The organism is Kribbella sp. NPDC048837 (assembly GCF_055586945.1).
Map to the genome: position 1 here is coordinate 505,357 of NZ_JBVJHF010000007.1, position 49,723 is coordinate 555,079.

The 49,723-nt window shown below is 69.5% G+C and carries 53 protein-coding genes (1 of these 53 cut by a window edge); 27 read left to right on the forward strand and 26 right to left on the reverse strand.

Annotation, left to right across the window (positions count from 1 at the left end):
• The 3 genes from ACZ6O0_RS32125 to ACZ6O0_RS32135 all read left to right on the forward strand — a co-directional run.
• Positions 1-1,027, forward strand: the 3' portion of a protein-coding gene (locus tag ACZ6O0_RS32125; RefSeq protein WP_465768757.1) for an ATP-dependent Clp protease ATP-binding subunit. Its footprint begins 1,511 nt before the window's first position; 1,027 of the gene's 2,538 nt are visible here — the last part of the coding sequence; its start codon lies beyond the left edge, outside the window; it ends in the stop codon at positions 1,025-1,027.
• A 405-nt stretch (positions 1,028-1,432) separates the two neighbouring features.
• On the forward strand, positions 1,433-3,415 hold the full coding sequence (locus ACZ6O0_RS32130) for a kinetoplast-associated-like protein (RefSeq protein ID WP_465768758.1): 1,983 nt from the start codon (positions 1,433-1,435) through the stop codon (positions 3,413-3,415).
• Positions 3,416-3,487: 72 nt separating this feature from the next.
• The gene (locus ACZ6O0_RS32135; protein WP_465768759.1) at positions 3,488-4,438 is read left to right on the forward strand and encodes a DivIVA domain-containing protein; all 951 of its coding nucleotides are present in this window, start codon (positions 3,488-3,490) and stop codon (positions 4,436-4,438) included.
• Between the two features lie 43 nt (positions 4,439-4,481).
• On the opposite strand, the gene ACZ6O0_RS32140 is transcribed toward ACZ6O0_RS32135, so the two are convergent.
• Positions 4,482-5,363 (reverse strand): HhH-GPD family protein, encoded by an 882-nt coding sequence (locus tag ACZ6O0_RS32140; RefSeq protein WP_465768760.1) that lies wholly within the window; start codon positions 5,361-5,363, stop codon positions 4,482-4,484.
• 169 nt (positions 5,364-5,532) lie between these two features.
• On the opposite strand from ACZ6O0_RS32140, the gene ACZ6O0_RS32145 reads away from it, so the two are divergent.
• The gene (locus ACZ6O0_RS32145) at positions 5,533-6,174 is read left to right on the forward strand and encodes a hypothetical protein (protein ID WP_465768761.1); all 642 of its coding nucleotides are present in this window, start codon (positions 5,533-5,535) and stop codon (positions 6,172-6,174) included.
• Here the strand turns inward: ACZ6O0_RS32145 and ACZ6O0_RS32150 are convergent.
• From ACZ6O0_RS32150 to ACZ6O0_RS32200, 11 genes are all read right to left on the reverse strand, one after another.
• The gene (locus ACZ6O0_RS32150; protein ID WP_465768762.1) at positions 6,145-7,659 is read right to left on the reverse strand and encodes a DHA2 family efflux MFS transporter permease subunit; all 1,515 of its coding nucleotides are present in this window, start codon (positions 7,657-7,659) and stop codon (positions 6,145-6,147) included. The genes ACZ6O0_RS32145 and ACZ6O0_RS32150 overlap by 30 nt on opposite strands.
• Positions 7,635-8,210, reverse strand: coding sequence for a PadR family transcriptional regulator (locus ACZ6O0_RS32155; RefSeq protein ID WP_465768763.1), 576 nt, complete (start codon positions 8,208-8,210; stop codon positions 7,635-7,637). Before ACZ6O0_RS32155 ends, ACZ6O0_RS32150 begins: the two co-directional genes overlap by 25 nt.
• A 124-nt stretch (positions 8,211-8,334) precedes the next feature.
• Positions 8,335-9,390, reverse strand: a complete 1,056-nt coding sequence (gene disA, locus ACZ6O0_RS32160) for a DNA integrity scanning diadenylate cyclase DisA (RefSeq protein ID WP_465768816.1) — start codon at positions 9,388-9,390, stop codon at positions 8,335-8,337.
• A gap of 219 nt (positions 9,391-9,609) precedes the next feature.
• Positions 9,610-10,548, reverse strand: a complete 939-nt coding sequence (locus ACZ6O0_RS32165) for a beta-ketoacyl-ACP synthase III (protein WP_465768764.1) — start codon at positions 10,546-10,548, stop codon at positions 9,610-9,612.
• Positions 10,549-10,741: 193 nt separating this feature from the next.
• On the reverse strand, positions 10,742-12,145 hold the full coding sequence (gene radA, locus ACZ6O0_RS32170) for a DNA repair protein RadA (protein ID WP_465768765.1): 1,404 nt from the start codon (positions 12,143-12,145) through the stop codon (positions 10,742-10,744).
• A 52-nt stretch (positions 12,146-12,197) separates the two neighbouring features.
• On the reverse strand, positions 12,198-13,502 hold the full coding sequence (locus ACZ6O0_RS32175; RefSeq protein WP_465768766.1) for a hypothetical protein: 1,305 nt from the start codon (positions 13,500-13,502) through the stop codon (positions 12,198-12,200).
• On the reverse strand, positions 13,499-15,235 hold the full coding sequence (locus ACZ6O0_RS32180; RefSeq protein WP_465768767.1) for an ABC transporter permease subunit: 1,737 nt from the start codon (positions 15,233-15,235) through the stop codon (positions 13,499-13,501). Before ACZ6O0_RS32180 ends, ACZ6O0_RS32175 begins: the two co-directional genes overlap by 4 nt.
• On the reverse strand, positions 15,235-16,482 hold the full coding sequence (locus ACZ6O0_RS32185; protein ID WP_465768768.1) for an ABC transporter substrate-binding protein: 1,248 nt from the start codon (positions 16,480-16,482) through the stop codon (positions 15,235-15,237). Before ACZ6O0_RS32185 ends, ACZ6O0_RS32180 begins: the two co-directional genes overlap by 1 nt.
• Complete coding sequence (locus ACZ6O0_RS32190) at positions 16,472-17,023, reverse strand: P-loop NTPase family protein (protein ID WP_465768769.1); 552 nt, start codon at positions 17,021-17,023, stop codon at positions 16,472-16,474. Before ACZ6O0_RS32190 ends, ACZ6O0_RS32185 begins: the two co-directional genes overlap by 11 nt.
• A 94-nt stretch (positions 17,024-17,117) precedes the next feature.
• Complete coding sequence (locus tag ACZ6O0_RS32195) at positions 17,118-17,813, reverse strand: class I SAM-dependent methyltransferase (RefSeq protein WP_465768770.1); 696 nt, start codon at positions 17,811-17,813, stop codon at positions 17,118-17,120.
• Between the two features lie 4 nt (positions 17,814-17,817).
• Positions 17,818-19,050, reverse strand: a complete 1,233-nt coding sequence (locus tag ACZ6O0_RS32200; protein WP_465768771.1) for an MFS transporter — start codon at positions 19,048-19,050, stop codon at positions 17,818-17,820.
• A gap of 160 nt (positions 19,051-19,210) precedes the next feature.
• Between ACZ6O0_RS32200 and ACZ6O0_RS32205 the strand changes: the two genes are divergently transcribed.
• Together ACZ6O0_RS32205 and ACZ6O0_RS32210 are read left to right on the forward strand one after the other, a co-directional pair.
• Positions 19,211-20,635, forward strand: coding sequence for a beta-N-acetylhexosaminidase (locus ACZ6O0_RS32205; RefSeq protein ID WP_465768772.1), 1,425 nt, complete (start codon positions 19,211-19,213; stop codon positions 20,633-20,635).
• Positions 20,636-20,768: 133 nt separating this feature from the next.
• On the forward strand, positions 20,769-22,172 hold the full coding sequence (locus ACZ6O0_RS32210; RefSeq protein ID WP_465768773.1) for a WS/DGAT/MGAT family O-acyltransferase: 1,404 nt from the start codon (positions 20,769-20,771) through the stop codon (positions 22,170-22,172).
• On the opposite strand, the gene ACZ6O0_RS32215 is transcribed toward ACZ6O0_RS32210, so the two are convergent.
• The 3 genes from ACZ6O0_RS32215 to ACZ6O0_RS32225 all read right to left on the reverse strand — a co-directional run bounded on the left by ACZ6O0_RS32215 (position 22,169) and on the right by ACZ6O0_RS32225 (position 24,082).
• Complete coding sequence (locus ACZ6O0_RS32215) at positions 22,169-22,657, reverse strand: SRPBCC family protein (protein ID WP_465768774.1); 489 nt, start codon at positions 22,655-22,657, stop codon at positions 22,169-22,171. The two genes, ACZ6O0_RS32210 and ACZ6O0_RS32215, sit on opposite strands and share 4 nt — an antisense overlap.
• 43 nt (positions 22,658-22,700) lie before the next feature.
• Positions 22,701-22,922: a hypothetical protein gene (locus ACZ6O0_RS32220; RefSeq protein ID WP_465768775.1), complete on the reverse strand. Its 222-nt coding sequence runs from the start codon at positions 22,920-22,922 to the stop codon at positions 22,701-22,703.
• A 527-nt stretch (positions 22,923-23,449) separates the two neighbouring features.
• The gene (locus ACZ6O0_RS32225) at positions 23,450-24,082 is read right to left on the reverse strand and encodes a VOC family protein (RefSeq protein WP_465768776.1); all 633 of its coding nucleotides are present in this window, start codon (positions 24,080-24,082) and stop codon (positions 23,450-23,452) included.
• 65 nt (positions 24,083-24,147) lie between these two features.
• Here ACZ6O0_RS32225 and ACZ6O0_RS32230 point away from each other — a divergent pair, with 65 nt between their 5' ends.
• Positions 24,148-25,101: an NAD-dependent epimerase/dehydratase family protein gene (locus tag ACZ6O0_RS32230; protein ID WP_465768777.1), complete on the forward strand. Its 954-nt coding sequence runs from the start codon at positions 24,148-24,150 to the stop codon at positions 25,099-25,101.
• On the opposite strand, the gene ACZ6O0_RS32235 is transcribed toward ACZ6O0_RS32230, so the two are convergent.
• The gene (locus ACZ6O0_RS32235; RefSeq protein WP_465768778.1) at positions 25,094-25,834 is read right to left on the reverse strand and encodes a DUF3109 family protein; all 741 of its coding nucleotides are present in this window, start codon (positions 25,832-25,834) and stop codon (positions 25,094-25,096) included. The two genes, ACZ6O0_RS32230 and ACZ6O0_RS32235, sit on opposite strands and share 8 nt — an antisense overlap.
• Before the next feature lie 87 nt (positions 25,835-25,921).
• Here ACZ6O0_RS32235 and ACZ6O0_RS32240 point away from each other — a divergent pair, with 87 nt between their 5' ends.
• The 6 genes from ACZ6O0_RS32240 (at position 25,922) to ACZ6O0_RS32265 (ending at position 30,450) form a co-directional block, all read left to right on the forward strand.
• Positions 25,922-26,854 (forward strand): Ppx/GppA family phosphatase, encoded by a 933-nt coding sequence (locus ACZ6O0_RS32240; RefSeq protein ID WP_465768779.1) that lies wholly within the window; start codon positions 25,922-25,924, stop codon positions 26,852-26,854.
• 7 nt (positions 26,855-26,861) lie between these two features.
• Positions 26,862-27,713 (forward strand): sugar phosphate isomerase/epimerase family protein, encoded by an 852-nt coding sequence (locus ACZ6O0_RS32245; protein WP_465768780.1) that lies wholly within the window; start codon positions 26,862-26,864, stop codon positions 27,711-27,713.
• On the forward strand, positions 27,710-28,339 hold the full coding sequence (locus ACZ6O0_RS32250; protein WP_465768781.1) for a TetR/AcrR family transcriptional regulator: 630 nt from the start codon (positions 27,710-27,712) through the stop codon (positions 28,337-28,339). Before ACZ6O0_RS32245 ends, ACZ6O0_RS32250 begins: the two co-directional genes overlap by 4 nt.
• Positions 28,339-28,929 (forward strand): HDIG domain-containing metalloprotein, encoded by a 591-nt coding sequence (locus ACZ6O0_RS32255; RefSeq protein WP_465768782.1) that lies wholly within the window; start codon positions 28,339-28,341, stop codon positions 28,927-28,929. The genes ACZ6O0_RS32250 and ACZ6O0_RS32255 overlap by 1 nt, the downstream gene beginning before the upstream one ends.
• 64 nt (positions 28,930-28,993) lie before the next feature.
• Complete coding sequence (locus ACZ6O0_RS32260) at positions 28,994-29,716, forward strand: ABC transporter ATP-binding protein (protein WP_465768783.1); 723 nt, start codon at positions 28,994-28,996, stop codon at positions 29,714-29,716.
• Positions 29,713-30,450, forward strand: coding sequence for an ABC transporter permease (locus tag ACZ6O0_RS32265; RefSeq protein ID WP_465768784.1), 738 nt, complete (start codon positions 29,713-29,715; stop codon positions 30,448-30,450). The genes ACZ6O0_RS32260 and ACZ6O0_RS32265 overlap by 4 nt, the downstream gene beginning before the upstream one ends.
• Before the next feature lie 32 nt (positions 30,451-30,482).
• Here ACZ6O0_RS32265 and ACZ6O0_RS32270 read toward each other — a convergent pair whose 3' ends face one another.
• The gene (locus ACZ6O0_RS32270; RefSeq protein ID WP_465768785.1) at positions 30,483-31,517 is read right to left on the reverse strand and encodes a DUF695 domain-containing protein; all 1,035 of its coding nucleotides are present in this window, start codon (positions 31,515-31,517) and stop codon (positions 30,483-30,485) included.
• Between the two features lie 143 nt (positions 31,518-31,660).
• On the opposite strand from ACZ6O0_RS32270, the gene ACZ6O0_RS32275 reads away from it, so the two are divergent.
• The 3 genes from ACZ6O0_RS32275 (at position 31,661) to ACZ6O0_RS32285 (ending at position 34,107) form a co-directional block, all read left to right on the forward strand.
• Positions 31,661-32,590, forward strand: coding sequence for a proline dehydrogenase family protein (locus ACZ6O0_RS32275; RefSeq protein WP_465768786.1), 930 nt, complete (start codon positions 31,661-31,663; stop codon positions 32,588-32,590).
• Positions 32,591-32,652: 62 nt separating this feature from the next.
• The gene (gene proC, locus ACZ6O0_RS32280) at positions 32,653-33,456 is read left to right on the forward strand and encodes a pyrroline-5-carboxylate reductase (protein WP_465768787.1); all 804 of its coding nucleotides are present in this window, start codon (positions 32,653-32,655) and stop codon (positions 33,454-33,456) included.
• A gap of 81 nt (positions 33,457-33,537) precedes the next feature.
• Positions 33,538-34,107 (forward strand): hypothetical protein, encoded by a 570-nt coding sequence (locus ACZ6O0_RS32285; RefSeq protein ID WP_465768788.1) that lies wholly within the window; start codon positions 33,538-33,540, stop codon positions 34,105-34,107.
• On the opposite strand, the gene ACZ6O0_RS32290 is transcribed toward ACZ6O0_RS32285, so the two are convergent.
• A complete protein-coding gene (locus ACZ6O0_RS32290) occupies positions 34,104-34,535 on the reverse strand; it encodes a TIGR03618 family F420-dependent PPOX class oxidoreductase (protein ID WP_465768789.1) in 432 nt (143 codons plus the stop codon). The two genes, ACZ6O0_RS32285 and ACZ6O0_RS32290, sit on opposite strands and share 4 nt — an antisense overlap.
• A gap of 51 nt (positions 34,536-34,586) precedes the next feature.
• Between ACZ6O0_RS32290 and ACZ6O0_RS32295 the strand changes: the two genes are divergently transcribed.
• Entirely contained in the window at positions 34,587-34,943 is a 357-nt protein-coding gene (locus ACZ6O0_RS32295; RefSeq protein WP_465768790.1) for a winged helix-turn-helix transcriptional regulator, read from the forward strand.
• A 4-nt stretch (positions 34,944-34,947) separates the two neighbouring features.
• Entirely contained in the window at positions 34,948-35,850 is a 903-nt protein-coding gene (locus ACZ6O0_RS32300) for a TIGR03560 family F420-dependent LLM class oxidoreductase (protein ID WP_465768791.1), read from the forward strand.
• On the opposite strand, the gene ACZ6O0_RS32305 is transcribed toward ACZ6O0_RS32300, so the two are convergent.
• The 4 genes from ACZ6O0_RS32305 to ACZ6O0_RS32320 form a co-directional block, all read right to left on the reverse strand.
• Positions 35,847-36,590, reverse strand: a complete 744-nt coding sequence (locus ACZ6O0_RS32305) for an endonuclease/exonuclease/phosphatase family protein (protein ID WP_465768792.1) — start codon at positions 36,588-36,590, stop codon at positions 35,847-35,849. The genes ACZ6O0_RS32300 and ACZ6O0_RS32305 overlap by 4 nt on opposite strands.
• Positions 36,587-37,555 carry a tryptophan--tRNA ligase gene (gene trpS / locus ACZ6O0_RS32310; RefSeq protein ID WP_465768793.1) on the reverse strand — a complete coding sequence of 323 codons (969 nt, stop codon included), beginning with the start codon at positions 37,553-37,555 and terminating at the stop codon, positions 36,587-36,589. Before trpS ends, ACZ6O0_RS32305 begins: the two co-directional genes overlap by 4 nt.
• A 158-nt stretch (positions 37,556-37,713) precedes the next feature.
• Positions 37,714-38,418 carry an SGNH/GDSL hydrolase family protein gene (locus ACZ6O0_RS32315; protein ID WP_465768794.1) on the reverse strand — a complete coding sequence of 235 codons (705 nt, stop codon included), beginning with the start codon at positions 38,416-38,418 and terminating at the stop codon, positions 37,714-37,716.
• 388 nt (positions 38,419-38,806) lie between these two features.
• Complete coding sequence (locus ACZ6O0_RS32320; protein WP_465768795.1) at positions 38,807-39,349, reverse strand: TetR/AcrR family transcriptional regulator; 543 nt, start codon at positions 39,347-39,349, stop codon at positions 38,807-38,809.
• 82 nt (positions 39,350-39,431) lie between these two features.
• Between ACZ6O0_RS32320 and ACZ6O0_RS32325 the strand changes: the two genes are divergently transcribed.
• The 3 genes from ACZ6O0_RS32325 to ACZ6O0_RS32335 all read left to right on the forward strand — a co-directional run bounded on the left by ACZ6O0_RS32325 (position 39,432) and on the right by ACZ6O0_RS32335 (position 41,345).
• The gene (locus tag ACZ6O0_RS32325; protein ID WP_465768796.1) at positions 39,432-39,743 is read left to right on the forward strand and encodes a hypothetical protein; all 312 of its coding nucleotides are present in this window, start codon (positions 39,432-39,434) and stop codon (positions 39,741-39,743) included.
• 92 nt (positions 39,744-39,835) lie between these two features.
• The gene (locus ACZ6O0_RS32330; RefSeq protein WP_465768797.1) at positions 39,836-41,011 is read left to right on the forward strand and encodes an acetoin utilization protein AcuC; all 1,176 of its coding nucleotides are present in this window, start codon (positions 39,836-39,838) and stop codon (positions 41,009-41,011) included.
• Positions 41,012-41,129: 118 nt separating this feature from the next.
• Positions 41,130-41,345 carry a helix-turn-helix domain-containing protein gene (locus tag ACZ6O0_RS32335; RefSeq protein ID WP_012923942.1) on the forward strand — a complete coding sequence of 72 codons (216 nt, stop codon included), beginning with the start codon at positions 41,130-41,132 and terminating at the stop codon, positions 41,343-41,345.
• Between the two features lie 47 nt (positions 41,346-41,392).
• Here ACZ6O0_RS32335 and ACZ6O0_RS32340 read toward each other — a convergent pair whose 3' ends face one another.
• Positions 41,393-41,884 carry a MarR family winged helix-turn-helix transcriptional regulator gene (locus ACZ6O0_RS32340; protein WP_465768798.1) on the reverse strand — a complete coding sequence of 164 codons (492 nt, stop codon included), beginning with the start codon at positions 41,882-41,884 and terminating at the stop codon, positions 41,393-41,395.
• 64 nt (positions 41,885-41,948) lie between these two features.
• Here ACZ6O0_RS32340 and ACZ6O0_RS32345 point away from each other — a divergent pair, with 64 nt between their 5' ends.
• Complete coding sequence (locus ACZ6O0_RS32345) at positions 41,949-43,199, forward strand: amidohydrolase family protein (protein WP_465768799.1); 1,251 nt, start codon at positions 41,949-41,951, stop codon at positions 43,197-43,199.
• Here ACZ6O0_RS32345 and ACZ6O0_RS32350 read toward each other — a convergent pair.
• Positions 43,177-44,031, reverse strand: a complete 855-nt coding sequence (locus ACZ6O0_RS32350; protein ID WP_465768800.1) for an alpha/beta fold hydrolase — start codon at positions 44,029-44,031, stop codon at positions 43,177-43,179. The genes ACZ6O0_RS32345 and ACZ6O0_RS32350 overlap by 23 nt on opposite strands.
• Positions 44,032-44,085: 54 nt before the next feature.
• On the opposite strand from ACZ6O0_RS32350, the gene ACZ6O0_RS32355 reads away from it, so the two are divergent.
• The gene (locus ACZ6O0_RS32355) at positions 44,086-45,900 is read left to right on the forward strand and encodes an AfsR/SARP family transcriptional regulator (protein ID WP_465768801.1); all 1,815 of its coding nucleotides are present in this window, start codon (positions 44,086-44,088) and stop codon (positions 45,898-45,900) included.
• On the opposite strand, the gene ACZ6O0_RS32360 is transcribed toward ACZ6O0_RS32355, so the two are convergent.
• On the reverse strand, positions 45,897-46,193 hold the full coding sequence (locus tag ACZ6O0_RS32360; protein WP_465768802.1) for a hypothetical protein: 297 nt from the start codon (positions 46,191-46,193) through the stop codon (positions 45,897-45,899). The genes ACZ6O0_RS32355 and ACZ6O0_RS32360 overlap by 4 nt on opposite strands.
• A gap of 186 nt (positions 46,194-46,379) precedes the next feature.
• On the opposite strand from ACZ6O0_RS32360, the gene ACZ6O0_RS32365 reads away from it, so the two are divergent.
• Positions 46,380-46,553 (forward strand): hypothetical protein, encoded by a 174-nt coding sequence (locus tag ACZ6O0_RS32365; RefSeq protein WP_465768803.1) that lies wholly within the window; start codon positions 46,380-46,382, stop codon positions 46,551-46,553.
• On the opposite strand, the gene ACZ6O0_RS32370 is transcribed toward ACZ6O0_RS32365, so the two are convergent.
• Positions 46,550-47,218 carry a class I SAM-dependent methyltransferase gene (locus ACZ6O0_RS32370; RefSeq protein ID WP_465768804.1) on the reverse strand — a complete coding sequence of 223 codons (669 nt, stop codon included), beginning with the start codon at positions 47,216-47,218 and terminating at the stop codon, positions 46,550-46,552. The genes ACZ6O0_RS32365 and ACZ6O0_RS32370 overlap by 4 nt on opposite strands.
• 109 nt (positions 47,219-47,327) lie before the next feature.
• Here ACZ6O0_RS32370 and ACZ6O0_RS32375 point away from each other — a divergent pair, with 109 nt between their 5' ends.
• The 3 genes from ACZ6O0_RS32375 to ACZ6O0_RS32385 all read left to right on the forward strand — a co-directional run bounded on the left by ACZ6O0_RS32375 (position 47,328) and on the right by ACZ6O0_RS32385 (position 49,627).
• Positions 47,328-47,429, forward strand: a complete 102-nt coding sequence (locus tag ACZ6O0_RS32375; protein ID WP_008356322.1) for a 30S ribosomal protein bS22 — start codon at positions 47,328-47,330, stop codon at positions 47,427-47,429.
• A 67-nt stretch (positions 47,430-47,496) separates the two neighbouring features.
• Complete coding sequence (locus ACZ6O0_RS32380; protein WP_465768805.1) at positions 47,497-48,504, forward strand: NAD-dependent epimerase/dehydratase family protein; 1,008 nt, start codon at positions 47,497-47,499, stop codon at positions 48,502-48,504.
• Complete coding sequence (locus ACZ6O0_RS32385) at positions 48,497-49,627, forward strand: lysophospholipid acyltransferase family protein (RefSeq protein WP_465768806.1); 1,131 nt, start codon at positions 48,497-48,499, stop codon at positions 49,625-49,627. The genes ACZ6O0_RS32380 and ACZ6O0_RS32385 overlap by 8 nt, the downstream gene beginning before the upstream one ends.
• The last annotated feature ends 96 nt before the right edge of the window (positions 49,628-49,723 follow it).

The window sequence follows — 49,723 nt, forward strand, 5'->3', positions numbered from 1 at the left end:
CGACATGGAGAAGGAGCTGGCCAAGCGGTACGTCGGCCAGGAGGACGCGGTCAAGGCGCTGTCCCGCTCGATCCGGCGGACCCGCGCCGGCCTGAAGGACCCGCGTCGCCCGAGCGGCTCGTTCATCTTCGCCGGCCCGTCCGGTGTCGGTAAGACCGAGCTGTCCAAGGCGCTGACCGAGTTCCTGTTCGGCGACGAGAACGCGCTGATCAGCCTCGACATGTCGGAGTACTCCGAGAAGCACACCGCGTCCCGGCTGTTCGGTTCACCGCCCGGGTACGTCGGCTACGAAGAGGGCGGCCAGCTGACCGAGAAGGTCCGCCGCAAGCCGTTCTCCGTGGTGCTGTTCGACGAGGTCGAGAAGGCCCACCCGGACATCTTCAACTCGCTGCTGCAGATCCTGGACGAGGGTCGTCTGACCGACGCCCAGGGCCGCGTGGTCGACTTCAAGAACACCGTCATCATCATGACCACCAACCTGGGCACCAAGGACATCGCCAAGGCGGTCAGCCTCGGGTTCTCCCAGGCCAGCGACACCGGCGGCTCGTACGAGAAGATGAAGGCGAAGGTCACGGAGGAGCTCAAGCAGCACTTCCGCCCGGAGTTCCTGAACCGCGTCGACGAGATCGTGGTGTTCCACCAGCACGACATGGCGGCGATCGTGCGGATCGTCGACCTGATGGTCGCGCAGGTGGAGGAGCGGCTGAAGGACAAGGACATGGGCATCGAGCTCACGCCGGCGGCGAAGGAACTGGTCGCCAAGCGGGGCTTCGACCCCGTGCTGGGTGCTCGCCCGCTGCGCCGCGCACTGCAGCGCGACGTGGAGGACATCCTGGCCGAGAAGATCCTGTTCGGGGAGCTGCGTCCCGGCCAGATCGTCCTGGTCGACGTCGCCCCCGAAGGCACGGTCAACGAGGACGGCGTGACCGAGTACTTCACCTTCACCGGCAACCCGAAGTCGACGACTCCCGACCTGGAGCTGACCGACCTCGCGGCCGGTGGCAGCTCGGGTCTGCAGGACTCGTAACCCGCACCAACCGCCAGCAGGCCCCGCGCACCGCGCGGGGCCTGCTGTTTTTTCGGGCCGGAGCCCCCACGGCGCCCGGCGGCGAAGTAGGCTTCGCGAGGTCGGGGGGAAATGCAGGTGGGGGAGGAACCGGTCCAGGCCGCTGCACGGGTACTGCGGCGGCCGTGTGCGTACAGGGAGACATGCTTGAGTTACGCGGTGCGACTTCGTTGTCGTATCGTCCTGCGGAGCGTGATCTCTTCGATACGGACCCGGGCCGCCAGAGCCTTCGATTCGGTGGGAGGATCTCGCCGCGGCAGGAAAAGGCAAGTTGCTTCCCACCCGAGTACCGCGTTGTAACCCTGTGACCACGCTGATGGACCCGGACTGTCGGAAAGGGGGCCGGGGATGGAATCATCTCGTCGCATGGACGCTCCGCGTCTGCCCTTGACCCAGGAACCGGTCGCCGACACCGGTTCCTTTGGCGTGCGGCAAGCGGGCGGCGTGCTCGAGCGGGCGCAGCGGATCGCCGACACCCTGCGCGAGCAGGCGGAGTACGAGAACGATCTGGCCCGCGACGAGGCCGACCGGGTCCGGTCCGAGACCGAGCAGCTCCGGGCCGAGGCCGAGGACGCCGCGCAGAAGCTGCGGTCCGACGCGATGTCCGCCGCGCAGCGCCTGCTGAACGACGCCGAGCGGGCCGCCGAGCAGCTCCGGAACGAGTCCGAGGCCGAGGCCGAGCGGGTCAGCTCCGAAGCCGAGGAGACCGCCGAGCGGCTCCGCGCCGAGTCCACCGCCGAAGCCGAGCGGGTCCGGCGTGATGCCGCCGACGCGGCGCACAGACTCCAGGCCGAATCGACCGCGGAGGCCGAGCGGGTCCGGGCCGAGGCCATCGCGATCGCGGAGCGGCTGAAGGCCGATTCTGAGGCCGCGGCCGAGCAGCTCCGGGCCGCGGTGGCCGAGGAGGTCGCCAAGCGCCGGGCCGACACCGAGGCCGCGGTCGAGAAGCTGCGGACCGAGAGCCAGGCCTCCGCCGACCGGTTGCGGGCCGATTCGCAGGCCGCCGCGGATCGCCGGATCGCCGCCGCCGAGGCCGAGGCCGGCCGGCTGAAGGACGAGGCCGACGAGCTGCTCGACGAGGCCCGGATGGTTCGCGAGTCGGCGCAGCAGACGGTCGACCGGGCCGGCCGTGAGGCGCAGCAGCTGGTCGCCGATGCCGGCGAGCAGGCCGCGCTGGTCTCCCAGGCGGCGGTGCGCAACGAGGCGGACCTGATCGCCCGGGCCGAGACCGAGGCGAGCGAGCTGCGGGCCGCGGTCGAGCGCGAGGTCGAGGTCGCGCGGGAGAAGTCCCGGATCGAGATCGCCGAGGCGCACGCCGAGATCGAGCAGTTGCGCGGTGAGAACCGGGCCGAGCTGCAGCGCCGGACCGCGGAGCTCGAGGAGACCGAGCGGGCCAAGATGGCGTCGATCTCGCTCGAGGTCGACCGGCTCCGGGCCGAGGCGGTCGCGGAGATCGCGGAGCGCAAGGCCGAGGCCGAGGCCGGCAACGAGCGGCTGATGGCGGACGCGCGGGCGCAGGCCAAACTCGTTGTCGACAGCATCGAAGCGGACCGCCGGATCGCGTCCGCCGAGGCCCATCGGATCATCGAGGACGCGAACCAGGCCGCCGAGACGGCGATGGCCGAGGCCGAGCAGCAGACGCTGTGGAGCAGGAAGACCGTCGACGACCTGATCGCCGCGGCCGAGTCCGAGGCGCAGTCGATCCGTGACCAGGCCGCCGCCGAGGCGACCGAGCTGCTCCGGCGCAAGCGGGCACACCTGCGCCGCGTGGTCGGCCGGTCGACCAGCCGGCTCAAGCAGACCCAGGAAGCGATCGCCAGGGAGAACGCGGAGCTGACCGCGCTGGCGGAGACGACGTTGACCTCGGCAACAGAACAGGCCGAGGCGACGCTGGCGGCGGTCAAGCACGACGCCGAGAAGGTCACCGCCCAGGCGCAGGCCCGGGCCGACCGGCTGCGGGCCGCGGCCGGGTCCGACGCCCGCGAGATCATCGAGCGGGCGAACCGGCGCGAGGCCGAGGCCGAGGCCAGCACCCAGGTCCTGCGCGAGCGCGCGGCCAACGACCTGGCCGAGGCGCAGCGCCAGTCGCACGACCTGATCCGCAAGTCCCGCGCCGAGGCTCAGCAGATCGAGGCGCAGGCCCGCGAGCACGCCGACGACCTGCGTGCCCAGGCCCGAAAACTTCTCGCCGACGCCGAGGCGAGGGTCGCGGCGCTGAACCAGCGCCGTGATGAGATCACCAAGGAGCTCACCCAGCTTTCGGGTGTGATCGAGGCACTCGCTGTACCCGGCTTCCGCTCAGGTGGTGGAATGTCCTCCAGCGAGGGTTCCACGGGGGAATCAGGATGAGGACGTGACAGTCAGATCCTTGTCAGTGACAATGTGTGATCCACCCACCCACCGAAGTGAGCATCAGAAGACATGAGCAGTGAAAGCCCAACCCCGTTCCGCACCGTTCTGCGTGGCTACGAGCCTGCCCAGGTGGACCAGCACATCCGTGAGCTGACCACCTCGCTGACCGCGCTGCAGCAGCAGTCCGAGCAGCTGCAGCGGCATGTTCAGGAGCTGCAGAGCCGCACGGACGCCGCGGAATCGGCCGTCATCTCCGCCCAGGAGGAGAACAAGGACCGCACCCCGACCTTCACCGAGTTCGGTGAGCGGGTGGCGAAGATTCTGTCGCTGGCCGACGACGAGGCCCGTGACCTGGTCACCCGTGCCCGCACCGACGCCGAGGCGATCGTCGCCGACGCCGAGGCGCACGCCAAGAAGGTCCGCAAGGAGGCCGAGCAGTACTCCCTGGACTGGAAGAGCGAGGTCGACGCGGAGGCGGCTCGCATCCTCGAGGAGGCGCGCACGCAGGCCGACGACATGCGTGACGAGGCCGAGCGCGACGCGACCGCGCGCCGCAGCGAGGCCCAGGCGCTGTACGAGCAGGAGCGGGCCAAGTCCGCCCAGGCCGCGGCCGCCTTCGAGACCACCCTGGCCGAGCGCCGGGGCAAGGTCGAGCAGGAGTTCGCCGCCCGGACCGCGCTGGCCGAGCAGCAGCTGGCCGCCGTCACCGACCGCGCCGCGCAGGTGCAGCGCGAGGCCGACCGGGCCCGTTCCGAGGCCGAGCGCCTGGCCCAGCAGCAGCTGGCCGACGCGAACCGGCAGGCCCAGGAGATCGTCGCCGCCGCGAAGGACAAGGCGGAGCGGATCCGGGCCGAGTCCGAGCGTGAGCTCGCCGCCGCGACCCAGCGCCGGGACAGCATCAACGCGCAGCTGACCAACGTCCGCCAGATGCTGGCGACGCTGTCCGGCAGCCCGGCGATGCCGCTCGACCTGCTGGCCGACGACGACGAAGAAGCCACCACGGGCAGCAAGAAGAACTGACACCGAAACACCTGAAGCCGGCCCGGATCCTCGGGCCGGCCCTTCAGTTCGGCAACCGGTAGCGGCCGCGCGGCAGCGGCTCCACCAAGCCATCGGCGACCAGGCCGTCCAGAGCGCGCTCGCGCTGGGTCTGGTCGGGCCAGCAGGCGTCCAGGTCCTTCCTGGGTACGGCGCCTCGCTCGGCGCGCAGCACCGCCAGCAGGCGACCGCGGACCTGACGATCGGTCCCCTCATACGTCTGCCCCTTGCGCGGCGGACCGTCGTACGGCGGACTGCCGGCCAGGACCCACGCGCATCGGCCGCGGATCGGGCAGTCGTCGCATCGCGGCGTACGCGCTGTGCAGATCAGTGCGCCCAGCTCCATGGAGGCAACCGCCCACCGGGCTGCTGTCGCTTCGTCGGCGGGCAGTGCGGCCACCGCAATCTGCTGGTCGGCCGCAGTGGGGGAGATGGTGGGCTGGGCGACGCCGGTGAGGGCTCTGGCGAGCACTCGGCGGACATTGGTGTCCACGACCGCGTGCCGCTGGCCGAAGGCGAACGACGCGATCGCGGCAGCCGTGTACGTGCCCACACCGGGCAGAGCGAGCAGTGCGGCGTGGTCGTCCGGCACCTCACCGCCATGACGCTCCACAATCGCCTGAGCCGCCGCGTGAAGCCGCAGGGCGCGCCGTGGGTAGCCGAGCCGGTCCCAGGCCCGCACAGCCTCACCTGGCGGCTCTACAGCCAGGTCCACCGGCTTCGGCCACCTCTCGAGCCACGCGGCGTACGCCGGGAGCACTCGGGTGACCGGTGTCTGCTGCAGCATGAACTCGCTCACCATCACCGCCCACGGGCCCGCGTCCGGCTCCCGCCACGGCAGTACGCGCGCGTTGGCGGCGTACCACTCCAGGACCGGCCCGTGCAGGGCGACGGCTGCGCCGGTCATGGGGCCTCCCGGCCTGGACTGAGGAGCGCAGGGAGCGTAGCGACCGGAGCGACGAGGGAAGGCCGGGAGTCAAAGCCCCCTGACCCGCCGTGCCGGAGGCACGGCATGAGCACAGGGGTGAGCGGCGAGCCTGACTGGTCGAGCACAGAGCCGATATTAGGGTGCGATCATGAGCAGCCTGCTCCGTCCGGTCGGGCACCTGCCCGCCAGCGTGTACTGGTTCCGCCGGGGACTGGTACTTGCGGTAGTAGTGCTGCTGTTCTTCCTGGTCTCGCGGCTGTTCAGCGGTGGCGGTGACGACGCCAAGAATTCGGCCGCGACGGACCCGCAGCAGAACCCGAGCGGCGCCCCGCCGGCCACGCCGACGACGACTCCCACCTCCACGCCGACGGAGAAGAAGTCGACCAAGCCGACGCCTCCGGCCGACCAGAAGTGCGACGGATCCGACGTCCAGCTCGAAGCACTGCCGGCGAACCGGAAGATCGTCTCCGGCTCGGTGCTGAACTTCGTGATCCAGTTCCAGGCCGTCTCCGACGAGTGCAAGGCGACCGTCGATCCCGACAGGCTCACGGTCACGGTGATGTCCGGCAACGACCTGATCTGGACCACGACCCACTGTGCACAGACGATCCAGCGGGCCACCCTGGTAGTTGCCAAGGGCAAGCAGGCCGCGACCACGGTGCCGTGGAACGGACACCGTTCCGGGCCTGGCTGTCTACCGGGTCAACCGGCAGCCAAGCCCGGAACTTATGTCGTCAAGGCTGTCTACGACGGGCGATCGTCAGCCGCGCAGGCTTTCCAGGTCATCTGAGGGCCGCTGCTGCAGGTACGTCGGCTTGGCGAACAGGAGTGCGGCCACCAGGCCGATCAGCAGGACGACCGCCGGCAGGATGAGCGCCTGTGCCATCGAGTCGCTGAAGCCCTGGTGCAGCACTTCCGGCAGCTTGCCGCCGAAGCTGGCTTCGCCCGCGGGTGCGCCACCCGCCACGGCCGGCAGGTTGTGCGCCAGCCGGGACTCCATCAGTACGGCGATGCCCGCGCTACCGAGGACCGCGCCGATCTGCCGGGTCGTGTTGTAGACGCCGGCACCGGCTCCGGCCTGGTGCAGTGGCAGGTTGCGCGTCGCCGTACTGCCGATCGGCGCCCACATGAAACCGTTGGCCACACCCAGCAACGCGATCGGTAGCAGCAACTGCCAGATCGGTACGTCGGGTTCGATCACCTGGCTCAGCCAGAACAAGGCGGCCGAGCAGCACGCCAGCCCGAAACCGGCGAGGTAGCGCGGATGCGTCCGGTCGGTCAGCCTGCCGACCCACGGCGACAGCGCACCGGTGATGACGGCCATCGGGACCAGCAGCAGCGCCGACTTGGTCGGGGACAGGCCGCGCACCGACTGCGCGTACAGCATCAGCGGGAAGGTCATCGCGGTGATCGCGAAACCGACCGTGGTGATCGCCGTGTTGGCCAGCGAGAAGTTGCGGTCCTTGAACAGGCCCAGGGGCAGCAGCGGTTCGCCGCGGTTGAGGGACTGCCAGACGACGAAGATCGCCAGCACGACCAGACCGGTGATGATCAGCGACCAGACCGAGATCGGTCCCTTGATCGTGCCCCAGTCGTACTTCTGCCCTTCCTGGATGCCGAACACCAGACAGAACAGGCCGAACGAGCTCAGCACCACACCCGGGATGTCGAACTTGTGCCGGTGCGTCGGGAGGTCCGGCACCAGTCGCATCGCCAGGACGAAGCCGATCACGCCGACCGGCGCGTTGATGAAGAAGATCCACTGCCAGCCCAGCCCGTCGACCAGCACGCCGCCGAGGATCGGGCCGACCAGCGTCGCGACGCCGGCGGTCGCGCCCCACAGGCTCATCGCCTTGCCGCGCTGGTCCGGCGGGAAGATCCGGGTGATCACGGCCATCGTCTGCGGCGTCATCATCGACGCGCCGAGACCCTGGAAGACCCGGGCCACGATCAGCATGCCGATCGAGGTGGTGAATCCGCACCAGACCGACGCGAGCGTGAACAGCGCCAGTCCGGTCAGATAGACCTTCTTGGGACCGACCCGGTCACCCAGCCGCCCGGTCACCAGTAGGGGTACGGCGTACGCGAGCAGGTAGGCGCTGGTCACCCAGATGACGTTGCCGACATCGGTCCCGAGGTGGGTCAGGATCGCCGGGGTCGCGACCGAGACGATCGTCGAGTCGACCAGGATCATGAAGAAGCCGACGACGAGTGCCCACAGCGCGGGCCACGGCCGCACCTCCGGAGGCCTCACTTGTTCTTGGGGGGTTGCCATGGCAGGTCCTTGCTCTCGATCCGTTCGATGGTGGTGGCGAGCCAGTCGCGCTCGGCGGCGATCTGATGGCGGATGAAGGCGCCGCCGATCCAGTACGGCTCGTGCACGCCGCGCTCGCGGGCACCGCCGAGCGCTTCGTCCAGGTCGGCCAGCCAGTCGTCCAGGTCCGCGATCCGGCGGCGGAACCGGAGTACGGCGTCTTCCTCGGTCAGGTTGTGCGCCTCGCTGAGGACGACCGGGAACAGCGGGTATTCGTAGACGTACTTCTCGATCCCGCTCTCCACCCGCTGCCGCAGCGCCTCGGCACCGGCCGGAGTGATCTCGTACGTCGTGCGTTCGGGGCGGTTGCCGGCCCGCTCGGTGCCGATCGCGCGGACGTACTCCTGTCCGGCCAGCCGCTCGACCGTGTGGTAGAGCGAACCGGGCCGGACCTTGACCATCCGGTTGTTCTGGCGGCTGATCAGCAGTTGGTACATCTCGTAGGCGTGCATCGGGTTCTCGTGCAGCAACGCCAGGACCGAAATCGCCAACGGCGTGAGCTCGGCCATCATCCTCCACCTGGATTGTTCCACGCGAAATGTTCCACGTGGAGTATTACTCGCGCCGGCCGTCGAAGGCAAGTGCCCCCGGAGCTCGATCACGAGCCGGGGGCACTGGGTGGTGAAGGGGCAGCGGTCAGACGTACCGCTCGAGGATGCTGGACTCGGCCAGCCGGGACAGGCCCTCGCGGACCGTGCGGGCCCGGTTCTCGCCGACGCCCTCGACCGTCTGCAGGTCGTCGATGCTTGCCGCGAGCAACTTCTGCAGGTGGCCGAAGTGATCGATCAGCCGGTCGATCACGGCCCCCGGCAGCCGCGGCACCTTGGCCAGCAGCCGGTAGCCGCGCGGCGTGACCGCGGCGTCGAGCTGCTCGGCGCCGCCGAGCTGCAGGGCGCGGGCGACCTGACCGATGTCGAGCAGGTCGGTCGGGCTGACCGCGTCCAGCTCGAGCAGTACGTCGTCAGCCGTCTTCGGCCGGCGTCCCGCGGCCGGCGGCAGGTAGTCGCGGACCACGAGCTCGCGTTCGCCGGCGACACCGGCGACGAGCTCGTTGAGTTGCAGGGTGAGCAGCCGGCCGTCGGTGCCGAGCTCGACGACGTACCCGTCGATCTCGGTGGCGATCCGGCGGACCATCTCGAGTCGCTGGGCGACCGCGGCCACGTCCCGGACGGTGACCAGGTCCTCGATCTCGAGGGCGGACAGCGTGCCGGACACCTCGTCGAGACGCAGCTTGTACCGCTCGAGGGTGGCGAGTGCCTGGTTGGCGCGGGACAGGATCGCGCCGGAGTCCTCCAGCACGTACCGCTGGTCGTCGACGTACAGCGCGATGATGTGCATCGACTGCGACACCGAGATGACCGGGAACCCGGTCTGCCGGGCGACCCGGTCGGCGGTGCGGTGCCGGGTGCCGGTCTCGTCGGTCTGGATCGACGGGTCCGGCATCAGGTGCACGGCGGCCCGGATCAGCCGGGTGGCGTCGCGGTCGAGGACGATCGCGCCGTCCATCTTGCTCAGCTCACGCAGCCCGGTCGCGGTGAACTCGACGCCGATCTCGAAGCCGCCGGTCGAGATCGAGTCGACGGTCTTGTCGTGGCCCAGGACCAGCAGGGCGCCGGTGCGCCCGCGCAGGATCCGTTCCAGGCCTTCGCGCAGTTCGGTCCCGGGTGCCACCGCCGCGAGGGTCGCGCGCATCCGGGCGCCGGTGCTGTTCTTGTCGGAATTCGGAGCCACGGAACCTGAGTCTATGCGGTCGCGAGCGGACGAGCGGCCGCAAGTCCCACGCCCGGCGTCGGTCGGAGGGTGTGGTCCCGCCCGCGCTTGCACGTGCGCGTGCAACCGCCCGTGCATCCGGTCCGTGCAGTGCCGCTTTCCCGCGTGAATCGGATCGTTCGCAGGACGACGCCTGCCGCGTCAGGGGCAGCGGATGACCTGACCGGCGTACGACAGACCGCCGCCGAATCCGAACAACAGCACCGGCGCGCCGGACGGGATCTCGCGCTTCTCGACCAGTTTCGACAGCGCGATCGGGATGCTCGCGGCGGACGTGTTGCCGGACTCGACGACGTCCTTCGCGACCACCGCGTTGACCGCGCCGAGCCGCTTCGCGAGCGGCTCGATGATGCGCAGGTTGGCCTGGTGCAGGACGACGCCGCCGAGCTCCTCGGGCTTCAGGCCGGCCTTCTCGCAGACCTGCTGCGCGATCTCCGGCAGCTGCGTGGTGGCCCAGCGGAACACGCTCAGCCCCTCCTGCTGGAACGGACCATCGCGGCCCTCGATCCGGACCGCGTCCGACATCTCCGGAACCGAGCCCCAAACCACCGGCCCGATCTCAGGCTCGTCGCTGGCCACCACCACGGCCGCGCCGGCGCCGTCGCCGATCAGCACGCAGGTGGTGCGGTCGGTCCAGTCCGTCCAGTCGCTCAGCTTCTCCACGCCGATCACCAGCGCCTTCGAGGCAGCACCGGCGCGGATCGCCTGGTCGGCGGTCGCCAGTGCGTACGCGAAGCCGGAGCACGCGGTGTTCAGGTCGATCGCGGCCGGGCTGCCCAGGCCCATCCGGGCGGCGACCCGGGCGGCGATGTTCGGCGACCGGTCGATCGCCGTACAGGTCGCGACCACGACGTAGTCGATCTCGGTCTTGTCCAGGCCGGCGTTCGCGACCGCCTTGTCGGCGGCCCGCCAGGCCATCTCGTCGACCTGCTCGTCGGGTGCCGCGATCCGGCGCTCCCGGATCCCGACCCGGCTCTGGATCCACTCGTCGTTGGTCTCGACCATGGTCGCGAGCTCGTCGTTGGTGAGCACCCGTTCCGGCTGGTAGTGGCCGAGCGCGACAACTCTGGATCCGGTCATCTGGGGCTCCTGCAGTCATCCGGTGTTACGCCGGGTGGGCTCCAGGTTCCACGCTGAACCCGGCGGGGGGGCGCCACCAGCGTACGTTCCCGACCCGCGACCTGTGGATCCCCGTCTCACCCGCACCCGTGCGGTGTGGCCGGGAACACAGGCCCCATGACCCGCCGTGCCGGAGGCGCGGCCAAGAGCACTGTCAGGCGAGGCCCGCGGCGAGCAGGGCGGAGGGGAGGTCGGGGGCGGCGAAGACGCGGAGGCCGTACTTGGCCTGCATGTCCATCGGCTTGAGGTCCTTGCTCCGGTTCGGGACGTCGGCGGGCACGATCGCCTTGGTGAACCCGAGGCGGGCGGCCTCGGCCAGGCGCTTCTCCAGGCCGCCGACCCGGCGGACCTCGCCGGCCAGGCCGACCTCGCCGATGGCGATCAGGCCGGGGTGGATCGGGCGGTCCATCACCGAGGACGCGACCGCGATCGCGACGGACAGGTCGGCGACCGGCTCGGTGATCTTCACGCCGCCGACGGTGGCGACGTACACCTCCTGGTCGGTCAGCTTGAGGCCGACGCGGTTGCCGAGGACGGCGAGGACCATCGCGACCCGGGACGTCTCCAGACCCGACGTGGTCCGGCGCGGCTGTGGGGCGGCAGACGGGCCGACGAGTGCCTGGACCTCGGCCAGCAGCGGTCGCCGGCCCTCCATCATCACCGTCACGCAGGTGCCGGCGACCGGCTCGGCGTGCTCGGAGACGAACAGCCCGGTCGGGTCGCTCACCTCGACGATCCCGGTGTCGACCATGTCGAAGCAGCCGACCTCGTCCGACGGCCCGAACCGGTTCTTCGTCGCGCGCACCATCCGGAACCCGGAGTGCCGATCGCCGTCGAACGCGAGCACGACGTCGACCAGGTGCTCGAGCATCCGCGGTCCGGCGATCGCGCCGTCCTTGGTGACGTGACCGACCAGCACGACCGCGAGGTGCCGCTCCTTGGCCAACCGCACCAGCGCACCGGTGACCTCGCGGACCTGCGTCACCCCGCCGGGCGCGCCGTCCACCTCGGGGTGGGCCATGGTCTGCACCGAGTCGATCACCAGGAACGACGGATCCACCGCGTCGACCTGACCGACCACCGCGCCCAGGTCGGTCTCGGCCGCGAGGTACAGCTCGTCGACCAGTGCGTCGGTCCGGCCGGCACGCAGCCGCACCTGGGCGGCGGACTCCTCACCAGACACGTACAGCGTGCGTTGACCGCGGCGCGCCGACTGCGCCGCGACCTCGAGCAGCAGCGTCGACTTCCCGACGCCCGGCTCACCCGCGAGCAGGATGACAGCGCCCGGTACGACGCCACCGCCGAGGACCCGGTCGAGCTCGGCGATGCCGGTCGGGCGGGACTCGGCCTCGATCGCGGACACCTTGGCGATCGGCATCGCGGGTGACGACACCGGGCCGGCGGTGATCCGGGCGGCCTTGGGCGCACCGACCTCGGCGACTGTCCCCCAGGCCTGGCACTCACCGCACCGGCCGATCCAGCGCGCCGTCGTCCACCCACACTCCGAGCACGCGTAGGCCGCCTTGCCCTTCGCCTGCGCCGCCGCCGTCTTCGCCATGCCGACCAACCTAGGCGAATCCGCCGACAGAATCGGGGCGCCATCCACAGGGTCAGCGGGTGAAGTGGCTGCGAAGGCGTTCGAGCCGCCGGCTGAGCCAGCTCATCGCGACATGACGCGGGGCGTCGTCGGCGATCACGGGCGGCTCGGAGGTCTCGCGAGCGGCTTCGAGGTACTTCGTCAGGAGTTCGCTCTCCGAGGCGCGGAGGAGGGCACTCTGTTCGAGGAGCTCGACAGCCGGCTTCAGGCGACCGGCCGCGACCTCGGCGGATCCCAGGTGCTGAAGACAGCGAGCACGACCCTCGTGTTCGTCGATCTCGGCGTACAGGTGGGCGGCGTGCTCCCACCAGCGCTTGGCCTCGTGCGGACTGCCTTGCATCCACGCGGCCACACCAGTCAGCTCCAGTGCGTGTGCCTGACCGCTCACATCGCCGGCAGCCGTCGCGCGAGCAACGGCCGGCCGGAGCTGGTCCAGGGCACCTTCGGCGTCCTGCTGGTACAGCTGCACGACCGCGAGGTTGATGAAGATGGCGATCTCGGCCGCGAGATCAGGACCGGGCCGGCTCAGCCGTGCGTCGTCCAGCCGGTCGCGTGCGTTCAGCACCGCCTCTACGCGGTCGTTCCCGGCCGGTGCCTGCTCGGCCCGAGCCAGGTGCAGCAATGCCCGTTCGACCTGGCGGCGAGTCGTCAAGGCGGCCGACGTCCGGCTGTGGGTCGCCACGTTGTCCGAGATGCCCAGCCGCGTACTGGCCCCTTCCAGGTCGCCCAAAATCCGGTACGCCGTTGCCGCGCGAGCAGCAGCCAGCTCCGCGAGGTCCCGGCGTCCACAGGCGTCCGCGACCGCGGACAGGAACTCGCTCAGCTCCAGCAGTGCGCTCGGATCAGAGCGACGTACGTACCAAACCTCCAGTGCGTCGCAGATCCGGGTCAGGTCGTCGGCGGTGTCGTCGCGCGGCTTCTCGGTCAGTAGGAGTTCTCGCAGCCAGGGTTCGTTCACGGAGTACCACTCGGCCGCCGCCATGCCGCCCGCGTCGGAGCCGAGCGCGATCATCCACTGCTCTGCCTCTTCCGCGGCCGTGCGCAGTTCCGGTGCTGGCGCCACGACCGCACCGCCCCGCCGCCACCGCCGATAGGCGTGGAGTGCGGCGGGCGCGTTGTAGATCGCCCAGATCAGCAGGAGGACGACGGCCACGGTGACGCCGACGATGCGCACCCAGCCGGTCGCACTGAAGCTCTGTGACCACCCATCGGTCAGGAGCCCGACCAGCAGGCCGGATGCGAGTCCACTGATCCCGAAGACGCGCCCGCGGCGCCGCCTGGGCGCTGTCTCCTCGGGCTTCGGCTCTTCGGCACTCATGGCCTGCTCCCAGCGGTCAGTCCACGAACCACGGTCTGCCAGAACGTCAGCAGTAGCGCCACTGGCACCACCGAAGCGACCACGGCGGCAGCGGCCACAGTCCCACTCGAGGCCGAGAACTGCCGGGCCTCACCCCACAACACCAGCGACAACGGCGTCGTACCCGGTCCGCTGATCAGGAAGCCGACGATGAAGTCGTTCCACACCAACGCGAACTCCAGCACCGCAACAGCCACCAGTGCGGGCCGATACGTCCGCTGCACAGTCGCCAGTACAGCGCTCTGTCGCGCAGGACCCTGCAATGCCTCAGACACCAACGCAGGTGGAGCGGAAGCGAACGCGGACCGCAGCAAGAGCACAGCGAACGGCAGACCAGCAGCCGCGTGCACAAGCGCCAATGCGATCCGCGAACCCGCCAGCCCCGCAGTGCCGATCGCGTCCCGCAGTGGAGCGGCGTACATCTGCACGGGCGTCACGGCCAGCACGACAAAGGTCGACGTCACCACGCGACCCAACCACTGCGGCAAACCACCCCACGCGACCAGATAGGCCGTCGGTACGGCGATCACCAACAGAACAGCCGTGGCCACGCCGGCAATGAGCACCGTGGACAGCAGAGCCCGGAACAGACCGATATTCGCGGCCGCGGCGAACGACGAGAACCCAAGCCCGGAAGGCGACCACCAACCGCGCAGACCGGCTTCGCGTGGTGAGTGCAGTGCGGTGGCGACGAGCACCACGGCCGGGAAGATCCACACCAGGCTCACTGCGAAGCCGACCGTCCAGCCGATCCGCCGTACTCGTTTGCTCGGCTTCGACCGACCCACCGACGGATCAGGTGGGACGACCGCTATGGGCATCGCCCAGCGACGCCGCCGCAGCCCACGGACGCCGATCACGCCGACTGCGGCCACGATGGCGAACAGCACCACTCCGAGCGCCGCCGTACGACCGGGGTCGTCGCCACTCGTGGTCGCACGCCACCAGTTCAGACCCAGCACATCCGCGGATCGCTGCATCGAACCCGGTACGACGATCAGCACCAGGTCGAAGACCCGGACCGCCGCGATCACCAGGGTCAGCGTCACGACACCGGTGATCGGCCGCAGCAGTGGGATCTCGAGCGCCCGTAATCGTCGCCACCCGGTCATGCCTTCCGCGGCGACGGTCCGGGTCACGTCGTCGGGGATCGCGTCCAGTCCGGCGCGGAACAGCGAGACGACGTACCCGAGCCAGGTCCAGCCGAAGGCGGACACCAGGACGAGCCAGAACAGCCGGCTCCAGACCGCCGTCACGGTCCCGCGCTCCGGCGTCGGATCGAAGATCAGCCGGAACGTCGCACCGGACACCAGGATCGACACCGCGAACGGGATCACCAGTGCCGGCTGCAGGAAGGACGTCAGCGCGGGGAGCCGATAACTCAACAGGGCAAGGAAGAACCCCACGACCACCAGGCCGAAGGCGACCAGCACCCAGAGCAGACTGTTGCCCACGGCACGTAATGCGCCGGGGTCGCCCATCACCGCGAAGTTGCCGAACCCGAAGCCGCCCGGAGTCCGGAAGGCCTGGACCACGGTCACTCCGATCGGCACCAGCAGCAGGCTGCTCAGCAGCAACGCCGGTAACCCCAGCAGGTACGGTCCGGCCGGTCGCCGCGGCTTGCCCGGTACTGGCCGGCCGCTCACCTCCCGGCCGACGACCTCGAGCGACAGGCCGTTCGTCTGCAGGCCCATCAGCCCTCCACCTTCCGCAGCTCGGTCATCGCCGCGTCGACAGCCTCGGGTACGACGGAGGCCCCGCGGCCACCGATCTGGGTCAGGAAGTCGGTGAGCACTCGCCAGAGTCCGTTGATGTCTCCGAGCCGACCGAGCCGGTCGGACAGGTCGAACTGCAACAGCTCTCCGGACCGGGTCAGCTGTTCGGCCAGCCGGGTGAGCTCAGGGGAGTAGCCCGACACCTGTCCGTCGACCAGGAACCCGCCTTCCTTGATCCACGGGTCCGCAGCGGTTGGTGCGGCCAGCCGACGGACCAGGTCACGAGCGTCGTCGCTGGTCGGCTTCGGCAACACCATCACGTCGGCTCCCACGACCACGGGCGCCGCCGCGCCCGGTGTCATGGGCGGGAAGGTGAAGAGGCCGATGTCGTCAGGGTCCGCGGCGAACGACCGTACTACTGGTTCGGCGAAGTCGGATGCCAGCACCATGGCGGCTCTGCGGTGTCCGAACACCTCAACCAGCGCATCGGGGAACTGCTGCACCAGTGAGCGCTTCACGCCGCCTGCCAGTGCATCCGGAGCCGACCACATCGACCCGAGCAACCGCAATGCGGCCGCGAACTGCGGCTCCCGTGACGGACGCGGATCAGCAGCTGTCGCAAGCCCCTCATAGACAGCCGGTGCAATACCCAGCAGCACGTTCTCCAGGAAGTCTGTCAGCACCCAGCCGTCACCAGCGGCGAGGGACAGCGGCGTGACACCGGCCTGCGTCAATGTCTGGTTGAGCTCCAACCACTCCTCCCACAACCGCGGAGGTTGTCCGCCGACCTCGCGGAAGACCGACGGCCGGTACCAGACCGCGGACTTGTGAGCCGTCTTGAAAGGCACGCCGTACGTCGTCCCGTCGTGCACCAGAAGCTCTTTCCACAGGCGGGCCTGGCCGTGTTCGGCGACGTCGTCGGGCATGGGTTCGAGGTCGCGGAGATGACGAGGGACCAGGCCGGGCTGCGGCAGCATCACGATGTCCGGACGGCGTGTGGACCGAGGTCCGAACGCGGTCGAGATGTCGTCGCCGAGCGGTACGACCTCGACGGGATAGTCCAGCTTGCCAAGGCCGTCGAGCACCTGGTGGAAGGCGCGCAGCTCCTGACCGCTCCAGCTCACCGCAATGCGCACGCTACGGCGGAGGCCGAGCACGTCACTCGAGCAGCCGGTGACCAGAAGCGTGGCGGCGGCGCCCAGGAACGCTCGTCGACTACTCCGCATCGAGGAACCCCGTCGTACGTGCTGCGTTGGTGGTGATGAGCAGCAGCGCGGCGGAGGAGAGATCCGGGTTGTGTTCGATCCGCAGCAGGGATCCCCACGTCGGCAGGCCGTTCGCGTCCTCCAGGAGGATCACCCGTGGGTACGCGCCGAGCGCGCGGGCCACACCGGCGAGCCGTCGCCGGCCTGGCGTGATCTCATGCGGATAGCGGTCGAGCACGTCCTCCAGACCGCAGCGAGCGGCCTTGACCAGACTCTGTTCCTTGGCGGCCTGTCTGGTCACCGGATGCGCCACTCGGTGCCCGTGGATCACGTTGTCGAGAACAGTCAGGTGTGGCAGCAGTCCGCCTTCGGCCGGCACCAGCCGGACCGGTCCGCCGGCCTTCACCACCGCACCGTCCGGTGGATCCTCCGTGCCGATCACGAGATCGGCCAACCTGCGGGCTGCGGCGGCAGAGGGCATCACCAGGGCTCGCTGCTCACCCACATCGATCCGGAGTCGGTCCGGCGCACCCGGCACGCGTTCGAGCAGCAGTCCGTCCATCCGTGGCTGGCGCCTCCCCAGAAAGGCCGGTCGAGTGGTCCGTCAACCCTATGGGTCTCCGAGGTCCGTCCGCAGCCCTGCTCAGGGTGTCGGCTCAGAAGGTCTTGCTCCACAGGTTGATCGCGTAGTCGACCTCGACGCCCGAGTGCGACGCGATGATCCGGTCCGCGTCGGCGGGGGTGAACTCGATCCGGACGACCGCTTCGAAGTCCGCTCGCCGCTCGAACCGCCAGCCCATGTCCAGCGGCGTCCGCGTCCACCCGCGCTCGGTGAAGAACTTCTCCACGACGGCCGGCTTGATCATCGGGTACGCCGCGGCGAACCAGCCGCCGAACGTCGACCGGCTGGCGTCGTTGTCGATCACGAACGCCGTGCCGCCACGCCGCATCACCCGGTCCAGCTCCGCCAGGCCGGGCTCACAGCCGGGCCCGAAGAAGTACGCCCAGCGCGCATGCATCACGTCGATCGAGGAGTCCGGCACCGGCAACTGCTGCGCCGTACCCTGCCGTACTTCGACGTTGGCCAACGCGCGCGTCCGCCGACGGGCCGCGTCGGCCAGCGCCCCATGTGGCTCCACGCCGATCACTCGTGAGGCGGTCGCAGCGAACATCGGCAGGTGGTATCCGGTCCCGCACCCGATGTCGAGCACGGTCAGCCCGGCCCAGTCCCGGATCGCCCGCATGGCCGGCTCGATCACGCCGTCCGGATCCACCGCCCGGTTCTCGACCTCGTACACCTTCGGGTGATGCCAGATGTTCGGACTGGGAATCCCGCCCTCCGCAATGCTCACGTCGCTAAACCTTAGTTGCCGTCGGCAGCGGTCTGGTGGTGGCGACGGCCAGCAGGGCGACGGGGATGAGCAGCAGGCCGCAGAATACGGCGAGCCAATGGAAGCCGAGGTAGGCCAGGACCGGGCCGGCGGCGATGCCGGCGATCGAGGCGAAGACACCCATGGTGAGGTCGGACAGACCTTGGGCGGACGTGCGGATGTCCTCCGGGACAGAGCGGGACAGCAGTGTGGACCCGGCGACCAGACAGGCGGACCAACCGAGGCCCAGCAGGCCTAGAGCGACTGCCGTCAGGCCGTGGGCGTCGTCCGGAGCCAGTGCGGCCACGGTCATGGCTATGGCCAGGATGGCCAGGCCGATGCCGATGGTGGGGATGCGGCCGAGGCGGTCCGCCAGCCAGCCCATGACGGGGGACAGGGCATACATACCGGCCACGTGACCACTGATGACGAAGCCGACGATCGTCAGCGAAGCACCGTGGTGCCGCAAGTGGACGGACGTCATCGACATGACTCCGACCATCACCGCGTGCGCCACCGCGATGGACAGTAGTCCGAGCCGGGCATCGGGGATCGCCACCACGCGCCGGAAGGTCGGAGCCAGTGGCTGCCGCTCCACCTTGGCCCTCGGCGTGACCTGCTGCAGCCGGCGCAGCCCGAACCACACTGTGGCCAGACTGATCCCGAAGGCGATCACGGAGAACACGTACGGGCCAGCGAGCGCCATGATGCCGAGCGACGTGCCCACGGAGCCGCCGACGCCGGTCAGGTTGGGTCCGACGACCACACCGATCGTGGTGGCCCACACGACCAACGACAACGACCGGGCGACCCGGGATGGGTCGGCCGCGTCGGTAGCGGCGTACCTGGACTGCAGGTTGGAGGCCGAGCCGCTGCCGAACAGGCATCCGGCGAACAGCAGCAGTACGAGCGAGTCCACCTGCGCGGCGACGATGCTGAGCAGCGCACCGGTCGTGGCGATCAGATAGCCGACCGTCAACGACACCCGCCGCCCGTGCGACCGCGCCATCCGAGCCAGCGGTACGGCGAGGAGCGCAGCACCCAGCGTGGTCGACGTGGCGACCAGTCCGGCCAGTGAGGTCGAGCCGGAGATGTTCTCCGCCAGCAGGCCGGCCACCGCGAACCCGCTCGCCACGGCCACCCCACCGAGCACGTTGCTCGCCACCAGCACCCGCAAGGTCGACTTCTGCAGGTCGGCGGGTCTCGGGTCGGCGCTCACCGGCTCACCCTCTCATCATCCTGACTTCGAAGGCAGTCGATTACGGAGTGTTCAGCAGCGTTCTCAGCATGTGGGTTGCGCGCACTTCCGAACGTGGACGGACAGCGATCTGCGCTTATAGGATCGTCCTGACGTAATTCGACCCTCTCTTGGAGTCCGGATGCCTGACATCGCGATCGTCCCTGCCCCGCGTGAACTCACCGTCGCCGAAGGGCAGTGGATCACCGGCGATCCCGTCGCCGACGCGATCCGGGACGTGGTCGAGAACCTCGGCGAGACCGAGTACCGGATCGACGTGACCGCGGACGGCGCGCGGCTGTCGGCCGGCTCCGAGGACGCGCTCCGGCACGCGGAGACGACGTACCGGCAGTTGCTCGACGCCGCCGAGCCGGCCGCGGACGGCCAGGTCGCGGTGCCGACGGTGCGGATCGCGGACGCGCCGCGGTTCGGCTGGCGCGGGATGATGCTCGACGTCGCCCGGCACTTCATGCCGAAGGAGTTCGTCCTCAAGGTCATCGACGTGCTCGCCCTGCACCGGCTGAACGTGCTGCACTTCCACCTCACCGACGACCAGGGCTGGCGGGTCGAGATCGAGGCCTACCCGCGGCTCACCGAGATCGGCGCCTGGCGGGACGAGACCATGGTCGGCAAGATGTCCCGCGGCCAGAAGGACTTCGAGTACGACGGCCAGCGGCACGGCGGCTTCTACACCAAGGACGAGCTCCGCGAGATCGTCGCGTACGCCGCCGACCGCGGCATCACCGTGGTCCCGGAGATCGACCTGCCGGGTCACATGCAGGCCGCGATCGCGGCGTACCCGGAGCTCGGGAACAACCCGGACACCCAGCTGAAGGTCCGGCAGTACTGGGGGATCAGCGACGACGTTCTGAACGTGAACGACGAGACCGTCGAGTTCGTCCGGACCGTGCTGCGCGAGGTGCTGGAGATCTTCCCCAGCCCGTACATCCACCTCGGCGGCGACGAGTGCCCGTCGGTGCAGTGGCGCGACTCGGAGGCGGCGCAGAAGCGGCAGGCCGAGCTCGGCCTGACCGAGCCCGGGCAGCTGCAGGGCTGGTTCACCGAGCAGGTCCAGACGGTCCTGACCGAGGAAGGCCGCCGGCTGGTCGGCTGGGACGAGATGGTCGAGACCGACTGCCCGAAGGACGCGGTCATCATGGCGTGGCGCAGCGCCCACCGCGGCGAGGTCGCCGTGCAGGCCGGGCACCAGACCGTGATGGCGCCGTGCGAGTCGGTGTACTTCGATTACTACCAAGGCGACCCGGCCAGCGAGCCGCTGGCGATCGGCAACTTCATCCCGCTGGAGAAGGTCTACGACTTCGAGGTGATCCCGGCCTCGCTCACCGAGGAGGAGGCGGCCCTGATCATCGGCACCCAGTGCCAGATCTGGACCGAGTACATGCCGGACGAGCAGCAGGTCGGCTACATGCTGCTGCCGCGGCTGTCCGCCTTCGCCGAACGCGCGTGGGGCTCGCCCAGGACGTCGTACGACGAGTTCCTCGGCCGCCTGCGTCCGCACCTGGCCCGGATCGAGGCGATCGGCGTCAACTACCGCCCACTCGACTGACGCTCGATTGCTTCTGCTTCAGTTGCTGAGGGGATAACAAAATCTCCGTAAGCGCTGTTGGCAGGGGTAGACGGACTGGGCTCACGGTGACGACGATGAAACGTCACGAGCCCAGTCCGGGAGCGGAGGAGTCATGACCGCGGTGGGGCCGCTGGACGCGATGTTCCTGCTGGGGGAGACGCGCGAACAGCCCATGCATGTCGGCGGACTGATGCTGTTCGAGCTTCCCGAGGGGGCCGGGCGGGACCATGTTTTCCCGGAAGGATCCCGGGACTACGTGTCGCAGCTGTACCACGACATGGTCGCGACGCAGTCGGTCAATCCGCTGTTCGCCCGGCAGGTCCGCCACCGCGCCGTGGATCTCGGCTACTGGTCGTGGGACCGGGACGACGAGGTCGACCTCGAGTACCAGGTCCGGATGTCGGCATTGCCCCGACCGGGTCGCTACCGGGAACTCTTCGAGCTCACCAGCCGCCTGCACGGCACTCTGCTGGACCGCCACCGCCCGCTCTGGGAGATGCACCTGATCGAGGGCGCCGAGGGCCGGCGCTTCGCGATCTACAGCAAGGTCCATCACTCGATGATCGACGGTGTCACCGCGCTGCGCTGGATGGCCGATACCCTCACCGCCGATCCAGAGCGCACCGACATGCCCGCGACGTACGCCCTCCCGGAGTCCACGCCGGAGAATCCGTCGACTGGCTTGCTGACCACGGTGGGCCGCATGCCGGGCAGCACCGTGCGATTCCTCGCCGACCTGGCCGGTCTCACGCCGGTCGGGCTGAAGAGCATGATCCGGTCGGTGGCGGCCGAGCACTCGGCGGCGCCATTCCAGGCACCGCGGACGATTCTCAACCAGTCGATCACCGGGTCGCGGCGGTTCGCGGCGCAGTCCTGGCCGATCGAGCGGCTGGAGAAGGTTCGCGCGATCACCGGCGCGACGCTCAACGACGTCATGCTGGCGATGTGTTCAGGTGCCTTGCGCAACTATCTGCTCGAGCTGAACGCCCTTCCGGACAAGGCGTTGACGGCGATGGTGCCGGTGTCGCTGCGCGGTGCGGCCGATGCTCCCGGCGGCGGGAACTCGTTGAGTACGTTGATCGCCGAGCTCGCCACCGACGAGGCGGACCCGGAGCTGCGGATCCGCCGCATCATGGCGTCGACCACCTATGCCAAGGGTGTGTTGTCCGAGCTGAGTCCGTTGCAACGACTGCTCGTCGGCGCCTTCGGCTTCGGCGTCGCGGGGCCCGCCGCGATCCTCCCGGGGGTGGCCGGCCGTACGACGCCGCCGTACAACTTGGTCATCTCGAACGTGCCCGGGCCGGCGGAGAGTCCGCTGTACTGGAACCGGTCGCGGCTGCTGGGGATGTATCCGGCGAGCATCGTGCTCAACGGGCAGGCGCTCAACATCAGCGTCACGAGCTACGACCATCAACTGCACTTCGGCCTGACCGGCTGCCGGCGGACGGTGCCGCATCTGCAGCGGCTCCTCACCCACCTCGAGACCTCGCTGGCTGACCTCGAGAACCTCCACTAACCCTCGTCGAGGAGCGCGTCCATCTGCGCGATGCCTTGTGCGAGCCCTTCGGCCATGCCCATGCCGAGCAGCTGCTCCATCTGCTCCCGCGAGTCGAACACCGACCGCAGCTCCATCCGTGTGCCGCCGTCGTACGCGCTGAGCTCGATCCGGATGGTGTTCGCCGGCATGTCCGCGACGGGCTTCCCCTCCGAGTCCGCGAACGCGTCGACGAACTCGAGCGAGGCCGGCGCGTCCACTGCCGTGACGGTCCACCGCCCGTGGAACTTCTCGCCCTCCGGGCTGGTCATGTAATAGAACACCTCGCCGCCCGGCGTCAGATCATGCTCGATCACCGTCGCCGGATGTGTCGGCGGTCCCCACCACCGCTCGAGCTTGCGCGGGTCCGCGAACAGATCCCACACCCGCTCCGCACCCGCTGTGAAGTCCGCCACCATTTTCAGAGTCAGCCCGTCAAAGTCCTTGTCAACACTGCTCACACTCATCGCTCTCGTCCCCTCACTCAGTCCTGCGGTCCACCCGGCTAGGTCAGCCCTGTGGTTCGTCCGGCTCGTTGGTCTCGGCCAGAAGCTCCGACATCCGGTTCACGCGCCCGCGCCAGGTCGCCTCGAGCTCGTCGAGCGCGTCCCGAGCCCGCCGTACGGCGTCGACCTCAGTCCGCACGAGCTGCTCCCGCCCACTGCGTTCCTTGCTCACCAGCCCGGCCCGCTCCAACACGGCAACATGCTTCTGCACCGCCGCAAAGCTCATCGGATAACCCTCAGCCAACCGCGACACCGAAGCGGTCTCCACCAAGCACCGCCGCACAATGTCCCGCCGCGTCGCATCCGCCAACGCCTGCAGCAACCTGTCAACCACAACCTCATCTACAACCATTTGGTTGTACGTTAGGCCGACGCCACCCCCAGGTCAAGCACGTACGACGGATTCACAGCCCGCCGCGGACGACACCGCCGGGCTTCTCCCGCTCACCGCACCCAGGGCTCACTGCCGACCACATCCCGGACTCACCCGCCGAGGGTTCCCTCCCCAGGCTCACCACGTCAGCCCGGGAACTGGCGGCGCTGAGCCGGACCCGCGGCGGCAGCCGCGTGACGGCGGGCGGTAGCCCGCAGACGTGGGCGCTGAGCCCACCTGACGTGGGCGACAAGCCCACAGATCGCGGGCGGCAGCCCGCAGGGGAACGTCGGGCGGGCGGGGGCGCGCGTAGCGGACGCGACGAAGGAGTGTCTGCGTAGCCCGCCGGGGATGAACTACAGCCCGCCGGGAGATGAAAACTACACGCGGACCAGGCCGTTAGGGGTGTCGAAGACGGCGGCGACGAGGCCGGGTTGGCCGTTGGGGCCTACCCAGGCGACGTCTAGGTCGTCGAGGAGGTGGTCGGCGGGGTGGCCGATCCAGTCGGTGACGCGGACGGGGTCGCCGGCGATCTCGAGGGCGGTCAGCTTGATGCCTTTGCCGCCGACCGACGGGTGTTCGCTGAGGTCGTCCCAGTGGATGAAGAACGGGAGTTGCGGGTCGGCGATCAGGCCTTTCACGCCGATCTGCCGCCAGGTCAGGTTCACCCCGTCGGGCCGGTGCCGGTTGCCGGGGACGGCTTGGCGGCCGAGGCGTTTCTCCATCCGCTCCATGTCGCGGACGGCCACCACCCAGCCGAGCCAGCCGCCGCCGAGCTCCTTGCGGGCGCGGACCGCCTGACCGAAGGGGGCCTTGTCAGAGGCAGGGTGGTCGAGGACGTCGACCACCTCGATGTAGCGGTCGTTCTCCAGCGGCAGGATGTGGTTGACCGTGCCGAAGCGCGGGTGCACACCGCCGTCCACGAAGTCCGCTCCGAGCAGCGCGGACAACCGCTCGATCGTCGCACGGCACCCATCGGGTCCGCACGCGTACGACAGATGATCCAGACGCATGCCAGTCATTCTGTCCTCACCCACCGACAGTCGCCGCGCGGGGGGTGTGTCGCTAGGGTCGGACCATGCGTACGGTCGTCATCGGAGGCACGGGTCATATCGGCACTTATCTCGTTCCGGGGCTCGTGCGCCTCGGGCACGAGGTCACGGTGCTCAGTCGCGGCGAGCGTTCGCCGTACCAGTCGGACGCGGCCTGGAAACAGGTCGAGCTGATCCAGGTCGACCGCGCGGCCGAGGACGCCGCCGGCACTTTCGGGCAGCGGGTCGTCGACCTGCAGCCGGACGTGGTGATCGACCTGATCTGCTTCACCGAGGACAGCGCGCGGCACCTCGTCGAGGCGCTGGAAGGAAAGATCCAGCACCTCCTGCACTGCGGCACGATCTGGGTGCACGGCCCGAGCCAGATCGTCCCGACCCGGGAGGACGCGCCGCGCAAACCCTTCGGTGAGTACGGCGTGCAGAAGGCCGCGATCGAGTCGTACCTGCTCGGCAAGGCCCGTCGCGACGGGCTGCCGGTCACGATCATCCACCCCGGTCACATCAGCGGGCCGGGCTGGACGCCGATCAACCCGGCCGGCAACGTCGACCTCGGCGTCTTCGAGAAGCTTGCCCGGGGCGACGAGTTGGCGTTGCCACATTTCGGCCTGGAGACCATCCACCACGTCCACGCGGCCGATGTCGCGGGAATCTTCCTGGCCGCGCTGTCCAGCCACTCGACCGCGGTCGGCGAGTCCTTCCACGCGGTCGCCGACGGCGCGATGACGCTGCGCGGGTACGCCGAAGCCGTGGCGAACTGGTTCGGTCAAGAGGCCGAGCTGAAGTTCATGTCCTGGGACGAGTGGTGCCACACCGTCACCGAGCAGGAAGCGGGGACCACGCGGGACCACATCCTGCACAGCCCGAACTGCTCGATGGAGAAGGCGGCCCGCCTGCTCGGCTTCCGGCCGCGCTACTCCGCTCTCGAGACCACCCTCGAAGCGATCGGCTGGCTCGTCGAGAACGGCAAGATCACTACTTAGAGGCGGGGTGCGGCAGCAACGGCCGCGCCGCCTCCAGGTGCTGCTTGCACAGGTCCGCGAGTACGTCGTAGGCCTTGTGACCCATCAGCGTCTGGAGCTCGACCTTGCTCGACTCGAACACGGCCTCGACGCCGATGTGCGCCTCGGTGTTCCCGGTGCAGTACCAGTCCAGGTCGTGTCCGCCCGGACCCCAGCCGCGCCGGTCGTACTCGGCGATGCCGACCTCGGTGTACGTCGTACCGTCCGGGCGCTCGACCTCGCGGAACGTCCGGCGGATCGGCAGTTGCCAGCAGACGTCCGGTTTGGTCTCGACGAAGTGCACGCCGCGCTTGAGCGCCAGCCCGTGCAGCGCGCAGCCGGCCCCGCCGGGGAAGCCGGGGCGGTTCAGGAAGATGCAGGCTCCGTCCCAGACGCGGGTCTTGCGGTCGCCTTCGTCGTCGGTCTCGACCCAGCCGTTCTTGCGGCCTTCCTTGCGGAACTCCCAGTCGTCCTTGGTGAGCTCCTTGACGTACGCCTTGACCCGTTTCTCGTCGTCGGCGTCGGAGAAGTGCGCGCCGAGGGTGCAGCAGCCGTCGTTCGGCCGCCCCTTGTAGATGCCCCGGCAGCCACCGCCGAAGATGCAGGTCCAGTTGGACGTCAGCCAGGTCAGGTCGCAGCGGAAGACCTGGTCGGGGTCGTCGGGATCGGTGAACTCGACCCACGCGCGGGGAAAATCGAGAGAAACCTCAGGCACTTGGAAAGCGTACGCGCCAAACCCGCACAACTGTGAACGACGACTCCGGAACACGCTGGTACTCCGGGAGTCCAGTAGCGTGAGGGTATGCGGCTCGGCGTACTCGACGTGGGATCCAACACCGTCCACCTGCTCGTGGTGGATGCGCATCGCGGTGCCGCGCCGTACCCGGCGTACTCGCACAAGACCGAACTGCGGCTGGCCGAGCACCTGGACAAGGACGGCAAGATCGCGCAGTCCGGGTCCGACGGGCTGGTGTCGTTCGTCAAGGAAGCGGCCGAGCTGGCCGAGGACAAGGGTTGTGAGTCGGTGCTCGCGTTCGCCACCTCGGCGCTGCGGGAGGCGCCGAACGGCGAGAAGGTGCTGGACCGGGTCCGGGCCGAGACCGACACCGAGCTGCAGGTGCTGAGCGGCGAGGACGAGGCCCGCCTGACCTTCCTGGCGGTACGGCGCTGGTTCGGCTGGTCGTCGGGTCGCCTGGCGGTGTTCGACATCGGCGGTGGGTCGCTGGAGATCGCGGCCGGGTCCGACGAGGAGCCGACGGTCGCCGTCTCGGTGCCGCTCGGCGCCGGCCGGCTGACCCGGGAGAGCCTGACCACCGACCCGCCGGACAAGGACGAGGTCCGGGCGCTGCGGAGGCGGATCCGGATCGAGATGGCCGCGGTCGCCGGTCCGGTACTGCGGGCCGGCAAGCCGCAGCGTTCGGTCGCCACCAGCAAGACGTTCCGCTCGCTGGCCCGGATCTGCGGCGCGGCGCCGTCGGACGACGGGCCGTACGTGCCGCGCGGCCTGGACCGGGACGACCTGGCCGAGTGGGTGCCGAAGCTGATCAAGATGTCCGCCGCCGAGCGCGCCGAGCTGCCCGGGGTGTCGGTCGGCCGGTCGTCCCAGCTGCTCGCCGGCGCGATGGTCGCGGACGCGGTGATGGACCTGTTCGACCTGCCCGCGCTCGAGGTCTGCCCGTGGGCGCTCCGCGAAGGCGTCATCTTGTCCCGGCTCGACCAGCTGCAACCCCGATAGGCTCCCGATGAACACCAGCAAGACCGCGCGGATCGGCCTGTCCACCGCCTCCGTCTACCCCGAGTCGACCGCCAGCGCGTTCGAGCTCGCCGCCCGGCTCGGGTACGACGGTGTCGAGGTGATGGTCGGCATCGACCCCCTGAGCACCCAGATCGACGCGATCCAGCGGCTGATCGACTACCACCAGCTCCCGGTGCTCGCGATCCACGCTCCCTGTCTGCTGATCACCCAGCGGGTCTGGGGCACCGATCCGTGGGGCAAGCTCGAGCGCAGCGCCGAGGCCGCGAAGGATCTCGGTGCCGACGTGGTCGTCGTCCACCCGCCGTTCCGTTGGCAGCGCGACTACGCGCGGGGCTTCGTCGAGGGGATCGCCCGGCTCGAGGCGGAGACCGGGGTGATCTTCGCGGTCGAGAACATGTACCCGTGGCGCGCGCCCGGCAAGGGCCTGCAGGCGTACGCGCCGAGCTGGGACCCGACCGAGCAGACCTACGCCCACACCACGCTCGACCTGTCGCACTCGTCGACCGCCGAGCAGGACTGCGTCGAGCTCGCCGCGACCATGGGTCGCACCCTCAAACACATCCACCTCACCGACGGCACCGGCTCGGCCAAGGACGAGCACCTGGTGCCCGGCCGGGGAACGCAGCGGGCCGCGGACCTGCTGAGCGGCCTGGCCAACCAGGACTTCCGCGGTCACATCATCATCGAGATCAACACCCGGCGCGCGACCAGCCGGTCCGAGCGCGAGGTCGACCTGGTCGAGTCGCTCGAGTTCACCCGCAAACACTTCGTCCGTTCGTCCCGGCGTACGTCGTTCGCCGTCACCCCGGAGGGCGAGATCTCGGAGCTCACCCCGTGAGTACCCGTCGTACGGCGGACTCCACGCGCCGGCGTACTTCGGGGGCAGCGGGACGGCCCGGGCGGCGGCCCGGCGGCCCCGACACCCGCGGCGAGATCCTCCGTGCGGCCCGGGAATCCTTTGCGGACAAGGGATTCACCGCCACCTCGATCCGCGCCGTCGCCCGCGAGGCCGGCGTCGACGCGGCCCTCGTGCACCACTATTTCGACAGCAAGGACGAGCTGTTCATCGAGGCGATGTCCATCCCGGTCGACCCGCGCCAGATCGCCGCGCACATCCTGGACGGACCGCGGGAGGAGCTCGGCCGGCGGATCGCCACCGTCTTCCTCGGGGTGTGGGAGTCGACCGAGGGACAGCAGCGGATGAAGGCGATCTTCCGCAGCGTGGTCAGCAGTGACGAGGTCGCCCGGGTGATGCGGGAGGGCATCACGCAGCTCATCATCCAGCCGGTGTCGCGGGCGATCGACGTACCCGACGCGCATCTCCGCGTCAGCCTGGTGGCGACACAGCTGATCGGTCTCGCGATGGCCCGCTACCTGGTCGAGCTCGAACCGGTGGCCGGCGCCGACGTACAGACCCTGATCGACCGGCTGGCTCCGGTGCTCCAACTCCACCTGACGGGCTGATGGATCTCCCCACCGACCGCGAGATTCTCGCGCTGCACCGCGAGGCCGCTCCCACCCGCGAGGCCTTCGAGTCCGTGCATCCGCACTGCATTCTGGTCTGCCAGATCGCCGAGCAGTTGTTCGACGGTCTGGACGTGGATACCGATCTGGTCCGCGCGGGTGCGCTCCTGCACGACATCGGTGTCTACCGGCTGTACAGCCCGGCCGGTGAACTCAACACGGTCGAGTATGTGCGGCACGGCGTACTCGGGCATGAACTGCTCGCGGACCTCGGCTTTCCCGAGGAGATCTGCCGGTTCGCGTCCCGGCACACGGGCGTCGGCATCACGCGGGACGACGTACGTCGTCAGTCGCTGCCCATTCCCGTCGACGACTATCTGCCGGCCTCCCGTGAGGAGGAGTTGGTGATGTACGCCGACAAGTTCCACAGCAAGCGCACGCCACCGGTGTTCCAGACCGCCGACACGTACGCCGCGAGGGTCGGGCGCTGGGGTGCGGACAAGGTCACGGCCTTCGCCTCGCTCCGCGCCACCTATGGCGACCCCCACCTCGCCGCGCTGAGCGAGTCCAGCGGGCACGCCGTCATCTGACCCTCCCTCGATCTCGCTGTTCCCCGGTCTTGCCAAGTGGTGCCCGCGGCGCTAAATTCATCACATGATGAAAAACGCGGTGAGTTGCCGGGACGTCGTGGTGGTGCGCGGCGACCGGGAGGTCCTGCACGGGGTCGGGTTCGATCTCCGGGCCGGGACGGTGACCGGACTGCTCGGGCCGTCCGGCTGTGGCAAGACGACGCTGATCCGGGCGATCGTCGGCCTGCAGGCTCGAGTGACCGGCGACGTCTCCGTCCTCGGGTCGCCCGCCGGTGCGCCGAAGCTGCGCGGGCGGATCGGGTACGTCACCCAGGAGCCCAGCGTGTACGGCGATCTCACCGTCACGGAGAACCTCCGCTTCTTCGCCGCGGTGCTCGGAGTCCCGGCCGCTGACGTGGACCGCGTGATCGACGCCGTGGATCTGCGCTCGCATGCGGACGCCCGGGTGGACCGGTTGTCCGGTGGGCAGCGGTCGCGGGCCTCGCTCGCCGCGGCCCTGCTCGGGAATCCCGAACTGCTCGTCCTCGACGAACCGACCGTCGGCCTGGATCCCGTGCTGCGGCGCGACCTGTGGAACCTCTTCCACACGTTGGCGGATGCCGGTGCGACGTTGCTCGTCTCGAGTCACGTGATGGACGAGGCTTCGCGTTGCGACCGCCTGCTCCTGATGCGCGACGGCGACCTGCTCGCCGATGACACTCCGCAAGCCCTGCTCGACTCGGTCGGTACGGACGACATCGAGCAGGCGTTCCTCACCCTGATCGAACGAAAGGCTGGTGCGCGATGACGCCCCGGGTCACCTTCGCCGTCGCCGCCCGGGTGCTCGCCCAGTTGCGGCGCGACCACCGCACGGTGGCGATGCTCATCGTCCTGCCGGCGTTGCTCGTCAGCCTGATGTGGTGGATGTTCGTCGACTCCCCGAACGCCTTCGACCGCTTCGGCGGACCGTTGCTCGCGGTCTTCCCGGCGATCGTCATGTTCGTCGTCACGTCGGTCGCGACCCTGCGCGAACGCTCGACCGGGACGCTGTCGCGTCTGTTCACGATGCCGATGGGAAAGTTCGACTTCCTCCTCGGCTACGCGCTGGCCTTCGCCCTGATCGCCGTGGTCCAGGCCGCCGTGGTCGTGTCGATCGCCTTGTACGCCTTGGATCTCGACATCCAGGGTCCCGCGTGGCAACTCGGCGTCGTTGCCGTCCTGGACGGCGTACTAGGCACAGCCCTGGGCCTCTTCGCCAGCGCCTTCGCCGCCACCGAGTTCCAGGCCGTCCAGATGATGCCCGCCGTGATGATCCCCCAGATCCTGCTCTGCGGCCTGCTCATCCCCCGGGACCAGCTCCCCTCCGTCCTGCACGCCATCAGCGACGTACTCCCGCTCTCCTACGCCGTCGACGCCGTCATCGGAGTTGCCCAAGGCAACGGCTTCACCACCGGCACCGGCACCGACGCCCTGGTAGTCCTGGCCTTCATCCTCGCCGCCCTGGGCCTAGGCGCCGCCACCCTGAAACGCCGCACGCAGTAACCCATGCGTAGCGGGCGCGTGGGTTGGACGGGTTACCCGGCGAGGTGGGAGACGTTGTGCCAGGCGGGGTCGGGGGTGGTGGTGACGGTGACTCGGCCGTGGGGCCAGCCGGTGGTGGCGGCTTTGAGTTGGGCGCCGGCGGGGGTGGTGCCGTCGGTGTAGTAGTGCAGGATCCGGGTGCCGGCGGAGGTTTCGTGGGCGAGGAGGTTGCCGGAGCCGCCGAGGCGGTCGGTGAGGTGGTCCTCGAAGCTGCGGAGCTCGTCGAGCATCTCGGCCTCGGGCAGGCCGTCGTCGCGGACCACGGGGTAGCCGATCGAGACGGCGACGTGGGTGTCGAGGTGCGGGCGGCGGATCGAGCGGAGTGGGTACTCGGCGGTCGCGATCAGCCGGTGTCCGTCGCGCGTACCCTCGAGCATCTTCCACGCCGGGCTGCCGTCCTCGAGCGTGTGCTCGGCCGCGAACCCGGCGACCTCCGGCAGCAGCGCCTCGATGGGCCGGGCGTCGGCCGGCTCCGAGGCGAGCGTCTCGATGGCGCCGACCCAGGTCTCCACCATCTCCTCGCCGAGGACCAGGTCGAGGATCAGGAAGGTCACCCGCCGCTGGACGTCGACCGGCAGTTCGGGAAAGACGGGATGATGTACGCCGACGTGGATCGAGGCGGCATCGGGTTCGACCGACACGACGGCCTCGTCGACCGGGATCGGCGGCAGGCCGTCGAAGCGGATCGTGAACGCGGGCCCGGGCCGGCGCAGGTCGGCGTACTCCCAGGTGGGGTCCGACGGCGGCGCGGCACGCAACCAGCGGCGGGCGACGGCGCGGTGTGCCGGGTTGCCGGCGGCGGTGACGACCAGGACGTGCTCGGCGTGCAGGCCTGGACCGAGCTCCCACTCGAGGTCGGGGTGGATCTGCCCGATCCGCTCGGTCAGGGCGGTGCTCGTCTCGGCCGGCTCCTTCCGGGCGATCGAGTCGGCGACGACGCCGGCCCCGGACTCGGACCACCACGACCAGAACGCGCCGATCGGGTCGGCCTCCACCACGGTCCGTCGGCGACGCTTGAAGATGGGCATGCCCGCATCCTTCCTGACGAGGGGTGCGAGCACCGACCGTGACCGAACCAGTCAACCCGGTGGTGTGGTCCCCGCCACACGATTAGGGACGGTTCGGTTCACGCGCGTAACCTGCTGACACCACTGGCAGAGAGGAACACCTAGTGCTTCGGCGAGTCCTGCTGGGCATGTCCCGCAGCCCCCAGATCAAGAAGGCCGTGTCGTCGCTCCCGGTGTCCAGTGGCATCGTGGCGCGGTTCGTGGCCGGCGAGACCGCTCCGGAGGCCGTGCTGGCCACCGAGAAGCTGGTCAGCAACGGTCTGAACGTCACGCTCGACCACCTCGGTGAGGACGTCACGGACCTGGCCGCCGCGCAGGCGACCGCGGATGCGTACCTCGAGCTGCTCCGCAAGCTGGCCGAAGCCGGCCTGACCAAGAACGCCGAGGTCTCGGTGAAGCTGTCCGCGGTCGGCCAGGCGCTGCCGGGCGACGGCGAGAAGATCGCGCTGGAGAACGCGCGGACCATCTGCCACGCGGCCCGCAACGCGGGTACGACGGTCACCCTCGACATGGAGGACCACACCACCACCGACTCCACCCTGGGCATCCTGCGCGAGCTGCGCCAGGACTTCCCGGAGACCGGCGCGGTGCTGCAGGCGTACCTGCGCCGGACCGAGGGCGACTGCCGCGACCTGGCCCACGCCGGATCCCGGGTCCGGCTCTGCAAGGGCGCGTACAAGGAGCCGGAGTCGGTCGCGTTCCAGGAGAAGCGCCAGGTGGACAAGGCGTACGTCCGGGCGATGAAGATCCTGATGAACGGCGCCGGCTACCCGATGATCGCCTCGCACGACCCGCGGCTGATCGCGATCGCCGGCTCGCTCGCCGAGCGCGCCAACCGCCAGCCGGGCAGCTACGAGTACCAGATGCTCTTCGGGATCCGCCCCGAGGAGCAGCTCCGGCTCTCCGGCCTGGGCCACACCATGCGCGTCTACATCCCGTACGGCGAGGACTGGTACGGCTACCTGGTCCGCCGCCTCGCCGAGCGCCCCGCCAACCTCCAGTTCTTCGCCCGCTCCCTGATCAGCAAGAAGTAGTACGCCGCCCGCCTGCCGGGCACGCGGGTTCACCGCGGCCCCGGATCAGTAGTCTGTTGGGCATGACTAGTCAGGTGGCCATTCTCGGGGCCGGTGTGATGGGGGAGACGTTGCTGTCCGGGCTGATTCGGGCCGGGCGGCGACCGGAGGAGCTCCTGATCACCGAGCGCCGGGAGGAGCGTGCCGCCGAGCTGCGGGAGCGGTACGGCGTCGACGTCGTGTCCAACGTGGACGCGGCGGCCAAGGCGGACACCCTGGTCCTGGTGGTGAAGCCGCAGGACATGCCGGATCTGCTCGGCGAGATCGCCCCGGCGGTGCGCGCGTCCCAGACCGTGGTTTCGCTGGCCGCGGGGATCACCACCGGCTTCATCGAGTCCCGGCTGCCCGAGGGCGTGGCCGTCGTACGGGTGATGCCGAATACGCCGGCGCTGGTCGACGAGGGCATGGCCGCGATCTCCCGCGGTGCGCACTGCGACGAGAGCCACCTCGAGCTGGCCGAGAGTCTGCTGGCCGCGACCGGCCGGGTCATCCGGGTGCCGGAGAAGCAGCAGGATGCGGTGACCGCGATCTCGGGGTCGGGTCCGGCGTACCTGTTCTTCGTCGTCGAGGCGATGATCGAGGCCGGCGTTCACATGGGCCTGCCCCGTGCCACCGCGTCGGAGCTCGTCGTCCAGACCGTCGTCGGCTCCGCGAAACTGCTGCGCGAGACCGGGGAACACCCGACCGTCCTGCGCGAGCGCGTCACCTCACCAGGCGGTACGACGGCCGCGGCGATCCGCGAACTGGAGGACCACAAGGTCCGCGCCGCCTTCCTCTCCGCGATCGAAGCCGCCCGCAACCGCTCGCGCGCTCTGGCCGCCGAATAACACCTCTCCACCAGCTGGCGTTATTGTTGGCGCCGCAGTTTCCTGCCGTGTTCGAGGGATGAGTCGACTATGGTCCCGCCCATGGGTAATGGTTCGGTCGATCCGGCCACCGCGCCTGCACAGCAGCAGGAGGAGGTGCCGCCGCTGCCGTGGCGAGTGCCGCTGGATCCTGCGCCGTGGTGGGCGTGGGCGTTGTTCGTCGCGCCGTTCATCGTCGTCCCGGCGCTGAACTCCTGGCTGTGGATGGGTGCGCGCGACATGCTCGCGGTCGGCCTGCTGACGATCATCGGCGCCTCGGTGGTCCGCGTCGCCGGTGGCGTCGTGCTCTACCGCGTCGAGCTGACCGCCACCGCCCTCAAGGCCCGCACGAGCATGCTGATCCGTAGCCTCGCCTGGCAGGACGTCGACAAGATCGAGATCGGCGACGACAACGTCGTGCTCAGCCGCGGCCAGGACGAGAGCGAGATCAACGGCATCCCCAAGGACCGTGCGGCCGAGGTCGGCGCGGTGATGGAGGCCATCCGCCGGCAGGCCGACGGTACGCCGGTCCGCCGCCACCGCCCGCGCCCCGGCATCGGCGCCCTCCTCGTCCTCACCTACCTGATCCTCTCGATCGGCGCCTTCCTCCTCCGCTGGCACATCGTCGTCTAGCCCAGCCAAGGCCCTTCGCCCGCCACCCGGTCCACGGTGATGCGGGCGATCATGCCGGTGTCCCAGATGCCTTCACCGAAAGGGAACTCGGGCACGCCGAGGTAGCGCTGCGACAGGCGATCCATCAGCGCCTTGTAGTCCGCCGGGATCCCCGGCCCTTCGAGCTTCGCCGTACCGCGCAGAACCAGGTACTGCGTGATCCCGCGAGAGCTCACCTGGTCGTCCTGGACGAGGAGCGTCACCCGCGGGTCGCGCCGCAGGTTGCGGGCCTTGCGGTGTGGCTGCTGGATGCCGACCACGATCTCGTCGCCGTCGCGGGCGGCCCAGACGAGTGAGGCCTGCGGCGAGCCGTCGGGGTCGATCGTGACGAGGGTGACGTCCTTGGGTTCCGTGAAGAGTCGATGGGTGTTTGCGGGGAGGCCGGTCATGCCGAGGACGGTAGCCAGCGCCGTGGGAACCGCTGGGTACCCTGGTCAGCCGTGGATGGTTTGGATCCCGGCAACGTCTTCCTCGCCGACTGCCCGGCCCGCCTGGCGGTCGAGGTGATCGCCGACAAGTGGGCCGTGGTCGTCCTGTGGGGCCTGAACGAAGGACCACGGCGGCACTCGGAGCTGATCACGCTGATCGGCGGCATCTCGAAGAAGGTGCTCACCCAGACCCTGCGCAGACTCCAGGCGAACGGCCTGGTCACCCGCACGGACCACGGCGGCGTCCCACCCCGCGTCGAGTACGAGCTGACCGACCTCGGCCGCACGCTGATGGGCCCGATCCGGATGCTCACCATGTGGGCAGAGGAGAACGGCGAGGCCGTCCTCGAGGCGCAGGAGAGAGGATGACGTCATGGACTTCTCTTTGTGGCCCGCGGCATCCAGGACCTGGTCGGAAGTGCTCGAAGGCGCCGAGTACGCCGAACGCACCGGATGGCACGGGGTCTGGATAGCTGATCACTTCATGCAGAACGGCGACGACCTGTCCGTTCCCGTCAACGAAGCCTTCGCCCTGCTGGCCGGGATCGTCGCCCGGACCGAGCGGGTCCGGGTCGGCTCGATGGTGCTCGGCAACACCTACCGGCATCCCGCGGTCGTCGCGAACACGGCGGCGACGATCGACCAGATGAGCGAGGGCCGGTTCGTCCTCGGCATCGGCGCCGGCTGGCAGGTGAACGAGCACGAGGTCTACGGCATCGAGCTGCCGCCGGTGCGCCCACGGCTGGCCCGGTTCGAGGAGGCCTGCCAGGTGATCAAGGGCCTGCTCACCCAGGAGCGCACCACCTTCGACGGCACCTACTACCAGCTCGCCGGCGCCCCGCTCGAGCCGAAGCCGGCCCACCTGCCGATCCTGATCGGCGCCGCCGGCGAGAAGGTTGCCCTCGGCATCGTTGCGAAGTACGCCGACGAGTGGAACCACTGGGGTGACCCGGCGCTGGCCGCGCAGAAGGGCGAGGTCTTCACCGCGCACTGCGAGCGCATCGGCCGCGACCCGAAGACGGTCCGCCGGTCCGCGCAGACGATGCTGGAGGTCGTCGTACCGGGTGACTCCGAGGCGGCTGAGCGCAAGGAGCGGCTGGAGAGCCGGGGCGGGCACGTGATCATGGGGTCGGCGCAGGAGGTGCTCGACAAGGTCGCGCAGTACCCGGCGGCCGGAATCGACGAGTTGCTCGTGCCCGACGCGTTCCTCCGCACCGGCAACCGCCGGTTCGACGCGCTCGAACGTCTTCGCGAAGAGGTTTTCGCCAAGATCTAAAGGGACAGCGTCGCGAGCACCGGCCAGTGGTCGCTGGGCAGCCGTCCGTCCGGGCGGTAGTGGGAGACGGCTGCCTCGACCACTGTCCACTCGGCGCTGACCAGGATGTGATCGATCCGGTCGTCGTCCTCCGCGCCGGTGAAGTCGTGCCAGCTGCCGCCGGCCTCGATCGGTACGGCGAGGCGCAGGCCGGACTCGGCCAGCGTCTTGAGCGGCAGCGAGTCCGGTGTCGCGTTCAGGTCGCCCATCACGATCCACGGCAGGTCGCCGGCGGTCCAGCGAGCGATCAGCCGCGAGGACTGCAGCTGGGCGACCTCGCCGGCGTGGTCGTAGTGCGTGTTCGCGACGGCGATCGTCGTACCGTTCTTGTGCCGGAGCCAGACCAGGGTCGCGATCCTGGTCAGGTCCGCGTCCCAGCCGACGGATCCCGGCGTACCGGGGTCGTCGGACAGCCAGCGGGTCTCGTGCTTCTCGACGCGCCAGTCGCCGGGCCGGACCAGGACGACGGAATGCTCACCCGCGTTCATCCCGTCGTCCCGGCCGACGCCGACGATCTCGTGTTTCGGGAACCGCCAGCGCAGGTACTCGAGCTGGTCGGGCAGCACTTCCTGCAGCCCGACCACGTCCGCGTCGAGGAGCTCGATCGCCGCCACCGTCGCGTTCCGCCGGACCGGCCAGGCGTTGTCGCCGTCGGGTGCGGAGGAGTTGCGGATGTTGAAGGTGGCGACGCGAATCTTCATGGGGCCGATCCTGCCAAACCCATGGCTCGCACCGCCGCCTGGAGTCGGGGTGCACTGGTGTCGATGGCCCGATCGCGGCCCTGGGCGAGCAGGGTGTCGATCGCGCCCGGGTCGGTCGCGAGCCGCGCGTACTCCTTCTGCAGCGGCTCGATCACGGCCAGGACCGCGTCCGCGACGTCCTGCTTCAGTGCGCCGTACGACGAGTACGAATCCGCCAGCCGGACCGGATCGCCGTCGGTGCAGGCGGCCAGGATCTCGAGCAGGTTGGTGACTCCGGGCTTGGCCACCTCGTCGTGGCGGACCTCGTTCTCGGAGTCGGTCACCGCGCGCATGATCTGCCGGCGGATCACGTCCGGCGGGTCGAGCAGCCGGATCGTGCCGATCGCCTCGTCGGCGTCGGACTTACTCATCTTGCTGGTCGGATTGGCCAGATCCTTGACCCGGGTGGCGAACGCGGCCTTGGCGAGCTGCGGTACGACGAAAGTCTCGCCGTACTCGCGGTTGAACCGGATCGCCACGTCCCGGGCCAGCTCGACGTGCTGGTCCTGGTCGCCGCCGACCGGGACGCGCTCGGCGCCGTAGAGCAGGATGTCCGCGGCCATCAGGCAGGGGTACGTGAACAGCGAGGCCCGGGTCATCGGCCGGCCCTTGCCCTTCTCCTTGTACTGGATCATCCGGGAGAGCTCCCCGACGTACGACGTACATTCCAGGAGGTACGCGAGTTGGGCGTGCGCGGGGACGTCGGACTGGACGAACACAGTGCCCTCGGGGACGCCGGCCGCGAGCATCAGCGTCGCGAACTCCCGGGTGAGTGCGGCGAGCCGGCGCGGGTCGTGCTTGGTGGTCATCGCGTGCAGGTTCGCGACGAAGTAGAACCCGTCGGGGTCGGTGAACCGGCGCAGGGCGCCGAGGTGGTTGCCCAGCGTCAGCCGGCCGGACGGTGTGATACCGGATAGCGATGTCATGACTGTTCCTCTCGGTGGTGTGGGCGCCCCAGCCGAGAGAGGGCATCAAAAAGGCCGCCTCGGCGAGGCGGCCTCTTGGATGCGTGTGAACGCCGGGTGACCGCCCTAGGCGGCCCACCAGCTCTGCAACAAGTTCGTGTTCACACGTCTAGCCTAACTCATCGCTGTGTCAGCGCTTGGACGATCAGTTCGTTGCGGGCGTCCTGCCCGAGCGGCACCGTCGGGTGAACGCCGTCGCGAAGGTAGTTGAGCAGCCGGTACGGCTTCACCCAGAGCCATTCGGCCCAGCGGATGACGTGCAGGTTCGGGTACTTCTTCTGGGCGTCGTACATCTGCATGTTGAGCCAGGAGCTGTTGCGCTGGTCGGCCAACTGCACGGTCGCGGTCTGGGCTTTGCGGACGGCCTGGATGTTGACCCAGAACAGTGTCCGGGTCGGGCCGACGATGCTCATCGCCCGGTCGATCTGTGCCGCGAACTTCGGCGGGTCGAAGATGTCGTTGGACCCGCTCGCCATCAGGATCCGGCGCGGCAGTCCGTACGCCGACGCCCACTGCTGCAGCGCGTCGACCGCGCCGGAGGTCGGCCGGCTGGACCAGTTGTTCACCGCCATCTGGCTGCCGTCGCGGTTCAGCAGCCGGATCGCCAGCGCCTTGCCGTCCTGGACGGAGATGCTGTCGCCGAACATGTAGACGCCGTTGGTCTCGCGGACGTGCTGGATCTGCGCCGTGGTCGAGATGGCCCGGGTCGCGTTGGCCCAGGAGCCGAGGGTGCCGGAGCCGTACAGGCCGCCGGACGTGGCGGTGGTGGTGCTGGTGGTGGCCGTCGCGGCCAGGGTCGGGACGGCCACGGTCGACGCGGCCACAGCCGCCCCCGCCGTGAAGATTTGCCGTCGGTTGGGTTTCAACGAGCTCAAGCGCTTCCTCACGGGAAGGAACTGTGGGGCCTGGACATCGATCCGCGCAAGTCCGATTCTCGCCGTTGCAGGAACGTGCAACGGGCCGCTGGGCGAGCCGGGACAGAGTACAGGACTAGACCGCCTTTGTGACCCTCCGCAACCGATTTGCCCTCGGGTTTTGCGTGTTCCTGCAAATCTTGTAACGCCTTGCAGTCCTTGAGCGATGAAGCATCTGTCGGACCAACGCCTGTGGAACGGGCCGGCGCGGCTCAGGAGGGGTGTCGCGCCGCCCGTGTCCACGTGCGGGTCCGTCGGGGCTTCGGGACGGGGTCATGCAGTCGGCACCGGACTGAGGTCAGGCATCGATCAATGCGGTGATCAGCGGGCCTGCCACCGCCATCACCTCGTCCGGGTCGGAGTCCAGGCCGTCCAGCCGGACCAGATGCCGCCCGATCACGAGCCCGAGGGTCAACGCTCCGATCACTCCGGAACGCAGTACGGCGTCCTCGCCGGGCAACTGCGCCGCCACCTGACGCTGCTGCGCGGTGATCGCCGACCGGACCTCGTCGGCCGCCTCGGGGTGACTGAACATCGCCCGCAACGCGGCCAGCGCCACGGACGGCTCGTCCGCCAGTTTCTGGGTGAGGCCGGCCGTCAACTGCTCGGCGATCTGCTCCGGCGAACCCTCGATCGGCCCGTCCGCCGGGATCGCCGATGCCTGGGCGAACAGCTTCTCCTTCGACCCGAAGTACCGCATCACCAGACCGGGGTCGCTGCCGGCCGCCGTCGCGATCGCGCGGATCGTCGTCCGGTCGTACCCGTGCTCGCCGAACAACTGCCGCGCCGCCGTCAGGATCCGCGTCTCGGTCCGCTGCCGCTGCTCCACCCTCGTCGCCATCGTCTCAGTCTACGCATGTTGACTGAAGTCTCGTGACGGGTCTACGGTTTCAGTCAACGCCTGTAGACTGAAATGAGGAGAGATGATTCACGCGATCGTGCTGACGTTCCTGGCCGGATTGATGGGCACGAACGGCATCCCGCACTTCGTCCAGGGCATCAGTGCCCGGGAGTACCCGAACCTGACCGGCAACTCGCCGACCCGGAACGCCGTCGGCGGCCTCGGCGCGTTCGCGATCGCCGGCGCGCTGACCGCGTGGGCGCACGTCGGCGCGCACCCGTGGGCCGCGCTGATCGCCGCCGCCGTCGGCATCCTGGCGATGACCGTCTTCCACGCCCAGCGAGGCGCTTACCGATTGAGCGCCCGGTTTGGCAAACCACTTCCTGGGATTTGACGGTTAAGGTCGGTTCATGGACGAGCGGAGCGAGTTCATCAACGAGCACAGCAGCAAGGCTCATCCGCGCCCGGAGCGAAGCGAGGACGCGGATGAGCGGTGAGGCGATGCTGGTGTTCGACGACGGACTGACGGCGTACGACTTCGGCCGCGGGCATCCGATGAGTCCGATCCGGGTGCAGCTCACGATCCGGCTGGCGAGTGCGCTCGGCATACTCGACGAGCTCAAGGTCGTGCCGGCGCCGATGGCCGACGATGCGCTGCTGGAGACCGTGCACACCGCCGAGTACATCGCCGCGGTCAAGCGGGCCGGCGACGACCCGGACGGCTCCGATCCGGTGCATGGGCTCGGCACCCACGACACCTACTGCTTCCCGCGGATGCACGAGGTCTCCGCGCACATCGTCGGCGCGACCGTCGAGGCGGCTCGAGCGGTCTGGGAAGGCGATGTCCTGCACGCGGCCAACATCGCCGGCGGCCTGCATCACGCGATGCCCGACCGGGCCAGCGGATTCTGCGTCTACAACGATCCCGCCATCGCGATCCAGTGGCTGCTCGACCACGGTGCGGAGCGGATCGCGTACGTCGATGTCGACGTGCATCACGGGGACGGCGTACAAGCGGCGTTCTACAACGACCCGCGGGTCCTCACGGTCAGCCTGCACGAGTCGCCGACCACGCTCTTCCCGGGCACCGGCAGTGCGGGGGAGACGGGTGGACCGGACGCAGAGGGTACGGCGGTCAACGTGGCGCTGCCACCGGGGACGGGGGATGCCGGTTGGTTGCGGGCGTTCCACGCGATCGTCCCGGACGTGGTGAAGGCGTTCCGGCCGACCGTGATGGTGACGCAGCACGGCTGCGATTCACATGTCGAGGATCCCCTGGCCCACTTGACGAAAACGATCGACGGGCAGCGTGCGGCGTACCTGGCCCTGCACGATCTCGCGCACGAGGTGGCCGGCGGGAAGTGGATCGCCACGGGTGGTGGCGGGTACGCGATCATCGACGTCGTCCCGCGGGCCTGGAGCCACTTGCTCGCGATCGTCGCCGGCAACCCGATCGACCCGTTGACGCCGGTGCCGGAGGCGTGGCGCGAGGAGATCCAGCTCCGGTTCGCCCGGGTCGCGCCGCTGCGGATGACCGACGGCCGGGACGCGACGTACGTCGATTGGTCCACCGGCTACAACCCCGACACCTGGCTCGACCGCGCAATCAAGGCGACACGCGACACCAGCTTCCCTCTTCTTGGTCTCGATCCTTCGTATTGAGTCACAGAAGTCCCCCTCTTTCCCATTCGTACCAACAGCCACTACGCTCGTTGCATGCACGGACGGAGGTGCCGGAGGGGAAGCCGGCGCACGATCCGTGCTGGAAGTGCGGTGCGCAATGGCATCAAAGAAGTCCGGTGGTGAGCAGCCGCTCGCCGAGGTGAAGTTCCTGACCGTGGCGGAGGTCGCCACGGCCATGCGCGTGTCCAAGATGACGGTGTACCGCCTGGTGCACTCCGGTGAGCTGCCCGCGGTGCGGGTGGGTCGTTCGTTCCGGGTTTCGGAGGACGCCGTGCACGACTACCTCAAGGGCGCCTTCTTTCAGGCCGGATAACCACGAGAAGCCGAGGCGGCCGGATCCCTCTGGGACCGGCCGCCTCGTCATGTCTCCGACCGTCCCGAGAGCGCCCGCAGTGCGGCGGTCGCGCGCTGGACGGTCTCGTCGGGCAGGCCGTCCCAGAGCTTGTGATGTGCCGCGGAGCTCGCGATCACAGCCTCCTCGGCGATCGCCACTCCCTCGGCGGTGAGCCGGATCTGTGTGCCGCGCCCGTCGTCCGGGTCGGGCTCGCGGGCCACGAATCCCCGCCGTACCAGCTGGTTGACGACGTTGCTCGTGCCGCCGGAGGACAGCAGCAGACTGCGGCTCAGATCCGAGGGCTTCTGCCGGTACGGCGTTCCCGAGCGGCGCAGCGCGACGATCACGTCGTACTCGGCCGCGGTCAGGCCGAGCTCCCGCAGAACCGGCCGCGTGGCCTGGTCCAGGGCGTCGGCCAGCACCATCAGGCGCTTGCTCAGCTCGCTGGTCGGGTGCAGCGCGTCCGGCAGCTCGTGCTGCCAGGCCGCGAGGATCCCGTCCACCCGGTCGGTCGTCATGGTTGACAGTCTAGATGCCTTTGGTGATAGCTTTTAAGAAAGCTTTCTACTGAGGGGATTTCTCATGCGCATGCTGGTGCGAGGCGGCCTGGTGATCGACACCGCGCCGGAGGTGGTGGTCCGGCCGGAGACCGACGTACTGATCGAGGACGGCCGGATCGCCGCGGTGGGACCTGATCTGGTCGCGGTCGACGCGGAGGTGATCGACGCGCGAGGGCGGATCGTGCTGCCCGGGTTCGTCGACACCCATCGGCACGTCTGGCAGACCGCGCTGCGCGGGATCGGGGCCGACGGTGACCTCGGGTACTACTTCGACCGGGTGATGCAGGCCCACGGCACCCGCTACCGGCCCGAAGATGTTGCTGCGAGCAACCTTGTGGGTGCGTTGGAGTGTCTGGACGGCGGCGTCACCACCGTGCAGGACTACTCCCATGTGCAGGGCTCGGCGGAGTTCGCCGAAGCCGCCGTCGACGCACTGGATCGCAGCGGCATCCGGGCGGTCTTCGGATTCGGGCCGTCGCCGCTGGCCGGTGGTGCGGTGGATCCGGAGGGCCTGCGCCGCGTCCTGGGCCACGTCTCCGATCGGATCGGCGTCGCGGTGGCATCCATCGGTCCCGCCTATGCGCCGTTCGAGACCGTCGAGGCCGACTGGGCGCTGGCCGCGGAACTCGGGCTGCCCGTCGTGACGCATATCGACGGCAGTGAGGTCACGCCCGCGCCGATCGCCGGACTCCGGGACGCGGGGCTGTTGCGACCGGACACGTTGTACGTGCACGGCAACAACCTGTCCGAGTCCGAACTCAAGCTGATCGCGGAGTCCGGTGCGTCCGTCTCGGTCACGCCCGCGGTCGAGTCGCGGCTGGAGATGGGCGGTCCGGTCGCCGCCCGGCTGAAGGCCGCGGGGGCCGGGGTCGGCCTCGGGATCGACACGGTGACGAGCGGCGCCGGCGACATGTTCAGTGTCATGCAGCAGATCCTGGCTCTCGGCCACCGCTCCTTCACCGCGGCCGAGGTGCTCCAGCTGGCGACTGTCGGAGGCGCCCATGCACTCGGACTCGCCGACGTCGGATCGCTTGCCGTTGGCAACCAGGCTGACCTGATCGTGCTGCGCGCCACGGATCTGAACCTGGCCGGCGGTGCGCAGGACCCGGTCGCCACCGTGGTCACCTCCGGGCACCCGGGCAACGTGGAGACCGTCCTGGTCGGCGGTACGCCGGTCAAGCGCGACGGTCACGTGGTCAGCACCTCGCTGCCCGCCGCGCTCGACGCCCTCGCGGAGTCGACGGCCTACCTCACCGCCCGAGCAGCTTCCTGAGCGCGCCGGCGATCTCGGTCGGGGACTCCTCGGCCATGAAGTGACCTGAGGTGGTGGTCTCGTGGTGCAGGTCGGTGGCCCAGGCCTGCCACCGGGCCGCGGCGTCGAAGCCGAGGGCGGCACCCCAGTCCTGCTGGATCACCGTCACCGGCATCCGCAGTTTGTTGCCTTTAGCAAGATCACCCTCGTCGTGGCTGACGTCGATCGTGGCCGAGGCGCGGTAGTCCGCGACGATCGACGGGACGGCTGACCGGCAGGCGTCGAGGTAGTGGGTGCGGGCCTCGGCCGGGATTCCGTCCTTGGTCCAGGCATCGAGGAAGTACCCGAAGAACGCGTCGGCGCTCGCGGCGATCAGCTCCTCCGGCAGACCGGGCGGTTGCGCCATCAGATAGAGATGGAACCCGACCGCGGCCCGCGTGCCGTGCATGACCTCCCACATGTCGAGTGTCGGCAGGACGTCGAGGCACATCAGGTGCGTGATGGTGCCCGGATGGTCGAGTCCGGCGCGGAAGGCGACCAAGGCGCCGCGGTCGTGACCGGCCAGGGCGAAGGTCGGGTGACCGAGCTCGCGGGCGGCGGCGACGATGTCGGCGGCCATGGCGCGTTTGGAGTAGCCATCGGCGGGCTTGTCGCTCTCGCCGTACCCGCGGAGGTCGGGGCAGATGACGGTGTGGTCGGCGGCCAGGTCGGTGGCGACGTGTCGCCACATCACGTGCGTCTGCGGGAAGCCGTGCAGCAGGACGATCGGCGTACCGGAGCCGCCGACGGCGACGTTGAGCTTCACGCCGTCCACGCCGGTGATGCGGTGGTAGTCGAATCCGTTGATCTTCATGCCGGCCAGCGTCGTGGATCCGGATGAGCATCCGATGAGCGCTACCGTGGCCGGGTGGAATTCGGGGTGCTCGGGCCGGTGGTGGCCTGGGACGGTGCCGGGCGGCCGGTGGCGCTGAAGGGGCCGCGGCATCGGGCGGTGCTGGCGCGGTTGATCGTGGCACGCGGCCGCGTCGTACCGGCGACTCTGCTGGTGGACGAGTTGTGGGTCGATCCGCCGGAGGGTGCGCTGAGTGCGGTGCGGACGTTCGTGGCCGCTCTGCGGCGGGCGTTGGAGCCGGAGCGCGTGCCGCGGACACCTGCGCAGTTGCTGGTGACCGAGGGGCCGGGCTATGCGTTACGGACGGATGCCGTCGACGCGTGGCGGTTCGAGGATGCGGTGCGGAGTGCGTCGCAGCCGGAGGAGCTGGTGAAGGCTCTGGCGCTGTGGCGCGGACCGGCGTACGCCGACTTTGCTGAGGAGGGCTGGGCTCAGGCAGAGCGGTCCCGGCTCACCGAGTTGCGGTTGCGGGCCGTGGAGCGACTGGCGGAGACCCGGCTGGCGGTAGGGCTGGCTGCTGAGGCTGTGCCTGAGCTGGACGGACATGTGACAGAGCATCCGTGGCGTGAGGACGCGTGGCGGTTGCTGGCGTTGGCGCTGTACCGGAGTGGCCGGCAGGGCGACGCTCTCGCCGTACTGCGTCGTGCCCGGGCGATGCTGGTCGGTCAGCTCGGTGTGGATCCCGGTACGGCGCTCAGCCGGGTGGAGACCGACATCCTCAACCAGGCCGCGCATCTGTCGGCCGGAGACGTGTGGGCCGAGACGGCTGCGGCGTACGACCGGACCGTCGGTGCTCGTGCCCGGTTGGAGTCCACGGTGGGTCTGCTGCGCAGTCTTGCGGTGACAGGTGGACTCGAGGCCGCACGCCGGCAGCGGCTCGCGGCGATCACGGCAGCCGAGGAACTGGGCGATCCCGACCTGACGGCGCGGGTCATCGGGGCGTACGACGTACCCGCGATCTGGACGCGCTCCGACGACGAGCCCCTCGCCGCCGCGATCGTTGCCGCAGCAGAGCGAGCGTTGCCGACTCAACAACACCCCAAAGCCCGCGCGCGGCTCCTGGCAACCATCGCGCTCGAGTCGCGCGGCGTACGAGTTCCTCAGGCTGCGCTTGAAGCCGAAGAGCTCGCCCGCGGACTCGATGACCCGGTGCTGCTCGCCTTCGCCCTCAACGCTCGCTTCATGCAGACCTGCGACCGCGCCGGCCTGGCCCCCGAACGCGACGCCATCGGCGCCGAGCTCATCACGCTGTCCCAACGACACGAGCTCACCACCTACGAGGTCCTCGGCCACCTCATCCGGCTGCAGTCCGCCTGCGCCATCGCCGACCGTGCCGCCGCCGACCACCACGCCGCAGCCGCCGACGCCCTCGCCGCCGGCCACGAACTCCCGCTCGTCGCCGTCTTCACCCGCTGGTACGCCGCCCTCCGCGACGACACCGAGGACTCCTACCGCACAGCCGCCACTCTCCTCGACACCGCCGGCATGCCGGGCCTGCAGGAAGGCCTGCTCCCACTCGCGCTGGCCTGCCGAGCCATCCGCCACCACCAGCCGATCCGAGTCGCCGACTACGGCCCCCACGACCCGTGGATCCGTCCACTCCTCCTCGAAGATGCGAACGAAGCAGTCGCCGCCCTCAGGGCCGCACCGGATCCACCGCCCGGCCTGCTGCTGGAGGCCCACTGGGCCCTCATCGCCCACGCGGCCCGCCAACTCGACGAGCCCCACATCCTGGAACGCGCCCAGTCCGCGCTCGCCCCCGCCGCCACCGAACACGCCGGAGCCGCCTCCGGCCTGCTAACCCTCGGCCCAGTCTCCAACTACCTCTAAGGAGGCCGGTCGGTGCCCTCGGACTGGAGCAGGTGGGCGAGGTCGCGGGTGGTCGCGGCGACGATCTCCCGCTCGCGGGCGTGCAGCGACGGACTGCCGTCGACCACCTTGGCCGCGGTCGTGATGAGCTCGACGGCGCCAGGATCGCCGGAGTGGGCGACGTTCGCGACGGTGAAGCGGCGGAACGCGGCGATCGCCGACTCACCGGCCGGGCGATCCCGGACCGCGGCCGGCGTCCCGGCCTGGAACTGCTCGACACCGTCGGCGGTTTCGTCGAACGTTGCCGAGAGCAAGCGTCATGGGGGATCGACCACGCGATCGTGATCCGCTCCGGCCCGTGGACCCCGGAATCCGTGCGGATCCTCACCGCGCGGTGCCCGAGGTGGCCGCGTTCTGACTCCCAGCCGGCTCCCAGGTTTCTCCCAGGACGGTCGCAGTCCTGGCTATCAGGATGGAGTCATCGACCCGAGGAGGAACCCATGATGCCGATCAAGATCGTGAAGACCGTTGCCGTAGGCACCATCGTCGGCCTGGGCCTGGCGGCCGTCGCCTTCACGCCGGCGGCGTACGCGGCCACCGCCAAGCAGGCGACCTCACACCTGGCCGTGCTCACCGACCCCATCGTCCAGATCCCGACCCGCAAAGCCGCCTAGCCGCGCCTGGCCCGAACGGCCAGGCTGTACGGCACGCCCGCGGTGTCAGGCTCCACGAAGCGTTCGACGGTGAGCCCGGCCGTGAGGAAGGCGTTCAGATAGTCGGCGAGCGTGAGGTGATGCATGCCGACGTGCCGGCGGATGCCGTCACCCCAGTACGGCGACTCCTCGTGCCAGCCCGGTTGGCGGTAGGAGGGGTGGACCAGCCGGCTGCCGTCCTCGTTCCACACGACGTGCGGACCGTTGAAGCAAGGATGGACGCCATAGACGACCAGGACGCCGTCCGGCCGGAGCACACGCGTCGCCTCCCGGACAACCTTTGCGAAGTCGTCCACGTCGGTCGAGATCCACATCACCATCGCGGTATCGAACGACGCGTCGGCGAACGGGAGCACGGCGGCGTCCGCGACCATCAAGGGCCCGTCGGTGCGGGTCCGGGCCAGCCGGAGCTGGTCGGCCGAGAAGTCCAGCCCGACCACACTGCGCCCGCTCGCACGGATCGTCCCGAAGTTGCGGCCGGTGCCGCAGCCGATGTCCAGGCACGGCCCGGATCCCGGCCCGAGGAGGTCGAGCAGCCCGGGCTGGTGATCGTCCTGACCGGCCACGTAGCGGGCGTCGTACCAGTCGGCCAGCCCGTCGTAGCGAGCCGTCGTACCTGTCGTCATCGCGCCTCCCCAGGTCGTTCCCACCCTATCCAAAGGGCCTGCTTTAGGTTGAGTGCGTGACCTGCAGGTAAGCTTTGCCGACGTTCTCTTTGAGTTTGGATGGTCAACTGTGGGTTCGGTAATCAAGAAGCGCCGCAAGCGTATGGCGAAGAAGAAGCACCGCAAGCTGCTGAAGAAGACGCGGGTGCAGCGCCGCAAGCTCGGCAAGTAAGCAGTTCCCACCGCGCCGGCGATCGGCGTGGTCTGCTGTGGGGTTGCTGTCTGGCTGGGGGTTTCTCGTGGCACAGGTGGTGATGGTGACCGGCGTCTCCCGGGACGCCGGGGCTCGCTGTGCCCGCAGACTGGCCGACGATCCGTCGATCGGGACCGTGCTCGGCATCGATGTGGTGCCGCCACGGGCCGAGCTGGGCCGGGTCCGGTTCGTCCGGGCGGACATCCGCAACCCCGTGATCGCCAAGGTGATCGCCGCCGAGGGGGTCGACACGGTCGTCCACACCGGCGTCGTGGCCACCCCGGGCAGCGCCGGCGGCCGGTCGTCGATGAAGGAGATCAACGTCATCGGCACCATGCAGCTGCTCGCCGCCTGCCAGAAGGCGCCCGGCGTGGCCAAGCTGGTGGTGAAGTCGTCGACCACGGTGTACGGCGCGGGTCCGCGGGACCCGGCCCTGTTCACCGAGGAGATGGCGCCGCGGGCGATCCACCAGACCGGGCTGAGCAAGGACGCGGTCGAGGTCGAGGGGTATGTGCGCGGGTTCGCCCGGCGCCGCCCCGACGTCTGCGTGAGCACGCTCCGGATGGCGAACTGGATCGGCCCCAAGACCGTCTCCCCGATCACCCGGTACTTCGCGATGCCCGTCGTACCGACGGTTCTCGGGTACGACGCCCGCCTGCAGTTCCTGCACGAGGACGACGGCGTCGAGGCGATCCGCCACGCCACCGTCAACGACCTCCCGGGCACCTTCAACCTCGCCGGTGACGGCGTCCTCGCGCTCTCCCAGGCGATCCGCCGGCTAGGCCGGCCGACGCTGCGGTTCCCGTCCTTCACCGCGGCCAGCACGGCGGCCGCCGTTCGGCGCGCGCGGCTCGCGGACTTCTCGCCGGACCAGATCACCTTCCTGACCTACGGACGGGCCGTGGACACGACGCGGATGCGGACGGAGTTCGGGTTCGAGCCGGGGTACACGACGGCGTCGGCGTTCGACGACTTCCGCAGATCGCTCGGACCGGGCACGGTCACCCGGGTGTCGGGGTTGCTGTCGGCGGGGCTGGGAGCGCTGCGTGGTTGACGCGGACGTGATCCCGATCGGTGCCGGCGGACGTCCGGGTCGCGGTTCAGGACGCCGTACGACGCCGTCCGCCGCGGCGCGCGCACTCGCCGGGCAGGCCGGAGCGAAGAAGAAGGCCCGCGCCACCGGTGGCAAGCGTGCAGACGCTGCACAGCCGAAGCCGGCCGAGCGGCTGGCCGAGCCGGCCGAGATCCAGCTCGACGCCTCCCCGGCTGCCGCCCAGATCCCCGGTGCCGTGGCCGGATTCGACTTCGCCGGGCTCGAGCGAGTGGTCCGCCAGCTGTTCGGCGAGGACGGCGAGCGGCGGGTCGCGGAGTGGCTGGCGTTCCTGCGGCGGCGGCTGAGCGGCGTGTACGACGTCGACGAGTTCGGGTACGACGCGGATCTCACCGATCAGGTGCTGCTGCCGGTGCTGCGACCACTGGCGGAGAAATGGTTCCGGGTCGAGGTCCGCGGGGTGGAGAACATCCCGGCCGACGGCGGCGCGCTGATCGTGGCGAACCACTCCGGGACGATGCCGCTGGATGGGCTCGTGACGCAGCTGATCGTCGCGGACCACGCCCACCGGCCGCTGCGGACGCTGGCCGCGGATCTGGTCTTCCAGACGCCGTTCGTGGGTGAGCTCGCCCGGAAGGGTGGTGCGACGCTCGCGAGCAACGACGACGCCGAGCGGTTGCTCGGGCGCGGTGATCTGGTCGGAGTCTGGCCGGAAGGGTTCAAGGGAATCGGGAAGCCGTTCTCGGAGCGGTACAAGCTGCAGCGCTTCGGCCGGGGTGGTTTCGTCAGTGCGGCGATGCGCACCGGCGTACCGATCGTCCCGTGCTCGATCGTCGGCGCCGAGGAGATCTACCCCCTCGTCGGCAACATCGCCTCGCTGGCCCGCCTGCTCGGTGTCCCGTACATCCCGATCACCCCGTTCTTCCCGCTGCTCGGTCCGCTCGGCCTGATCCCGCTGCCGTCCAAGTGGCTGATCGAGTTCGGCGAGCCGATCCGCACCGACGAGTTCCCCGACGGTGCCGCCGACGACCCGATGCTCGTCTTCAACGTCACCGACCAGGTCCGCGAAACCATCCAGCAGACCCTCTACACCCTGCTCATGCAGCGCCGCAGCGTCTTCTTCTAGCTGTGATGTCCAGGGAGGTTGGTCAGCCGGGTGATGGGTGGTTGGCCTCCGATGGCGGAGTGGGGTCGGTGGTGATTGTAGAAGTGGAGCCAGGCG

Excerpts from the sequence above, each read along its gene's own strand:
- ACZ6O0_RS32130 (WP_465768758.1), top strand. The coding sequence starts at position 1,433 with ATGGACGCTCCGCGTCTGCCCTTGACCCAGGAACCGGTCGCCGACACC.
- ACZ6O0_RS32135 (WP_465768759.1), top strand. The coding sequence starts at position 3,488 with ATGAGCAGTGAAAGCCCAACCCCGTTCCGCACCGTTCTGCGTGGCTAC.
- ACZ6O0_RS32140 (WP_465768760.1), bottom strand. The coding sequence starts at position 5,363 with ATGACCGGCGCAGCCGTCGCCCTGCACGGGCCGGTCCTGGAGTGGTAC.
- ACZ6O0_RS32145 (WP_465768761.1), top strand. The coding sequence starts at position 5,533 with ATGAGCAGCCTGCTCCGTCCGGTCGGGCACCTGCCCGCCAGCGTGTAC.
- ACZ6O0_RS32150 (WP_465768762.1), bottom strand. The coding sequence starts at position 7,659 with ATGGCAACCCCCCAAGAACAAGTGAGGCCTCCGGAGGTGCGGCCGTGG.
- ACZ6O0_RS32155 (WP_465768763.1), bottom strand. The coding sequence starts at position 8,210 with ATGATGGCCGAGCTCACGCCGTTGGCGATTTCGGTCCTGGCGTTGCTG.
- disA (WP_465768816.1), bottom strand. The coding sequence starts at position 9,390 with ATGCGCGCGACCCTCGCGGCGGTGGCACCCGGGACCGAACTGCGCGAA.
- ACZ6O0_RS32165 (WP_465768764.1), bottom strand. The coding sequence starts at position 10,548 with ATGACCGGATCCAGAGTTGTCGCGCTCGGCCACTACCAGCCGGAACGG.
- radA (WP_465768765.1), bottom strand. The coding sequence starts at position 12,145 with ATGGCGAAGACGGCGGCGGCGCAGGCGAAGGGCAAGGCGGCCTACGCG.
- ACZ6O0_RS32175 (WP_465768766.1), bottom strand. The coding sequence starts at position 13,502 with ATGAGTGCCGAAGAGCCGAAGCCCGAGGAGACAGCGCCCAGGCGGCGC.
- ACZ6O0_RS32180 (WP_465768767.1), bottom strand. The coding sequence starts at position 15,235 with ATGGGCCTGCAGACGAACGGCCTGTCGCTCGAGGTCGTCGGCCGGGAG.
- ACZ6O0_RS32185 (WP_465768768.1), bottom strand. The coding sequence starts at position 16,482 with ATGCGGAGTAGTCGACGAGCGTTCCTGGGCGCCGCCGCCACGCTTCTG.
- ACZ6O0_RS32190 (WP_465768769.1), bottom strand. The coding sequence starts at position 17,023 with ATGGACGGACTGCTGCTCGAACGCGTGCCGGGTGCGCCGGACCGACTC.
- ACZ6O0_RS32205 (WP_465768772.1), top strand. The coding sequence starts at position 19,211 with ATGCCTGACATCGCGATCGTCCCTGCCCCGCGTGAACTCACCGTCGCC.
- ACZ6O0_RS32210 (WP_465768773.1), top strand. The coding sequence starts at position 20,769 with ATGACCGCGGTGGGGCCGCTGGACGCGATGTTCCTGCTGGGGGAGACG.
- ACZ6O0_RS32215 (WP_465768774.1), bottom strand. The coding sequence starts at position 22,657 with ATGAGTGTGAGCAGTGTTGACAAGGACTTTGACGGGCTGACTCTGAAA.
- ACZ6O0_RS32220 (WP_465768775.1), bottom strand. The coding sequence starts at position 22,922 with ATGAGCTTTGCGGCGGTGCAGAAGCATGTTGCCGTGTTGGAGCGGGCC.
- ACZ6O0_RS32225 (WP_465768776.1), bottom strand. The coding sequence starts at position 24,082 with ATGCGTCTGGATCATCTGTCGTACGCGTGCGGACCCGATGGGTGCCGT.
- ACZ6O0_RS32230 (WP_465768777.1), top strand. The coding sequence starts at position 24,148 with ATGCGTACGGTCGTCATCGGAGGCACGGGTCATATCGGCACTTATCTC.
- ACZ6O0_RS32240 (WP_465768779.1), top strand. The coding sequence starts at position 25,922 with ATGCGGCTCGGCGTACTCGACGTGGGATCCAACACCGTCCACCTGCTC.
- ACZ6O0_RS32245 (WP_465768780.1), top strand. The coding sequence starts at position 26,862 with ATGAACACCAGCAAGACCGCGCGGATCGGCCTGTCCACCGCCTCCGTC.
- ACZ6O0_RS32255 (WP_465768782.1), top strand. The coding sequence starts at position 28,339 with ATGGATCTCCCCACCGACCGCGAGATTCTCGCGCTGCACCGCGAGGCC.
- ACZ6O0_RS32260 (WP_465768783.1), top strand. The coding sequence starts at position 28,994 with ATGATGAAAAACGCGGTGAGTTGCCGGGACGTCGTGGTGGTGCGCGGC.
- ACZ6O0_RS32265 (WP_465768784.1), top strand. The coding sequence starts at position 29,713 with ATGACGCCCCGGGTCACCTTCGCCGTCGCCGCCCGGGTGCTCGCCCAG.
- ACZ6O0_RS32270 (WP_465768785.1), bottom strand. The coding sequence starts at position 31,517 with ATGCCCATCTTCAAGCGTCGCCGACGGACCGTGGTGGAGGCCGACCCG.
- proC (WP_465768787.1), top strand. The coding sequence starts at position 32,653 with ATGACTAGTCAGGTGGCCATTCTCGGGGCCGGTGTGATGGGGGAGACG.
- ACZ6O0_RS32285 (WP_465768788.1), top strand. The coding sequence starts at position 33,538 with ATGGGTAATGGTTCGGTCGATCCGGCCACCGCGCCTGCACAGCAGCAG.
- ACZ6O0_RS32290 (WP_465768789.1), bottom strand. The coding sequence starts at position 34,535 with ATGACCGGCCTCCCCGCAAACACCCATCGACTCTTCACGGAACCCAAG.
- ACZ6O0_RS32300 (WP_465768791.1), top strand. The coding sequence starts at position 34,948 with ATGGACTTCTCTTTGTGGCCCGCGGCATCCAGGACCTGGTCGGAAGTG.
- ACZ6O0_RS32305 (WP_465768792.1), bottom strand. The coding sequence starts at position 36,590 with ATGAAGATTCGCGTCGCCACCTTCAACATCCGCAACTCCTCCGCACCC.
- trpS (WP_465768793.1), bottom strand. The coding sequence starts at position 37,555 with ATGACATCGCTATCCGGTATCACACCGTCCGGCCGGCTGACGCTGGGC.
- ACZ6O0_RS32320 (WP_465768795.1), bottom strand. The coding sequence starts at position 39,349 with ATGGCGACGAGGGTGGAGCAGCGGCAGCGGACCGAGACGCGGATCCTG.
- ACZ6O0_RS32325 (WP_465768796.1), top strand. The coding sequence starts at position 39,432 with ATGATTCACGCGATCGTGCTGACGTTCCTGGCCGGATTGATGGGCACG.
- ACZ6O0_RS32330 (WP_465768797.1), top strand. The coding sequence starts at position 39,836 with ATGAGCGGTGAGGCGATGCTGGTGTTCGACGACGGACTGACGGCGTAC.
- ACZ6O0_RS32335 (WP_012923942.1), top strand. The coding sequence starts at position 41,130 with ATGGCATCAAAGAAGTCCGGTGGTGAGCAGCCGCTCGCCGAGGTGAAG.
- ACZ6O0_RS32340 (WP_465768798.1), bottom strand. The coding sequence starts at position 41,884 with ATGACGACCGACCGGGTGGACGGGATCCTCGCGGCCTGGCAGCACGAG.
- ACZ6O0_RS32345 (WP_465768799.1), top strand. The coding sequence starts at position 41,949 with ATGCGCATGCTGGTGCGAGGCGGCCTGGTGATCGACACCGCGCCGGAG.
- ACZ6O0_RS32350 (WP_465768800.1), bottom strand. The coding sequence starts at position 44,031 with ATGAAGATCAACGGATTCGACTACCACCGCATCACCGGCGTGGACGGC.
- ACZ6O0_RS32365 (WP_465768803.1), top strand. The coding sequence starts at position 46,380 with ATGATGCCGATCAAGATCGTGAAGACCGTTGCCGTAGGCACCATCGTC.
- ACZ6O0_RS32370 (WP_465768804.1), bottom strand. The coding sequence starts at position 47,218 with ATGACGACAGGTACGACGGCTCGCTACGACGGGCTGGCCGACTGGTAC.